Genomic DNA, 57,671 nt, shown 5'->3' on the forward strand with positions numbered 1-57,671 from the left:
CAGGATACCCGTACGGTGGTAACCTGTATCTATTTTAAGCCAGATACGAACTGGTTGCTCCAGGCCCTTGGCCAGCGCTTCTACGGTTTCAAGGTTTACGGCAACCAGATGCAGATTTACCTTACCTGCCAGCAGGTTTATACCTTCCATCTCCAGAATGTTTGCCGGAAAAGCTACCAATATGTCGTTCCAGCCATGGCGGGCAAAATACCAGGCCATACGGATAGAAGAAACGGTAATAGAATCGATGTTAAATTCACGGAACCACTCTCCTACCTGTGCCGACTGGTGCGTTTTAAAGTGCGGACGCAGGCGTACGCCGCTGTTTCTGGCTTTCTCTACCATCCGCTGAATGTTGTTAAAGGCTTTCTTCTTATCCAGTAATAGCGTAGGAGTGGTTATGTTCATCGTTACTAAGGTAATTTATTGCAGGATGCTGTGAAGGTACTAATCTTTCGCCAAAAAAGCTGCGTGTAAGTATGGCTCTTGTTTTGATACTGCGTTTAAACATTTCGTCTTACCTTTGCCCGAACACCGATTAGGCTATGAGCTATTTATACCTTAAAGCGCTGCACATTATTTTTGTGGTAACCTGGTTTGCCGGGCTGTTTTATATCGTGCGGCTTTTTATATACTACACAGAGGCTTCTGAAAAACCGGAACCGGAACGCAGCATACTTCAGCAGCAGTTCTCTATTATGCAGAAGCGGCTGTGGTATGGCATTACCTGGCCATCTGCTGTACTTACACTTATCTTCGGCACCAGTATTGTCATAACACTTCGCCTGTACGATCCTTTCCCGGGCTGGCTGATCTGGAAAATAGCTTTTGTGCTTGGCCTGTATGTGTACCACTTTCTTTGCCATAGCATCTTTAAACAACAGCAACAGGGTATCCTTAAGTATACTTCTACCCAACTCCGCGTCTGGAACGAATTAGCCACCCTTTTCCTGATCAGTGTTGTGTTTTTAGTGGTGTTGAAAAGTGCTTTAAGTATGGTTTGGGGAATTATAGGACTTATACTTTTCTCTGTTATCCTGATGCTGGCGATACGGGTTTATAAAAAGGTTAGGGAGAGGTAAAGAGGTAGAAAGTTTGGGAGTTAGAGAGGTGGAAGCTGCTATTCTATCGAGCTGCTGTTCTTCCTTAGTCTTAATTGCTTATCGTTTCATTTTTGGCTTTAGTTTGCTCACGGCCGCATGGCCTCGTCCTCGGGCATCGCGCTGCTTTCGCTTCCTTTGCTCCTGCGTCGCAATGCCTCACTTCGTTCGTCACCGGAACCTCTCGAGGCGCTCTTTCTCGAGGGCCCCTTCCCCCACCCAAGGACTGAGATCGACACTTCTTAGCTGGCGGCTTCTACAAAAGAAACAAAATATAAATTCCCCTCGAAGGGGCTGGGGGTGAGTTGCATGGCAGCTGCCGCTTAACCTCCCTTCCACCAACATCCTTGACAGGATGACAAAAAGAGAGGAGTGGAGTGGATTGACTTTTATACTTTTTCTATAAAACGACGGCTTCTGCCAGGTGCACCAAACGACGGTCCACTGTTGGGGGTAGGGGCCCTCGATAAAGAGCGTTCAGCGAGTTTGGAGCGTCCCCGAATCAAGTTCGGGATGTGCCACTTGACTTTTTTGCCTACTTATTGTGTCAAGTAGGATATCCCGAACTTGATTCGGGGACAAAAATTAGGGCCCAGCCGGCGAGGCGAAAAGCCGGCTAACAGCATTAAAGCTTCATGGTGCATGAAAAGAACAAAACTGTTCTCTCAAAAATGTTCGAGAAAACAGTTTCATTTAGACTAACAGCTTTCCCCCTCTCCTGTCTTCTTCCGTCATAATTTCTTATCTTTGTACAAAGCATTAACTTATGAACAATACAGCACTAAAGGCAAACGAGAGAGAATTAATAAAGCTGATACGCTTTTTTAGTAAGCGTGCCAACTTATTAATGGAAACGGGAGAACTTAGCCAGGAACACGAGCAGCTGACAAGCGCATGCCAGAATCTGGAAGCACAACTGTATAAACACGCAGAAAACCGTGCTGCCATACTTGACAAGCGTGAACGCCTGGAGAAGGTAATCGAAGATAATGCCTTTTGCCCCAAGTGCCAGAAAGCGGATATGCTGAAGAAAAACGGCGTAGCCAACAACGACTACGGCTGGAAATGCAACACTTACCGCTGCCGCCGCTGCAATACCACCTTTACCTGGAACAAACCCAATAACCCATGGCACATGGCCGAGTTTCTGGAGATGTATATTCAGGAGTTGGAGCAAAGCCTGCACACACAGCCAAACGAGGAACTAAGACAGCACACCGAAGCAGCCATTCCACAACTACAGGATAGCCTTTATAAGCTGCGCCCCGTGCTGCAGACCTCTGACGAGGAAGTAGAGGCACTGGCAACAAAAGAAAAGGAAATGGACCGCATGATCCACCAGTTTAAGAACTACCTGATGATCGAAAAGATAAAGCTGGACACTTACGAGGAACCGGAGGAGTAGTTTTTAGTTGATGGTTATTGGTTATTGGAGTTAGTTGCTAGAGATTTGTGAGTGTAGAGACGCAATACTTTGCGTCTTTCTTGCCAGCCTGTACCTGCCTAGACAAATAAGTATTCCCTCTTCTAATAACCAATAACCAGCAACCAACAACTAAATTCCCTGTACAAACCAATACCAGAAAGCCAGTGTGATAAACGATATCGGTATGCCAAAACCTATCATCATGTTGGCTAGCTTAGGTTTTAAGCCATACGTTGCCGCAACTATACAGGCCGTTATCATTGGTGCCATCGCTGCCTCAACTATCGTGATCTGTATCATTTCTCCCCGCAAGCCAAGAACACCTACATACAACGTATAGATCAGTAAGGGAGCAAGTATAAGCTGATAAGTCAGGCCTAATGCCAGAAACCGCCAGTGTTTGCTGCGGCGCTCTATGCGCAATTGCAACCCAACAGAAATTAGTGCCAGTGGAGTAACTGTACTTCCCAATCGCTGAAACACCTCCTTTACATCATCGGAAAAGTGGAGATTAAAAAGGTTTAAAAGTATAGCCAGCACAAACGTGAAGAAAGGCGGAAACGTGAGAATCTTTTTGGTGATGGCCTTAGCATCTGCTTTGCCCCTGGAGAATGCGGCAGCCACTGCAATACCTACCGTAGAAAGTATAAAAAAGGAACCCGGCTGATCGATAAGTATAGCCGTTTTAAGTCCCTCCTGCCCGTAAAGCGCCTCTATTACCGGGAAACCGATGAACGAAGTATTACCCAAGCCGGCAGTAAGTATAAGGCAACCTGTGAGTTTACGCGACCAGCCAAAGGCTTTACCCAAACTCCAGAAAAACAAAGCAGACCCTGCAAAGCATATCCAGGCCACCCCAACCGGTAGTAGCACCGTTCTGTCCAGCGTAATTTCAGGTATAAAATATAAAGCCAGCGCTGGCAACGAAATATAGATGATAAACTGGTTGAGCACCAGCGGGGTGTTCGTTGGGAAATTACGAATCCGCTGCAGCAGCACACCAAGTATAAGACATCCGAATAGAAGTATAAAACTGCTCATCGTAAACAGGCCGACAGCCGGCAACCCAAAGTATAAGCTGCAAAGGTAGATTTAATTGCTGATTGTTGGCTATGTACGAATGAAGATGAAAAAAGACACTACCTTACTTAACATATTATTTCAACTACAGAAGCCCTATTTATTTCCATCAAGTATTATGGGCTGCTGTAGTTGAGATGATGTCAATTTACTGTATCACGATGCGGCGCACCACACGGGTATTATCCGTAACTATACTTAAAAAGTATACGCCAGCCGCCAGGCCTTTTATATCGAGTTGCAGTTTGTTGGCTGCTCCCGCTTTTATAGGCTTGGTAACATCCAGCACGTTTGCCGATTGCGCGTTGGTAAGTATAAATTGCATCTCTCTGCTCTTTACATCACTTATATTAATATTCAGCGCTTTTGATGCAGGCACCGGGTATACTTCTACGGCTTTATCCAGTGCCTCTCGCTCTGCTGACGTTACTGCTCCGGTATAGGTTAACTTGTAAATGGCATGGGCGGCATCATCCGAAATAAACAGGCTGCCCTGTGCATCTATGGCAATATCAACGGGGCGGCTGTAAGCTTCTGTAGAGTCTGAGTTAAGGAAACCTCCAACAAGGTCTATCTGGTTGCCGGGCAGCCCATTCTGCCAGGGGAAGTATACTATCTTATAGCCGGTGGCTTTAGAGCGGTTCCAGGAGCCATGCAATGCAACCAGTGCACCATTGCGGTACGCCTGTGGCATTTGTGTGTTTTGGGTAAAGAGCAAACCTAGTGGCGCAGAGTGCGCGTTTATGCCTTTGCTGATGCGGTCCATGCCGTTGCAGTCTACAGTATTGTTGGGATTAAGCTGCACATCATTGATAAAGCCCATGTTGTTCATGCCCTGACGTTGGTCAGGGTTACAGAATGGCCAGCCATAGTTACCGCCATCGCGCACCAGCGTTATCCCTTCCGGTGGATTATTATCAACATAGCTCTGTATTACTTTACCGTAATTGCCGGTACCGTCATTAAATGGGTAGGCAATATTGTCGCGCTGGTTCAGGGTTACCCACAGGTTGTTTGTACCCGGCACAAAAGCCAGGCCTTCTGCGTTGCGGATCCCCTCTGCAAACAGGCGGCCACCTGTACCGTCGGCATTATACTGGTAAATGGCGCCGCGTTTCGGGTTGCTCTGTGTATCTTCTATGCAGGCGTTGCATGTAGAAGCAATGGATACATAAAGCTTGTTATTACCATCGAGGGCAATGTTTTTGAGCACATGGCCATACTTGCCTTGTAACTCAGATAAACTTTCGTCGGGCAGATTGGCTACAATAACCTGCTTATTCTGGCCCCGCTTGTCGCCGTTTGTGTAAGTGTAACGGATTATCTGGTTCTTCTCAGCAATATACACATACTGCGTAGTTCCTATTTTATGGAACACAATGTCGTGAGGGCGCTGCAAACCATCAGCAAAATCAAATTCTTCCAGGCCTCCACCTTGTAACTGCCTTATCCCTTTAATTTTACCATCCCAGGGCATCGATACAAACAAATCGCCATTGGGGGCTACAGCCATAAAGCGTACGCCACTTACCCTGGCAAACACCTCCAGTTTAAAATCCGGTGGTATAGTTGCAAAGCGATCCACGGCAAAAACGCCGGAACGCATAGTCTGTGGCACATCGATTTTAACAGTAACAGAAGCAGCCTGAGGTGTATTTTGGGCTTGTGCTGCAAGTGGCAAAGCAAGTACCAGGGCAGCAAATAAGTTGAGTAGATATTTTAAGGGCATAGTATAAGCGTTGTATCCAGACTTCCTTGTATCCAGACTTCCTTTTATCTGATTTTGGGTGGAAAGGTTGCAGCTGGAAAGTATAATTTAGTAAGTAATTTGCCGTGTATAAGTTGACTGGTGATAAGGTATCCAACTGACCCTCTCCCGAAACAAGTCCGGGATCTTTGACTTGTCTAAGGCACAGAGTACTGCTGTTAGTCCTGAAATGTAAGCTCTTTAGCTTTTGCTTAACCTACCTCCTGCCAAGATCTTTCCAAAATGACAAAAGGGAATGACTTTAACTATTGTGATGGCAGATGAAAGAGTAAATATGAATTCCCCACTTAGGGTTAGTGGGAACGAGAGTGTGAAACTAGTGAGCGTAGCTCTAAGGAGTTTTAGGGGTAGCCGGACCAGGCAACGCAAAAGAAAAAAGCGGTTATACTTCAAGAAGTATAAACGCTTTAAACAATCAGAAATCGATAATTAAATTGCCTTCGCCTTTTCTTTCAGCCAAGCCAGTTCTTCTGCTGTTAAGTGCGGGCCTAGCTTTTCCACTACCTTTTGGTGATATTCATTCAGCCATTTTACCTGGTGTGCCTCCAGCAATTCCTTTTTAACTGGCGTAGTATCGATCAGGGCAAGCGTGAGGTGCTCAAAAGTATAAAACTCGGCAAAATCGTTTGTTTCATCCTTCACCGTCAGCACCAGGTTTTCGATACGGATGCCGTGCTTGCCTTCACGGTAAATACCAGGCTCCACAGACGAAATCATGCCTAACTCAAGCGGCACATCGGTAGGCGTTGGGTTAAGTACATGCGGCCCTTCATGCACGTTGAGGAAGAAGCCTACACCGTGGCCGGTGCCGTGGCCGTAGTTGCGGGCATAGTCCCACAACGGCTTGCGGGTGATGGCATCTATCTGGTAGCCTTTAGTGCCTTTTGGGTAACGTGCCGTAGAGCCGTCTATCATGCCTTTCAGCACCAGTGTATAATCTACACTTTCCTCTTCTGTCAGGTTGCCTAAGGATACCACCCGTGTGATATCGGTAGTACCGGAAGTATACTGTCCACCAGAGTCTACCAGGAAAAGGCCATCCGGCTGCAGCTCTGCATCACTTTCTTCGGTTACTCTGTAGTGCGGTAGTGCGCCGTGTGCTTTATAACCCGATATTGTATCAAAGCTTTCACCTACAAATCCTTCTTGCTCAGCTCTAAACTCACGTACTTTATCTACTACTGTCAACTCCGTAATTCTGGTCTTTCCGATATTCTCTTCCAGCCATTTAAAGAAACGTGTTAAGGCTACACCGTCTTTCACCATAGTCTGGCGCGTGAACTCTGCTTCTGCATCGTTTTTCTGGGCCTTAAAATAAGTGGTAGGGTTGATATCCTGTACCACACGCATCGACTTTAGCAGAAGCTTGTACAAGGCATAGCAGTTGCGGCGTGGATCAATAAAAATACTGGCACTGCCAGGTAAACTTATGATGGCTTTCTCGATCAGGTCGTATGGTTCCAACTCTACTCCGGCTTTATGTAGCCGCTGCTGGTCTTCTTCTGAAAGTTTGGCCGCATCCATAAACAGCATAGCTTTATCCTGGCTGATTAGCGCGAAGCTAAGCACCACCGGATTGCACTTTACATCTGAGCCACGCATGTTAAACAACCAGGCCAGATCATCCAAAGAAGATATCAGGTGGTAATCGGCTCTATACTTTTTAAGGGCAGTGCGCAGCCTTTGCAGTTTGCTCTCCATCGACTCTCCTGTTACCTCCTCGCCTAACAGGAATGCAGGCGATGCAGGTAGCGAAGGCCGATCATGCCAGATCGGGTCAAGGTAATCTCGGTCGCTATTAATTTTAAGGCCAAGCGGTACAAGTTCAGCCTCCAGTAGCTGTGCCAGGCTAACTGAGATCAATTTTGCGTCATAGGCTACAGTTGCGCCTTCAGGCAAAAGCTCTGCCAGCCAGCCAATATATTCCGGTGCATTCTGCACCCTTAATTTTGCCAGCTCAAAGCCTGTACCTTCTAACTGCTCGTTTGCCTGTACAAAATAGCGTGCATCCGTCCAGAGATGGGCTGCATCTTCTGTAATAACTAACGTGCCTGCCGAGCCTGTAAAGCCTGAAGCAAAGGCAATACACTTATACCTGTCTGGAACATACTCACTTATGTGCGGATCTGCCGATGGAATGATGTAGGCACTTATGCCCTCGCCTTTCATCTGGCTTCGGATGGCTGCTAGTTTCTCTTGGTAGGTCATGTATAAATCAGTTTTCGGTTTGAAGCAAATTAAGGAAAGATGGGGAGAAATGCCGAAGAACTTTATTTTTCGCTTATCTAACCCAATTGCTTAAGGCAAATATTAGAATAAGCTATATAATCCGGGTAATATATAATTATTAATTTTCAACAAATTAAGTACATAACACGCTTTTAACTTCAAAAAATTAACCAAATTTGCGCTTTCATTTATCCTGCTAACCAGTGTTAAATAAGTTTTTAGCTTCAGGCTCCCGCAATTTAAAAATCAAGATTTTAGCTAGCCTTGGCTTAACGCTTGTACTTGCCCTACCTATACAGCTTTTCTCACTAGAGTTAAATAAAGACCTGCATGAGACGCAGGACCTTGTTTCTCATACACACGAAGTGATGCTCAAGCTTGAGGACATAAATACCGGGCTTACTGTCCTGGAAAGCAACACCAGGGGTTACGTTATTAGCAGAAACACCTCCTTCCTTGCCAACCACAGTGAATTAAAGATTAGTATACTTGCAAAACTAGCCACTATTCAGCAGCTCACATCCGACAACCCTTCTCAGCAGCAAAAGATAGATCAGATAAGGCCGTACATTAATGCCAAGGTAAAGTTCACCGACTCTACCATAAAGCACGATGAGCAAACAGGAATTGCCATGATCAGCTCAGGGTATGGGAAACAGTTAATGGACACCATCCGTGAACAGCTAAAAGGCATAGAGCAAACTGAGATAGATTTGCTGCAACAGAGGATGGAGGAAAGCGAGGAACTCTCCGATTATGTAAACATCATCAATATCATAACCACACTCCTCATTGTGCTGGTTATACTTGCTGCGGTGGTGTTTATTTTTATTGATATTAATAAGCGTGAAATTTTAGAGTCTGAGTTACGTGAAAATGAATCCAGGTTAAAGCAGTTTTTCGAAGCACTGCCAATCGGAATTACTGTTAGAGATGCCGCCGGAGACCTCTTTTTCACTAACAAGCAGGGAAGAGATACACTGCATAAAATTTTCCAGGATGGCCCTACTCATAACTTGCAACAACTGGTTAAAGACCATAGAGTAATCAAAGCAGGTACAGACGAACTTTATCCGCTGGAAGAAATGCCTGTAATGAAAGCCCTTACAGGCAGTAGTTCTATGGTGGATAACATTGAGATCCGAAACCATGATAATAGTATACTTCTGTCCGAAATGGCAAGCCCTGTATACAATAGTCAGCAGGAAATTGTGTATGCTATAGCAGCTTTTGATGATATAACGAACCGCAAAAAAGAGGAGTTTGAGTTAAAGCAGGCAAAAAAGGCAGCAGAAGAGTCTTCGTTGGCAAAAGAACGCTTCCTGGCAAATATGAGCCATGAGATTCGTACCCCGATGAACGCCATACTTGGCTTTACAAACCTGTTGCACCGCTCTCCCCTGGATGCAGAGCAACAGCAGTTCGTTGAAGCCATTCGATCATCAGGTGAAAATCTGCTCACCATAATCAACGACATACTGGACGTATCAAAAATACAGGCTGGCATGATGCAGCTGGAAGAGATACCTTTCGGCTTAAAACCGCTTTTCGAGTCGCTGCAGGTTTTGCTACAGAACAGCGCCCACGACAAGAGCCTGAAGCTAACTATAAATTGCCAGGAGCAAGTGCCGTGGTTACTCATCGGAGACCCCGTAAGGCTTACTCAGATCATGTATAATCTGATACAGAATGCCATTAAATTTACCTCGAAAGGAGGAGTTTCTGTGGATGCGCGTGTTAAAGAGCAGGATCTGGGCCAGAGTTGGATAGAAATTACCGTTTCGGATACCGGCATTGGTATTTCGCAGGATAAGCTCGACAGTATTTTTGAGCGCTTTAGCCAGGCCACAACAACTACTACCCGTGAGTTTGGCGGTACCGGTCTGGGCTTAACAATTGTAAAAAGCCTGATAGAGCTACAAGGCGGTAAAATAAGTATAGACTCTGTTTTGGGCAAGGGTTCTATCTTTACGGTTTTGCTTCCTTATAAAAATGCCTCAGAAAACGACCTTATACTTTACAGCGAACAATCTCATTTAGAGGCAGGTACAGTTCAGCTTAAACTTCATGTGTTAGTAGCTGAAGATAACCTCCTGAACCAAAAGCTTGCCTATAGAGTTTTGAGCGATATGGGCTTCACTGTTGAGATAGCCTCGAATGGCAGCGAAGCAGTAGAATTACTTAAATCCGGCAAGCACTTCGATGTTATTCTGATGGATATACAGATGCCTGTCATGGATGGCTACGAGGCGACCAGCATTATAAGAGAGCAGCTTACTATTGATATTCCGATTATGGCCATGACAGCACATGCTATGAGTGGTGAAAAGGAGAAGTGCATAGCGTTTGGCATGAATGATTATTTATCTAAACCATTCAAGGCCAACGAGCTGCAAAGCAAGATATACATGCTGCTTGGGGCCGATGCCGCATCTTCAGAAACAGAATTCTCTCCGGTTGTGCCGGCACCTACAATTTATGATCTTTCTTATCTCATAAACATGTCGGGCGGCAATACAGATTTTGTAAAAGAAATGGTGAACTTGTTTCTAACACATACACCTATAGAGCTAGACAAGCTGAAACAAGCAGTAGAAGGTGAACAGCTGGCACAAGTGGTTGAAACCGCGCATAAGTTAAAGTCTTCTGTAGCTATGATGGGAATAAAAAGTATGGCTGAAGGGCTGTCACAGCTTGAAAAACGCGCTAAAATTTCCAGTGGTCTGAATACTTTAAAGCCACTCTACGAAGAGGTTGCCCGAATAGGTGAGACAGCCATAGATGAACTAGTTACCTGGTCTAAAGCAGAAATAGAAGCATAATTGTAATTTCGCTGGTAAAGCCTTAAAGTATAGCAGCTTAATAGCCTTGCCTTATTATTAGACAATTTGCTTGTTAATTTTTAAATAAAGATTCTACACATTATGATCCTGATAGTTGAGGACGATGAAATGATATTGAGAGCGCTGGAATTCAGGTTAAAGAAGGACGGCTACGAAGTAACAGCGGCAAGAAATGGCAAAGAGGCAATCGAAAACTTGAAAACTTCTTCCTTTAAACTTGTAATCACAGATCTGATGCTGCCATTTATAATGGGCATGGAGCTTCTCTCATACATCAAAACCAACCACCCTAATGTACCGGTTATAGTACTGTCTGGTGCCGATGAGGAAACAACTGTGATCGATGCCTTTAAATTAGGAGCCGACGATTTTATAGCCAAACCTTTTAGTCCTGGAGAGCTGTCGCTGCGGGTAAAAAGGCTTTTAGTACGTCAGCCTTACGCTGGATGAGTCTGTTACAAAAAGTAAAACTGTTTGCTGTTATTTCATTTGTAATAGTGGCAGGCACAGTTAGTGCTCAATCAACTGTAAACGCAGATTCGCTGCTGCAACAGGCACAACAGGCAGCACAGCAGGGCAACTATAACACTAGCCGCAAACTAGCCAGAAAGGTACTGGTTGTAGCTCCTGCATATACTGATGCGGCCATACTTATAGGCAATACCTACACCTGGGAGCAGAAGTATGACTCTGCCAGCGCCGTACTAAAACCGCTCTTGGCCACTGCCCCATCACATGCCGAAGTATACCTGGCTCTTGCCCAGTTGGGTCTCCGATCCAAAGAACATCCTGAAGTTATACTTTCTTATGTAGACAAAGGATTAGCTATCGCTCCGCAATCGCAGGAGCTTTTGGAATATAAGATCGGTGCATTAATTGAACTAAAAAAGTATAAAGAAGCCGACCAACTGCTGGAGTCGCTGACTGAAAAAGGTATTACGTATAAAAATATTAAAGCGCAGTTGCACAACCTGGCAAGTATAAACAGTATTCGTACAGAGTATCAGTATGCCACATTTAACACAAATATACCAGACTGGCACCTGGCTTCTTTGGAGTATACCCGCCTGATCAAGCCCGGAAGTATAAGCGGCAGAGTTAACTATGCCAACCGCTTTGAGCAGCAGGCACTGCAGGGCGAGTTGGATTTCTGGCCAAGGCTAAATGACAAAACTTATCTCTATCTGAATGCCGGCTTTTCTGCCAGCAAGCTTTTCCCGGATTACCGTGCCGGCCTGGAAGTGTACCGAAAGCTGCCACTTAACATGGAAGTATCTTTGGGAGCGCGTACATTAGTTTACTCCAACGAAACCATATGGCTTTATACAGGCCACATTGGCAAATACTGGGGCAAATACTGGGCAGGCATCAGGCCATTTATACAGCAGCAACATAGAAAAGTACAGGCGACAGGTATAATTCAGCTAAGAAGATACTTAATAGATGAAGACCAACACCTGACATTAACCTTAGCCAAAGGCAGCACTCCTGCCACACAGGTTGGTTTACAGGAAATTAACAGACTGGATGCCAGCAGAGTGGGCATAGAAAGCAGGTTCAGGCTCGGGAACAGTTGTTACTGGGGTGCTTTGTTACAGTACGAGCACGAAGAGCTAAGCAAAGAAAGCTCACGTAACCGCTACACTACCAGCTTTTCGCTGCAATACAGGTTTGAGTAATGGAGCAAACTTTACTAGACATACTTCCTGCCATAGATGATAAGCTTGTTCAGTTTAACCTTTACCTTACTGCCGGTTTCGTAGGGCTTACGCTTGGCCTTATTGCATTTATACTTTTAAGCAGGTTGCGCTACGGCTTTAGGTTTACCCGCCGCCGAAGAACAGAGGAGGATATACAAATCTTTCTTACTTCCTACATTTTTGAAGACCATACCGATGAGGACGCCCTGACAGCTTTTGCCAGCCATTATATTCAGAAAAGAGGGCACCGCCAAATCGTGCTAGAAAACATTGTATCGCTTCACAAAAACCTCATCGGTGAATCTGCCGATAAGCTCAGGCATCTGTATCAGCAGTTGGGCTTGCAGCAATATTGCAAGCAAAAACTATATTCCGGATATTGGCACGAAATAGCCAAGGGCATCAGCGAACTGGCTGACATGGGTATAAATAAGTATAGCGAACTGATCCGTACATTTATCAACCATCCTCATCCCACCCTTCGCTCTGAGGCACAAATCGCACTGCTAAAGCTTAAGTCTGATGCACCGTTTTCTTTTCTGGATGACCTGAAAGAGCCTCTCCTGGATTGGCAACAACTGCAGTTGGCACGAGCTGCTTATAAATCACATGTTCTAACAATCCCGAATTTTGAACGCTGGCTGGGTAGCAAAGAGGAAAGTATAGTTATTTTCTGCCTCCGGATGATCTCATTCTATGGGCAGCACAGCGCTTCTGATACAATACTTGGTTTGCTGCAGCATCCGTCTGCCAAAGTACGGGAGGAGGCCATTATTACGCTGCGTCAACTGGAGACCTGCGATGCTGTGCCGATGCTTACTAACATGTTCGCCAACGAAAGTACCGATATTCAATTAGAGATATTAAGAACACTCCCTGCCATTAGTGACAGGCAAAGTATACCATTTTTTGAGCAAATATTAGGCGTTGAGAACAGACGTCTGCAGTTGGCTGCTGCCAGAGCCTTGTGCCAAAGCGGCCAGGAAGGCAAAAGCAAAGTACTGGCGATAAAAAATAACCCGGAACACGCGTTGCAGCAACTGGCGGCGACTGCACTTAGCTACAAAGTATGATAACAGAGCTAATGAACCAGTACATCAGCTATACTGCTGTCTTTTTCAACCACCTGGTGCTTGTTTACGCATTGTGCATCAGTGCCAGTTATGTTGTGCTGGCTACAATGTCAGCAATTGCCATGAAGCAGTATAAAGAACGTAACAGCTTTGTAGATTACCGCACCATACTTGCTTCCCAGTTTTCGCCGTCTGTCTCGCTTATAGCCCCGGCTTACAACGAATCGATGACGATAGTTGACAATGTACGCTCACTACTGGCATTGCACTACAATAACTATGAGGTTATTATTGTAAACGACGGAAGCAAAGACAATACCCTGGCACTTCTGATCGAAGCCTACGAACTCGAGAAAATAGACCTGCTACCCGACAACCAGGTCAAAACCAAACCTATCCGGGGAATCTATAAAGCTAAAAATCCGGCGTACCATAAACTGGTGGTGGTAGATAAAGAAAACGGCGGCAAGGCCGATGCTTTGAATGTAGGTATCAATGTGTCATCAAATAAGCTGATTGCCTGCATAGATGTAGATTGTGTACTGGAATCGGACTCGCTGCTGAAGCTGGTAAAGCCGTTTATGGAAGAAAAAACGCCGGTTATTGCTACAGGAGGTGTCATTCGCATTGCCAATTCCTGCGTAGTGGAAGACGGCCGCCTGGTAAAAGTAGAGGTGCCTGATAAATTTATTCCGAGGGTACAGGTGCTGGAGTACTTCAGGGCTTTTTTGATGGGACGTATGGCATGGGCCCATGTAAATGGTTTGCTGCTTATATCGGGTGCATTTGGTATGTTTGATAAAGCCACTGTAATAAAGGCCGGCGGCTATAACCACAATACCGTTGGCGAAGACATGGAACTACTCGTGCGTATGCGCCGCATGCTCTACGAAGAAAAGAAACCATGCAAAGTAGCCTTTATCCCAGATCCGCTATGCTGGACGGAGGCACCCCAAACCTGGGATATACTAAAAAAACAACGCAACCGCTGGACCCGTGGCACTGCCGAAACGCTGCTGCTGCACCGCAAGATGATCCTAAACAAACGCTACGGCATACTTGGTCTGGTTAGTTTACCAATGTGGGTGCTGTTTGAGTGGCTGGCTCCGCTGATAGAGTTCCTTGGCCTGTTGTTCTTTATTATACTTGCCATACTTGGTTACGCTAATTGGTTGTACTTTTTCTCTTTTCTGGGGCTGGTATACTCGTTTGCTATTATGGTATCGGTGTTTGCTATCTTATTTGAAGAGCGGTCTTACCAGCAGTATAAACGGCCAGGTCACATGCTTAAACTGGTACTAACAGCCTTGCTTGAACCCTTTCTGTATCATCCGGTTACGGTTTGGGCAGCTGTGAAAGGCAATTACGACCTGATAACAGGCAAAAAAAGCTGGGGCGAAATGACACGCGCCGGTTTCGCACAAAAGAAGAGCTAAGGAACTGAAGAGCCTGGTAGAGCGAACTGTATTGGTGGCAGAGCATGCTACGCTGGAGGCAATGGACTTTAAGGCATAGCAAAGTTCGGCCAAACCCGGCGAAAAAGCCCTGCCAGCCGTCGGCACTATGACCCAGAACGAGATGGAAGCTTCCATGATCGCTAAATCAATGGCATACTACCAGAACAACATCAGCAAAGTAGCCCGCGCTAGGTCTAAGAAGAGCAGCATTATACCGTTGCCTTGATAAGTTTAACATCCCTTATGACCAGCGCAGTAAATTTATACTTTTCGCTGTGTTTGTGTGCACACTGCCGGGTGTGCAGGCCTGCCACCTGCTGAAGCAAAGCAAGTATTTGTTTCTGGGATGGAGCGTCTCATACTTTGCTCGATCTTTATCACCACTTAACTTTACAGGTCATTTTTTTAACCGCTTAACCTGATTAGGGTCGACATAGAGTATATAAAAGACAAAGGCTTCTCTATCTCTTTTACTACAGTCGGGCAAAAGGATCTGGAGGGTCTTGCTAATGTATATAACCGCATGATAAGCAAACTGCGGCACGAAAGAGTGGTGCAGGCTGAAAAGCATTTTTTACTTGAGAAACTGATTTAGGCCTGGATTAACAATGGTACGCGATATACTTGTGAACCACAGTTATGCTTTCTCCTGAACCAGTAATGACACAGGCCAAACGCAGTTTGTGATAAATACAGATTAAAGCTACTATATAAACTAAATATCAGCTTATTACAGACAAAAACCTAAACAGCAATAGTACAACTCCCCTATCCCCGACGTACTAGCTATCAGCTGTAGCTAGCTAAGGCCCATACTCCTGCCTTTTACTGTTTACCTTTTAAAACATTTGGTGAGTCTTTGAGTAGCATTAAACTTATTTAATTCCCTTAAACTAGTGTGTTAAGTATAACTTTTCCTGTTAACTACTAAATTATTTTAACGAATGTAACCTTTTGAAAACTTTTTTCGTAGCGCCGCTGGATTTCATAAGATTTATTTTGTAGCTTGTATCTATAGTTAAAAGGTTATCATTATGGAATACAATATTATAGTTGCCCCTGATTTAGAAATTTTAGCAACAGAAGTAGCAGGTTTTATACCTATGGGATGGAAATTAAAAGGTGGAATACTGGAACATGTAGAGGGTTTTGCACAGCAGCTTGTACGCCGCCCAGGTGCAATTGCCAAAACGCAGCGCGAACCGGTTGCAGCTAAAAGCAAAAGAACCAAATGGATTGAATAGTTATCCCTAAAGTAATATAAGCCAAAGAGAGGTATTTTAGTATAAAGTGTTGGGACTTATGCTAAAACACCTCTTTATTTTTATACTTTTCTAATATAAGCTATACTTCCCAGGCGCACAGCAGTCACCTTTCCTATCTCCCTCACACTCCTTGACGAACTCTAAAAACCGTCATGATAGCCTAAAAACAAAGGTTATATATTAATTTTACAGAATATCTTCTCATTTCAGCATCTTTTTAGGCCATCATAAGTATATATGGCTGAAATAATTTTATACACCTGAACAGTTTTCCTTATGATAAGGACTAAACCGTTTAGCTTGCCATTTACGGCTAATTAACACCCTTAACAGTTAAACATGAGAAAGATTCTTTGCTATCTCTTACTTATCTTCCTTGCTACGTCCTGCATTACGAAGAAAGAGTTGGTTTACATGCAAAACGAAAAGCTAAAGAAGAACACACCAACCAATTTTACCACTCCCTATAAAGAATACGAACTGCAGCCTAACGATGTACTTTCTATAAAAGTGCTTAGTGTGCAGCCAGAAACTTCAAATCTTTTCAACATAGTAGATCCGAGCAATGCTTTTGGTATAACAGGGCCAAGCAGCCTTTTTCTGAGTGGCTACTCCATTGATCAGCAAGGCAGGGTAACGCTGCCTATTATCGGGCAACTAAAGGTTTCCGGGTTAACTGTTGCTCAGGCACAGGAACAAATCCAGCGAAGCCTGGACAGGTACATAAACGACGCCACTGTCGTAACAAAACTTATTAGCTTTAAGATCAGCGTATTAGGTGATGTCCGCAACCCTGGATACTATTACGTGTATAATGAACAAGCAAGCCTTTTGGAAGCGCTTAGTATGGCTGGTGACCTAACCCAGGGCGCGAGCAGAGAGAACATAAAACTAATACGGCAGAAACCAGGTGGCACAGAGGTGGTTTTGCTCGACCTCAAAGACCCAAACCTCGTACAATCTCAGTACTACTACCTTAAGCCAAACGATGTGCTTTATGTTGAGCCGCGCAAAACGCAGATAAAGAGAGATAACCTGGTTATTGTAAGTACCGTACTCGGAGTGCTTTCTACGGCGGCTTTAATATTAAACTTTGTAAACATACAATGAGAAAAAAGAATAAAGAACATGAAATAGACCTGAGAAGCTGGTTATTCAAGTTCAGATCGAAATGGTATTTATTTGCTGCATTTACATTATTCTCGCTTGCATTAGCTTACGTGTATGTAAAAACCTCTGAGCGGATTTACGCTTTCCACGCTACTCTCCTGCTCGGCGATCAGCAAACGGGCTCTAAAAAAGCCCAGGAGCTTCTAGAACTGCTGCATGTACAGGACAAAGGTATCAAAGTAGAGGATGAGATTGGCTTGCTGAAATCCGCAGACATGGTGAAGGCAACCCTGCAGCGCCTGGATTTTTCTACTTCATACTACAAAGTGCCTGACCATTGGCTTAACAGCGGCTTCGACCTGATAAAGGAGGAGCAGTTTGAGACAACACCTTATACTGTTGAATTGGACACATCTGCCGCACAGTTGGTGGATGTGCCATTTGAGGTTAAGATATTGAACGATAACGAGTACGAGCTTACTGTTGAAGGCGAGCACATACCGCGCTATAACTTTAACCGACACGAAGTACTAGGGTATGTACCTTATATCAGCTTTACTAAAGTGCTTAAGTTTGGCGAGCCATACAGTGACGAGAACATAAACATCACACTAAAGCGTAACAAGTTAACAGCTGGTGAAATGCCAGCCAAGAAGTATTACTTTGTTCTTAACAGCCTTGAAAGCCAGGTAGGGCAGCGCCTTGCCACGCTCAACATAGACCCAATAGAAAGAGATTCGCGCGTTTTAGAGCTCAGCACAAAAGGCACCATACCTGAAAAAGAAATTCTGTTTCTGAACACGCTGATGGATGTGTATGTGGCCCGCGACCTGGAAGAAAAGAACACAAATGGTCGTAAAACGCTGGAGTTTATTGATAGCCAGATAGCAACGCTTACTGATTCATTAAAGCAAAGCAAGCAGGCCTTGTCGTCTTTCCGATCTGCCAACAAGATATCAAACATAGATGCACAGGCTAACAGCACGTACGAACGGTTATCGCAGTTAGAAATAGACAGGGCAAAACTAAACACAGACCGCCAGTACTATACTGCCATTCTGGAAGAGATTGAGGACAACCAAGGCTTTACAGAGGCTGTATCTCCGGCAGTGGCCGGAGTGCAGAACCCAATTCTGGCAAACCTGTTCCTTGAGTTATCGGAGCTTAATAAGCAGAAGGCCGGGTATAAAGCTAGTGCCACGCAAATAAACCCGATGCTGAAAGAGATAGACGGTAAAATTGCCAGTATCCGCAGCGCTATCGTGGCTAACCTTAAAAACCTTATCTCGTCGGCAGACATAGCCATAAGAGAAACCGACAAGCGAATTGCTACCCTGGAGAATACGTTGGCAAGACAGCCGGAGAATGAACGCCGCCTGGCCGACTTGAAAGGACAGGCAGACTTTATTGACAAGAAGTATGAGTTCCTGCAGGAAAAACGCGCTGAGGCAGCTATTTCTTTAGCCACCAACACAACCGACAAGAAGATTGTTGACCGCGCTTCGTTTTGGGGCAGAGGTCCGGTAAACGTAAAGCCGAACATGATTTTCCTGCTGGCCTTATTGCTCGGACTGGCTATACCTGCTGGTCTTATCGTGCTGATTGATAATGTTGACAACACGATACAGGGTAAGAACGACATCAGCGACATTACCAATATTCCGTTTTTAGGAGTTATTGCGCATGGCAGCAAGTCTGATAAACTGGCTGTTAAAAACAACCCAAAATCGGCTATTGCAGAGTCCTTCAGGTCTATTCGCATTAACCTGCAGTACCTAATGGCTGATACAGACTTTAAAGTAGTGGGCGTTACGTCTTCTATTTCCGGCGAGGGTAAAACATTCTGCTCTGTTAACCTGAGCAGTGAGTTTGCCGCCTCTGGTAAGCGCACCATACTTATAGAGTCTGACATGCGTAAGCCAACATTCAGTAAATACTTTAACGTTAGCGACGAAGTAGGCTTGTCAACATACCTGAACCAGGATATGTCCTCTGCAGAAGTCATCCAGAAGACCGACAACGAGAACCTGGACATTATACCTTGCGGCCCTATTCCAGACAACGCGCTTCACCTGTTGGAGATGCCTCGTATGCAGAAACTGGTTGAAGAACTCCGCGGCAAGTATGATTATGTGGTAATTGACACGCCGCCAATCGGTTATGTATCAGAGTACTTTATACTTATGAAACACATGGATACTAACATCTATGTTGTGAAACACAAGTATACCAACAAGGACCTGCTAAACCAGGTAAATGAACTCTATGCGGCCAAGAAGATCAAAAATATACACATTGTAATCAACGATCTGAACTTTGACAAGACCTATGAGTATGGCTATAAGCGTAAGGCGAGCTACTACTACGTCTGATCAAAGCTACCAGCAGAATTAACCCGGCAGTTGCTGCAAAAGTATGTACACTGCTACATGTAATACGACTAAATACGAATGAGTAATAATATAGCCTCTAAGGCTGTTAGCGGACTTAAGTGGGGATCGACGGCTACAGTTGCCAATGCAATTATGCAGATTGGTTATACTTCTGCCATGGCGCGCCTCTTAAGCCCGGAAGCATTCGGTCTGGTGGCAATAGCCAGCGTTATACTTCGGTTCGGAAGCTATTTTGCCAATATGGGCCTAACCAAAGCGCTGATACAAAAGGAGAACCTGGAGCCACAGCATATAAGGGCTGCCTTTACTGCTTCACTTGTACTTGGCTTGCTTTTCGCAGGGATAACCTGGCTCCTTGCCCCTTTTGCTGCAGCCTTCTTCAAGAATCCGGATGTAACCCCCATTGTACAGGTAATGGCTTTGTCTTTTATTATAAACGGCGCGGCAGTTACCTCTGTAAGTATGTTGGAGCGCGACATGCGCTTTAAAGCAATTAGTATACTGGAGGTAGTATCTTATGTGGTTGCCTATCTTGGTGCTGGCATTTTGCTTGCCTATCTCGGTTACGGTGTGTGGAGTTTGATTTATGCTACACTGCTGCAAGCGGCAATAATGGCTTTGGGTGCTTATGTTGTTGTACGGCACAATGTCATGCTCCAATTACGCCTGGCCCCTTACAAACCGCTGTTCAGTTATGGTAGCCGGATGTCGTTTATAAGTTTTCTGGAGTTCTTAAGCCAGGAGTTTGGCACCATACTGATAGGCCGTGTGCTGGGCTCTTATAAACTGGGACTTTACAACCGTGCGTATATGCTGATTAACTTACCAATGTACATGCTTACTCGCACGTTCACGAAAGTTATATTTCCAAGTTTCAGTAAAATACAGAACGACATTCAGAAACTGGGGAGTATCTACCTGTCAAGTATTACTTTGTTAGCTGCCATAGTTATTCCCTTGTGCCTTGGTATTGCAGTAGCAGCCCCGGAGATTGTAAGGATACTTCTGGGAGAGCAGTGGGGAGAATCGGTGCCGGTGCTACAGGTATTGTGCATGGCACTAGCGCTTAGCTTTATTACCATGTTTGCAGGTATTGTGTGCGACGCAAAGGCTATACTTAATGTTAAGATTGTTCTAAACGTAGTTTTTATCCTTGTAATAAGCGGCTTGTTCTTTCTCCTGCGTGAGTACGGCCTTGTAGGCTTTGCTTTAGCTGTACTTATTGGCGAAGTGGTGCGTATGGCCATGTACCAGCGTGTAATGCACAATGTGTTACAGCTCCCCTACCGGCAGCAATTATCCATTTATTTGCCAGGCGTGATTAACGGTGTGCTGGTGGCGCTTGGGATTTACCTGGTAAGCTCATTGCTGCGAAGCGCCGACGCTCCTGTAGTATTAACTTTTGCGGCCCAAATAATAACAGGGGCTGTGTTGCTGCTGCTACTCACATTACTCTTCCCACATAAGCTACTGCGCACCGAGCTGCAAATGTTGTTCAATAAAATGGGGTTTAACGGTGAAGGGACTAGTACATCAAGCCGTTTTATTTACAAATACATATTAAAGGAAGCGTAGCCTGGGGCTCTCGTTATCCGTTTATAATACAAAAGCATTTTGATATGATGACGATAGGAGTTTGCGGACCGATAGATTTAAAATTACTGGATTGGGAGCTGAAAGGCCAGGACTTTCCGGAAACTAACTCCTTTCCACTTTCAACTCATTTCGTTAATGCGCTGTTGCGCCGCGGTTTTAAGGTAGTAGCTTATACTAACTCTCCCTTTATAGAAGAGCCCATGGTATTAGAAGGCAAGCACCTTACTGTATGCATCGCACCACAGCGGCCACAACCCGGACGGCGTTTTTTTCAGTTCGAGGTAAAAGAACTGCAAAAGCAAATACAACAGCACCCCTGCGATTTTATCAGTGCCTTCTGGTCTTATGAGTATGGATGGGCTGCCCTCCGATCAGGAATTCCTACTGTAGTAAGCCTGCACGATGTGGCATTACAGATATTGCTGCAGCACAAGGATATTTTCCGGTTGGTTCGTTGGGCCATTAATTACATTGTGGTAAGCAAAGCGACTCATCTGATTGCCAACTCCAGTTATACGTATAACATGCTGGATAAAGGAACCCGGGAAAAAACGATCGTAATCAACAACTTTTATCCCGCCGAACTGGAAGAACAACTGGAAGTGCCAATTCAGAAGCAAGACTACCTGGTATCAGTTAGCATGGGGTTTTCTAACCGCAAAAACATTAGTACCGCTTTACAAGCCTTTGCCATTATCCGAAAACAATACCCGAAACTAGAGTATCACCTGTTAGGTGCAGGTATGGAGCCAGGAGGCCCTGCCCAGCAATATGCCCTGGAAAACGACCTTGCAGATGGGGTTAAGTTTATTGGCACGCAGCCTTATGATAAGGTTTTGCACGAGATAAGCCATGCAAGAATTCTCTTACACCCTGCCAGGGAAGAATCCTTTGGCATGGTGCTGCTGGAGGCAATGATTGCCCGTACACCTGTTATAGGCGGTAAGGAAAGCGGTTATGTACCCACCTTGCTGGATAATGGAAAAGCAGGTTTACTGTGTGATATTAATTCCCCGGAGGCAATCGCGGACAGTATAGATAAGTTAATGCAAAACAGGCAGCTGGCAAAAGACCTGGTGCAGAATGCTTATGAATTTGCGCGTAATAACTACTCTGAAGAAGTTATAATAGACCAGCACCTGAGGTATTACGCTAAAATACTTGGAAAGCGGCTTATACCTGCACAAGATATAGAGACCACCGAAACAAGCAATAACATAATGCGCGCTTAATATAAAAAGGGTATGAAGTTTAATTACACTTTCCTGTTTATTATACCACTTGCACTGGTCATGTTCATGGACCAGATGTTTTTGGAACTGGCTGCGCCTAATAACGAATACTCGCAGGCTATGCTGCTGAACATGTTTACAAAACTCATGTCTGGTGCTTCAATGCTGTACTGCATCCTGTTTTTTAAGCGTATGTCAACATACATGCGGCTGGCCTTTTTCCTGCTGCTGCTTTATATCGCTGCCCTTGTGTTTGAGTCCAAGTACGTGTATGGTTCCTTCATGGTGTATCCGCACGTTTTCTTTAAAGTACTCATCTTCACGTTCAGCTTCTTTGTATATACTTACTACAAGGCCAACTACCATCTTAAAACACAGCATGTAGTATGGTTTATACTTATTGGTTTCTGGGCGAATGTGCTGCTGATCAACCCGCATACGCTAAGTGTGTCTGCTTTTACCAATCACGAAAGGGGTGTTTACTCTAACTCTGTGTATATGCTGGTGGTGCCGTTTTTATACTTTCTGAGCAACTACTTTTATAAGAGTAAGTTCTCGAGCCTTTTCCTGGCATTCTTTGTGCTGTTTGCCATTTTCTTTTTCCAGCACCGTACCGTCTGGATCTCAACTGCATTTGTGCTGGCGGTTTACTATTTTTTCATACAGTTCAAAACAGATAAGCCCATCAATTTCCTATCCAAGCTGTTACCTGTTGGCACGCTGGTAGGTGTGTTGGGTATAGTTGCCAGCGGATTTATACTTTCCATACATCCCGAGATCATCGAAAAGGTACAGGAGAGTTTCTCCGATATCGAAAACTTTGACAGCCAGGGAACAGGAGGATGGCGTTACCAGCAGTGGCTGTCTTACCTGCCGTTTATACAGGAGAACTTTTTGCTGGGAATGCGTTTTGAGGGCTTTGAGCTTCCTATCCAATTTTACCGCGACGACCTGAATGCGCCGGTATTTGAGGACGGAAATGGCCATCACTTCCACAGTTTTTATGTTGAGGTCTTTTTTTATACTGGCTTGGTTGGCTTTATTCTATTCCTGCTTATCAGCGTCTACCCTATCGTGAAAGCTATACGCATGCGCGTGCTCACTATAAACCAGATCATGCTGGTGGCGTTTATCAGCAGCGGCTTCATATTTGGCATTTCATATGTGCTTCCGATCTTCTTTTATGGAGTTATCGGCTGGACCATTGCTGCCATAGAGGAAGAAAAAGTTACTTACCCGACATTTATACATGCATCGGGTATGCGTATGAAGTCTCTCCGCCTTAATCAGCAAAAAACATTGCAATCTGCTTAAATCTTACAAAACCACGATTCACAAATAGCAGTACTATCCTATATATAACCCTTATACCAGTATGAGTACTTCTACTCCAAACGAACCCTTGCACACTCCGGTGTTGCTTATCATATTTAACAGAGCCAATACCACACAACAGGTGTTTGACCGCATACGGCAAGTAAAACCCAAAAAACTTTACGTTGCCGCCGACGGCCCCCGTTCCCACGTGGCAACAGACGCCCAGCGCTGTGCCGAAACCCGACGCATTGTGGAACAGGTAGACTGGGACTGCGAGGTAAAAACGCTTTTCCAGGAGCAGAACCTGGGCTGTGGCGTTGCTCCCTCTACTTCTATTTCATGGTTGTTTGAGCACGAAGAAACAGGCATTATCCTGGAAGATGATTGCGTGCCTTCTCAAAGCTTTTTCTGGTTTTGCCAGGAGGTGCTCGAAAAGTATAAATACGATACCCGTGTGATGCATGTAAGCGGCAACAACTACCTGAATGGGTGGCGCCGCGATAACGACTACTCTTATTATTTTTCAGATAAAGTGAATGCCTGGGGCTGGGCTACCTGGCGCCGCGCCTGGCAGCTTTTTGACTTCCATATCCCCACTTACTCAGAACTAAAGCAGAAAGGCTACCTGAACGGCATTTTCCTGAACAAGCTGGAAGAAAAGTATAGACTTGGTCAGCTGGAGAAAACATATGCCAATATACAAAAAGGAGATGTTTGGGACTATCAATGGGAATTTACAGTGTATAGCAACTCAGGGCTCTGCATTATTCCTGAAGTAAACCTGGTACGTAATATCGGTTTTGGCGAGGATGCTACGCATACTTTTAACCTCCATGACAAAAACGCTTTTGTGCAGGAACAGGAAATAGCTTTCCCACTTCGTCACCCGCGCTTTGTTTTACGAGACATTGAGTCTGACAAAAGAAACTTTAATTACCTGATCAAGAACAAGGTAAGTGCTAAGCTAAAAGCTATTTTCAGCTTTAGCCTTTAAACACCACCCAAACATGAAATTACTTTTATCAGCATATGCATGTGAGCCCAACCGCGGCACAGAACTGGGCAATGGCTGGAACTGGGCTCTGAATACAGCGAAACTAGGCCACGAAGTATGGTGCCTCACCACAGTTGAGGGACGTGAAAATATCGAAAAAGAAGTTGACAGGCTGGCTCTGCCCAACCTGCATATCGTGTTTGTGGAGTTGCCAAAGCTTATAGATAAATTATTTGAGTATCACCTGGGCTTTTACCCGCACTATCTCTGCTGGCAACAGCAGGCTTACAGAAAAGCAAGAGAGCTCGATAAAGAAATCGATTTTGACCTGGTACACCACGTTACCATAGGTAGCCTGCAATTGGGTACTGCATTGTGGCGGCTTAACAAACCACTAATCTTTGGCCCTGCCGGTGGCGGACAGGAAGCACCCAGAGCCTTTAAAAAATATTTTTATGGCTGGTGGAAAACAGAAGTTGTCCGCTCCTGGATCAGTAAGCTCCTTTTGAAAGTTAACCCAGACGTGCGCAAAACCATGCGCCATGCATCGCTTGTACTAGCCACCAACGAAGATACTTACAATATGGCCCGCGCCAACGGAGCACTTAATCCGCAGATGTTTCTGGATACAAGTCTGCCGGAAAGCTTTTACCCCGAAGCATACCCTGAACGCAAACCATCAGATGTGATGAAGATATTGTGGGTAGGACGCTTGTTTGCCCGTAAAGGATTGCCGCTTGTGCTGGAGTCGCTAGGCAAGGTAGATCCGGCTGTAAAGTATGAGTTAACTATTCTTGGAGATGGCCAGATGCGCGATATGGTGCCACAGTGGATAAAAGAGCATAACCTAGAAGGCAAAGTAAACTGGAAAGGCCAGGTGCCCTGGGACGAGGTGAAACGCGCCTACACCGAAAGTGACCTGTTCATGTTCTGCAGCCTCCGTGATTCTTCTGCGGCCCAGTTCCTGGAATCGATGGCTTACGGCCTGCCCATACTTACCCTTGACCTGCATGGCGGAAAAAATCTGGTTCCTGATAACGCTGGTATCAAAATTTCCGTAACTACACCCGAGAAAACAGTTCAGCAGTTGGCCAATGCTGTGGAGCAGCTATACCATGATCCTAAGCTAAGATCACAGATGGGAAAAAATGGGTACGAATTCTCTAAATCCCAGACATGGCCTGTAAAAACCAAACATATTAATGAGTTCTACGGCAAGTATACTTTAGCTGATACTAAAGAGCTGCCAGTTATACATTAGCCCTTACACCTATGATTTATATAGTTATACCTGTATTTAACAGAAAGCATTTTACCAAAGAGTGTCTCTTATCATTACGCAAGCAAACCAACACCTCCTTTAAAGTTATAGTAGTAGATGACGGTTCTACTGACGGAACTGCCGATATGCTGGCAGAAGAGTTTCCGGAAGTGGAAGTACTTTTCGGGGATGGCGGATTATTCTGGACGGCCAGTGTGAACATGGGTATCAAGCATGCCCTGCAACTCGGTGCAGAATATGTTATGACGCTCAATAATGACCTGGAGGCGGCACCTGACTTTATCGAGATGACTTACAAGTGGATGGCCGAGAAACCTAATGCCATACTTGGAGCACTGGAGATGGACGCTGCCACGCGTGAGCCTGCCTTTGGAGGCGAGGTAATAGACTTTAAGCTGAACAAAGTACGTTACCTGTTGCAGGAACTGCCAAAAGAAAAACAGGTAGGCATCCATAAAGTATCACAGCTACCAGGCCGCGGCCTGCTCATACCCAGAGCAGTATTTGAGAAAATAGGTTTGCTGGACCAGGACAACTTCCCGCACTATGTAGCAGACTATGATTACACCCATACAGCCTTACGCAATGGCTTTGAACTGTACTGCAACTACGACGCAAAACTTTATACCTACCCCGAAGAAAGCGGCGAACGCAAGAACAGGCAGTCTAAATCAATCAAAAACTTTTACAACCACCTGTTCGATATAAAAGGAGGCGGTAACCTGCGTGACTTCACACGTTTTACCTTAAAGAATTGCCCTAGCCCTTACATACCATATTACCTTGCCAACGGGTATGCAAGGCGCATATTCGGTTACATTTTAAAATGACCTATACTTTATCAGATAATAGCTCCCATTTATACTTTTTAGCGCCCGGCAGCCAGAAAAGCACCGGGCGTGCACTTTCTGCTTTCATACTTTTACTGTTATTTGTGTTGGCCGGCTTAACTTTGATCAAAGCCATGCACATGTCGCCTCACGCTGCCGAGCAAGGCTATCAAGGGCCGTTAATTATAACCAAAGGCGGCACTTATTCCGGCAACTGGGAATCCAAGGACTCTGATGTGCCTGCCATCGACATCAGAACAAAAGAACCCGTCATTATAGAGTATTCCAACATCCGTGGCGCAGGGCATCTTATTCGCTCAATTGGATACTCTGCCAATATTACTGTCCGTCATAGTTCCGGCTACGGCATTACCCCCACACCATACTCAAACTATGAGAAGCCACGCCGATTTTTAAATGTTGATGTGTTTAAGAACATAGTTGTAGAGAACTGCTACATGGAAAACACGGCTGGCATTTACCTGGCACAACGATATGTAGGAGACGGCACACCTCAGAATACAATCAGGATACGCTACAACAGGGCCAGAAACATTGATGGCCGTATTTATAACGGGTTAGCAAAAGTACAGTTTGTGCAGTTTAACTACCGCGGTGAGGCTCCCCACATCGAGATAGCCTGGAACGAGGTGATTAATGAACCGAACAACTCTGCTGTGGAGGATAACATTAACATTTACAACTCACGCGGCACAGTGGCATCCCCTATCCGTATTCATAACAACTATATACAAGGTGCTTTCCCTTTTCCAGCAAACGCTGAGAAGTATACAGGGGGTGGAATTATTACTGACTCCCCGGAAACAGACTCTACCATGGCTACAGCCTACCTTAAAGTATACGATAACCAATTGGTGGGCTTGGGTAACTATTGCCTCGGCATTGCTGGTGGTAATAACATAGAGATGTACCGGAACAGAGCCATTGTAGCTGCCAGATTCGAAGATAATACCCTCTACAGTTGCTGGACCGGCGGCATCTGGGCTAAAGATTATTACAAGCTGAACTCTACCTTTAAAAACAAGATGCACCATAATACACTGGGTATTGTGGGCCAAACCGGAACCTGGCGTAACGAAATAATGGACAGCACTTTTGTAGCCGCCGAGACATTTGACAATACGATACTTCCTGAAGAGATTACCCCTACCCTGGAAAAGCAAGAGTATGAATTGTGGTTAAACAAACTGGCACACAATAACATACGACTTGGACCACAACCCTCCAAAGCCACTGCCAATAAAGTTATAGATTACAAATAAGTGATCTCTGCAAATATAATTGCACAGCATTTCCTTTAACTTCTTTATGTATTTGTATATTACTATATATATAACTCATTATTTATTTAAATTATAGCATGTATTTATTGATCATTTCCATGTTATAACTCAAACTTTTAACTAAATAAAAGTGCTAGTTAACCCAGCAAAATCACAACTTAAATCATATAACTTTATTTATAACAAAAACCTTTTTAACAAATACCCGTTGCGCTTAAATTCGCTTTATTACATAATTTAAGAGGTTTTTCACCTATCCATTAATATCACTTTATTTACCTCTTATAATTTTTTAAAGATTTTACGAAAAAAAGTTAGCTATTGTAAACTTTTCCATCTTATATTTGCAACAACTTATATGTGAATCATTTAGCCACACAACTAAAAAGAAAGCAATTGTAGAAAGGACTTTAGAAATGTTCCGGGAATACGCCAACAGAACCAGGACCTCTTCCTAAAGCCAGATTATTAGTAAAATTAAAATTTCAACTTTTAGCCAAAGAAGATGAATTCACTAACCTCTTATGCACATAAGAGAGCTAGCCAGGCGTTTTTTGCCTTCATGCTCACCTTAGTAATTTGTGTAGTATTTCCCATCACCAAATCATTCGCGCAAACATACAGCGCACCGATTATCATCACCAAGGGCGGTACCTACACCGGCAACTGGGAATCAAGAGATTCTGAGGTTGCAGCCGTAGAGATTCGTACCACCGAACCAGTAATTATCGAGAACTCCAACATCCGCGGTGCCGGCTACCTGATCAAAAGCTGGGGCTATGCCGCAAACCTTACCGTGCGCCACACCAAGGGCTACGGTATACAGCAGACACCTTACGTTAACTACAAGAAGCCGCGCCGATTCGTAACGGTTAACAACTTTAAGCATGTAGTAATTGAGAACTGCTACATGGAAAGCACAGCCGGTATCTACGTAGGCACGCGCTATGAAGGCAACGGTACTACCAGCAATACTGTAAAAATTCGTTACAACATTGCTAAAAATATTGACGGACGCGTATACGGAGGTGCCAGAGAGCATTCTCAGTTCGTACAATTTAACTTTAAAGGTGCCATCACAGGCGCTGAGATTGGCTGGAACCAGGTGATCAATGAGGCTGGTAACTCTTTAGTAGAGGATAATATCAACATCCACAACACCCGTGGTACTTCAAGCTCTCCGATCAAGATCCACAATAACTACATTTACGGTGCTTACCCTGCTCCGCATACAGGTACTACTTATTCAGGTGGCGGTATCATCACTGACGGCGACGGCGACATAAACACGTGCCCGGCTTACATTGAGGCACACGATAACCAGGTAGTAAATCTGGGCAACTACTCGATGGGCATTGCCGGCGGTAACAACATCCGTTACCACCACAACCGCGCTGTGAGTTCTGCCAAGTTCAAGGACGGCACTAAATTCGGCATGTACTCCGGCGGACTTTGGAGCAAGGACTACTACAGACAGAACACCACGTTTGCAAACTCAATCGACAACAATGTGGTAGGGATCACGGCATGGGGTGGATACCCAAGCGACCGTAACGACATTACTGTGAAAGAAAATGCTTCATTTACAAACAACACCCATATTGCGGGCGGAGCCATTACGCAGGCTATGGAAGCCGAGGAATTTTCCCGCTGGACACAAAAGCTGCAGCAGAACGGCATCGTATTGGGACCAAACGGTACTTCAGGCACAGTTACTACTAATCAGGCTCCTAACGTGGCTATCGCTTCGCCAACTGCAGGTGCAAGCTTCACAGCAGGAAATACAATTACCCTTTCTGCTAATGCAAGCGATGCAGACGGTTCTGTAACTAGAGTAGAATACTTCGCAGGTGCTACCAAAATTGGCGAAGCTGCAAACGCTCCTTATACTTTTAACTGGACCAGCGCAGCTGCCGGATCTTACAGCCTTACTGCAAAAGCAACCGACGACAAGGGTGCTACCAAAGTATCTAATGCCGTTTCCATTACAGTAGCAACAAGCAACACGGCAACTACTGCACCTACTACTACCATAACCGGAGGAACAGGCAAGATCACCCGTGAATTCTGGTCAGGCGTTTACGGCACATCGGTGAGCGTGATCCCGGTAGGCACCAAGCCGACTTCTGTGACTGAGCTGACGTCTTTCGAGGCGCCGACGGGCCAGGGCAACAACTACGGCCAGCGCGTGAGAGGCTACGTGACGGCGCCGGTTTCGGGCCAGTACACCTTCTGGATCGCTGCCGACGACATGGCCGAGCTTTTCCTGAGCACCTCTGAGGACCCTGCCAGAAAAGTGAAGATCGCATCATCAAGCAGCTGGACCGGCTCCCGCGAGTGGACCAGGCACGCCAGCCAGCAGTCGGTGAAGATCACCCTGGAGGCGGGCAAGCGTTACTACATCGAGGCGCTGATGCTGCAGGGCGGCGGCGGGGACAACCTGGCCGTGGGCTGGCAGCTGCCGAACGGCGCGCTGGAGAGACCGATTGCAAGCAACAGACTTTCGCAGCTGGGGAGCACGGCTACAACTACAACACCAGAGCCTGCACCGACTCCAACACCAACTATAACTGAGCCGGCTCCGACTCCAACTACTACGGTTGGAACCGGTAAAATCACAAGAGATTTCTGGTCAGGCGTTTACGGCACATCGGTGAGCGTGATCCCGGTAGGCACCAAGCCGACTTCTGTGACTGAGCTGACGTCTTTCGAGGCGCCGACGGGCCAGGGCAACAACTACGGCCAGCGCGTGCGTGGTTACGTGACGGCGCCGGTTTCGGGCCAGTACACCTTCTGGATCGCTGCCGACGACATGGCCGAGCTTTTCCTGAGCACCTCTGAGGACCCTGCCAGAAAAGTGAAGATCGCATCATCAAGCAGCTGGACCGGCTCCCGCGAGTGGACCAGGCACGCCAGCCAGCAGTCGGTGAAGATCACCCTGGAGGCGGGCAAGCGTTACTACATCGAGGCGCTGATGCTGCAGGGCGGCGGCGGGGACAACCTGGCCGTGGGCTGGCAGCTGCCGAACGGCGCGCTGGAGAGACCGATTGCAAGCAACAGACTTTCGCAGCTGGGGAGCACGGCTACAACTACAACACCAGAGCCTGCACCGACTCCAACACCAACTATAACTGAGCCGGCTCCGACTCCAACTACTACGGTTGGAACCGGTAAAATCACAAGAGATTTCTGGGCAGGCGTGCATGGTACATCTGTAAGCGTGATTCCAACAAGTACACAACCTACGTCTACTTCTGAACTATCTTCTTTTGAGGCGCCTGCAGGCCAGGGCAACAACTACGGCCAGCGCGTGCGTGGTTACGTGACGGCGCCGGTTTCGGGCCAGTACACCTTCTGGATCGCTGCCGACGACATGGCCGAGCTTTTCCTGAGCACCTCTGAGGACCCTGCCAGAAAAGTGAAGATCGCATCATCAAGCAGCTGGACCGGCTCCCGCGAGTGGACCAGGCACGCCAGCCAGCAGTCGGTGAAGATCACCCTGGAGGCGGGCAAGCGTTACTACATCGAGGCGCTGATGCTGCAGGGCGGCGGCGGGGACAACCTGGCCGTGGGCTGGCAGCTGCCGAACGGCGCGCTGGAGAGACCGATTGCCGGCAACAGATTGTCACCAATCTCGATACAGGCAATGAGTTCTTCTGCCTTAGTTGGCACTGACACAGAGCTACAGTTTGAAGGTGCAACAGCTTACCCTAACCCGTTCAGAGATGTAGTTACATTGGATCTGGGCTCTACAGAAATTACGCTACAGGAAGTTGTGATCCTGAATCAGGCTGGTAAAGTTGTATACACTGAGAACAACCTGAAGCAGGACAACGCTAAACTAGTGATAGACCTAAGCAACACCAAACTTAAAGCGGGCTTATACTTCCTGAAGTATACGGATACTACAGGAAAGAGCAATACCCTTAAGTTGATCAAAGAATAAACAGGAGTCATCCTAAATTATTACTGGAGCGCCTGCAGCAAATGCTGCAGGCGCTCTTTTTTTATGTGGTTAGTTCTCAACAGCCTATATGCACATCCATTACAATCCAGCAAGTGCTTTCTAAGTATAGATATAGTCAAACATTATCACGGAATATAAGTATAAGCTTATATATCACCCTAAAACCCGAACACATGATTAATACTTCAGAGCTAAACATGCAACAGGTATGGAGCGAAACAGATATGTTTACTCCTTTTAGATACCAACAGTTCTATAAGCATTTTACAAAAGATACCAAGTCTGTTCTTGATTGTGGCTGTAATACAGGCAGAGGGGGCAAAATCCTGAAAGACCTAAATCCTGATTTAAAAATTTACGGCATCGAACTATTAGAAGAGCGTCTGAAGCAGATTCCGGATGGAATATATGAAGCATTGTTTTTTGGCTCTGCTGCAGAAATTCCTTTAGAAGATAATAGCCTTGATGCAATTGTAGCCGGGGAAGTTGTAGAGCATATACCGGAAGATGAGCTCCATCAGGTTTTAAAGGAGTTTAACAGAGTACTCAAAAAAGGGGGGATAGCTTTGCTTACAACTCCTAATCCTCATTCTGTTATGATCAAGCTTGGTCGGACCGGTGTACTTCAAGACCCTTCGCACGTGAATATAATGACACCGCCAAGTCTTCGTGAAAAACTTGAGAGGAATTCATTTAAAGTAGCTTCTATTTTCGGAAGTGGCAAAGCATCCAAGTATGTTGGCGAGAATTTTCCATACTTTGATGTTTATGGCAGCTATATGGTTAAAGGAATAAAAAATTAGTGTACAACATAAACCACTGCGTACTCTTATAGATTTCTTCTACATAAACTTGTCATTCACAGATTAAAAGGCCCGTATAATAACGAGCCTTTTTTTGTGCGAAGCCAACTTTGCCAGATTTATACTTGCTACCTGGTAGCATACGAGCACGAGGTGGCGTTTTGTCTGTAGTTAGTCCCGTAGATATCCACTTTTTAGCTTATCTAAAGTTATAAGCACATAAAGTTAAAGGGATCCTAAATTTAGTGTACCATATCTCCTACTGGCCACGCCAGAACTATCGGTTATTTTAGATTGTGTTAACGTAAAGCTTTTTGTAGTATTTTATAATACTACTTCTAAATACTAGCTTAAAACGCATATAACTTTATTAAGAAGGGTAACTATTTAAAATATTTTACGTGGGCAAAAAACCTGTATAACATTTAAAAAAAGAGCTTATAAAATGTTTCAAGAGTATAAATATATTTATCTTGTATAATTTTTTTTAGAAAATTAACAAAAATGTTAGCAATTGTAAGATTTACCCCCTTATATTTGCAACAACTTATATGTGAATCATTTAGTCAAAAAGCCAAAAGGAAAACTATTACAAAAACGGTTTTAACAACGACCCGGGGATGCGCCAACAGAACCAGGACCTCTTCTTAAAGCCACATTATTAGTAAAATTAAAATTTCAACTTTTAGCCAAAGAAGATGAATTCACTAACCTCTTATTCTCATAAGAGAGCTAGCCAGGTATTTTTTGCCTTCATGCTCACCTTAGTATCATTTATACTATTCCCAATATCAAAATCATTCGCACAGTCTTATAGCGCTCCGATTATCATCACCAAGGGCGGTACCTATACCGGCAATTGGGAGTCAAGAGACTCTGAAGTTCCTGCAGTAGAGATACGTACCACAGAGCCTGTAGTAATTGAGAATTCAAACATACGCGGAGCCGGCTATCTGATCAAAAGCTGGGGCTATGCTGTAAATCTTACCGTGCGCCATACCAAGGGCTATGGCATTCAGCAGACACCATACGTTAATTACAAGAAGCCGCGCCGCTTCGTAACGGTTAACAACTTTACCAACCTGGTTGTAGAAAACTGCTACATGGAAAGCACTGCCGGTATTTACACAGGTACCCGCTACGAAGGAAACGGGTCTCCTTCTAACACGATCAAGGTTCGTTACAACATCGTAAAAAACATTGACGGCCGTGTGTACGGTGGTGCCAAAGAGCACTCCCAGTTCATGCAGTTTAACTTTAAGAACGCAATTGCCCACGCTGAAGTAGCCTGGAATCAGGTAATCAACGAGGCCGGTAACTCCTTAGTAGAAGACAACATCAATATCTACAATACAAAAGGCACGCCTTCTTCACCGATCAAAATCCACAACAACTATATCCAGGGAGCTTACCCTGCTCCGCATACAGGTACAAGTTTTTCTGGTGGCGGTATCATCACCGACGGTGACGGCGACATCAGCACCTGCCCTGCCTACGTTGAAGCACACGATAACCAACTGGTGAACCTGGGCAACTACTCGATGGGCATTGCCGGCGGTAACAACATCCGTTACCACCACAACCGTGCTGTAAGCTCTGCCAAGTTTAAGGACGGCACTAAGTTTGGCATGTATTCTGGTGGACTTTGGAGCAAGGACTATTACAAGAAGAACACCACCTTCGCCAACTCTATCGACAACAACGTAGTAGGTATCACGGCATGGGGCGGATACCCAAGCGACCGTAACGATATCACAGTGCAGGAGCATGCCTCTTTCACAAACAATACACATATCCCGGGCGGAGCCATTACACAGGCTATGGAAGCTGAGGAATTTATCCGCTGGACACTGAAGCTGCAGCAGAACGGCATCGTACTTGGACCAAACGGCTCATCGTCTGCTGCCCCAGCACCAAACCAGGCGCCTATCGTGGCTCTTACTTCTCCTACATCCGGTGCATCATTCGCCTCAGGCAATCCGATCACGCTATCTGCCAACGCTACCGATGTAGATGGAAAAGTAACGAAGGTAGAATATTTCTCAGGGTCTATTAAGTTAGGCGAAGCTGTAACAGCGCCTTATGCTTTTAACTGGGCTAATGCTACGGCTGGTACTTATAATCTTACGGCAAAGGCAACCGATGATAAAAATGCTACCAAAGTATCTGCTGCTGTTTCTGTTACAGTAACTGCCAGTATTGCACAGACTCCTACTCAAAATCAGGTTCCGAGCATTACGATCACATCTCCTAAAGCCAGCGCCACCTTTACGGCAGGTAACGCGATAACTATTACTGCAGATGCAAGTGATACTGATGGAAAGATAAGTAAAGTTGAATTCTTCTCCGGAACAACAAAATTAGGAGAGACCACAACTGCTCCTTATACTTACAGCTGGACCAACGCTACGGCAGGTTCTTACAGCCTCACAGCTAAAGCTACCGACGATAAGGGTGCAACCAAAGCCTCGGCTGCAGTAGCAATTACAGTTGCAGCAGGCCCAACTGCCGGAACCACCCCACCAACTACAGGCACCACTCCGCCAACAAGCGGAACTAATCCACCAACAACCGGGACTACTCCTCCGACTACGGGCACTACTCCCCCGGCAACCGGAACTACTCCTCCATCAGGTGGGTCAACGACAGCTGATCTGGACTATCAGAGTAGAACAGCCTACCCAAATCCTTTCAATGATATTATTGTACTGGATTTAACTGCAAAGAAAGTAGACCTGCAGCGTGTTGTGCTAAAGAACCAGACAGGTAAAATTGTGTACGAAGAGAAAGGCAGCCTTGCACTTGTTAACGACAAACTGGAAATTAACCTTTCAGACACGAAACTTAAGAGCGGTTTATACTACGTTATGTTTACCGACACTACAGGAACTACCGAATCGATTAAGGTTATTAAAGAGTAACCCACAATACATATACAAAAGAGAAAGGCGTCTAAAGTTTAGGCGCCTTTCTCTTTTGTAAGTTTATAAAAGCATCATCTCATTTACTTAACGATTACAACTTTACGGCTTATACTACGGTCAGGTGAAGTAAGTACCAGATTATACAAGCCTGAGCCCAGGTTGACATCAGAAGTAAGTTTGAGTTGAACTACACCTTTAGAGGTAGCCACTACTTCTTTTACCAACACCTTTTTGCCGGTTACATCTGTCAGTGTTAGTCTTGTGGCTTCGCCAGGCAACAGGTCGGTTACGTAAATCCCCATATCACCTCTGTTCGGGTTAGGGAAAACTTCGAAAGTACCGGCGAAATTCTCATTATCTACTATGCCTAATGCATTGCTGCCGCAGTAGCTGCCGTTTCCGCTGTTATAGGTAGCCACAACTTCTTCCGGAAGTATAGCTCTGTTGTATACTTTCAGTTCGTCCAGGTCGCCGGAATAGTGGTAGCCATTGTCCAGTTGCATGTAGCCAACTGTTACAGGCACCTGCCCTTCAAAGCCTTTGGTGTAGAAATAAGTTACTTCCTCCAGCAATACTCCATCTACATAAAGCCTGCTTTTCTGGTTGCTGCCATCTCTTACGGCTGTTATCTGGTGCCATTGGCCATCTGTTAGGCTAGGGCCTTTATCACCCAGGTAAATACCGATATGGTCTACATCCTTTAGCATAAAGATTGCCTGCCCCGTTGTATTCAGACCTACCCACCAATGCATTCTGCTGTTTACAGCATTTCTGCCTATAATCACTGAGTTGGTACCGTTGTTTGTGCTGCTCTTCATCCAGAAACTGATCGTGAAGTTCACGTCTTTGTTCCAGTTAAAGTTAGTCACATTAGCAATATTAAGTCCTGTAGCTGTGCCATTGAACCGCTGTGCCTCGTTAAACTTACCTGGTACTGTTTGCGGACAGGTTTCGCAGTTGGCCGTAGCTGACGATGCAAAATCGCGGTGCTGTTTAGTAGTTTCTGTGTCCAGGCCAAAGTAGTGTACCAGGCCAGGCAGGCAGTTCGACAGGTCAATCTGGCTGGAAGTTCCGACAGTAATCGTGATCGGATCGGAGGTTACTTCGTGCCCTTCGTTGTCATAAGCTTTAGCAGTTATGCTATAGCTACCTGCCGGGGCGCCTGTCCATTCATAGTCAAAAGGAGAAGTATAAGCTGTTCCTATAATACTGCTGCCTTGGTAATATTCTACCCTGTTCCATACCCTACTGGCATCCATAAAACTAACTTTCAATGGGATATGGGTTCCAACTGCAAAGTTGCTGTTGTTCTCGGGAGAGATAACCCTGACTGATTTTACAACACTACCGCCACACTCAGGATATAAATCCACATAATCTGTAGCGGAAAGCCCTCCGGCATCAGTCACTTTAAGGTTGATACGATAAAAGTATATTTCACTGTCGCATCCAATTGGTGTGATGGTGGTGGTGGTTTCGGGGTTATTGTCGATCGGTTCAGGGTGTACGTGTGTATTATGGTGCAGCACCGTTTGCCACTCGTAGGTTAACTGACTGGCATTATGCTCGTTGTCTGTTACAGTGGCCCGCAGGTCGTATACTGTTTTATCAGTTAACGGATACTTGGTGCCTTCTGCCGGGCTGGTTATGTTTACTACAGGGGGAGTATTGTTAACAGAAACCACCAACGTAGCAGTTGAGCTTAGCCCTTCTGCGTCTGTAACTTTTAACTTAACAGTAAACTGCTTTCCTACCTCTAAAGAAGTAAACGTATGGCTAGGGTTGGCTGTGGTTACTTTGGCTGAGCCATCTCCGAAATCCCATTCGTATGTTAGTGCCTGCCCTTCCGCATCTGTAGATTTAGCGCTGCTAAACTGTACTGTAAGCGGACTGGTGCCATACAGTTTATCGGCCTCTGCCACAGCTTTTGGAGGTGTGTTGCCGGCATAGTAAGATACTTTTTTGATTTGCGTGGCGTAGTTGATATAGTATAAACCTCCGGTTACCGGGTTTGTTGCCAGCGCCACAACGTTGGCATCGGAACTGATAAAGTTTTTCACAGTAGTCGGGTTCTCTGCGCCATCAAAAGAAGCATTGCGTATCCAGCCTGCACCATAATCGCCAAAAAAGTATGTGTTCTGATACTCTGCAGGAAAATCGGTACCGGTATACCATATACCTCCGGTTGAGGAGCTTCCGTAAAACTGTGGTCCGGAAACAGGAGAGCCTGCCGCTCCTATTTTAGCAACTGTAGGATTTTCTCCGTCAAATGTACCAACCCGTGCATTAGCAGCCGGTTCTACTCCGTTTCTAACAATATCATTTACCCAATCAATAGCAGGGCGGGCATGCACAAATGTGGGAATATTATCAGGAATTACTTCGTCGTATTTGCAAGGGTTGCCAAAGTATGGCGGTTCTGTTTTTTTAGGAGGTACAATCAGAAACTGGAAATTGATATACTGTTGCGTACAGTTGCCTTGTCCATTTAATGGGTTCGGAGCAAAGGGATTCGGAACTCCTGTGTTTGAATAATATTGCTGTGCCTCAAATCCCTCGTAGATCGGCCATCCAAAATTCATTCCTTTTGCATCCACTACGTTAACTTCTTCCCAACTTTGCCAGCCGGAATCGCCAACATACAGTGTGCCCGGGTGGTTGGCATTACCTGTTCCGGGACGAAGTGTAAACCTAAAAGGATTACGTAAACCTAATGCCCATACTTTAGAGGCGTGCGCATTTGGGGTAGCAGCGTTGTAGAATGGGTTTGAGGGCAAGCCGGCACCTGTTTCCGGATTGATACGCAGCACTTTACCATTAAGCGATTCTACCTGCTGCGATTTAAAGGCTCCAACATCTTCTTTTGCTGTAATTATGCCATCCTGCAAGGCCTGTGGCACATAGGTATCGTTGGGTTGCGTAGGGTCATATCCTTTATCAAGCCAACCTGCAGTGGCACCATCGCCGGTAGAAATAAGAAGAGAACCGTCTTCTCCAAAGATTATTGAGCCCACACCATGCGATTCGTATAAGATCGGAATGCCTGTGGCAGGAGTTTCGCCTAAAAGAACTTTGCGGCTGCTCATGTCGGCAGTTTTGCGGTTACTGGATGTATAACGGGTTACGCGGCCAATTGTGGCATCAAAGTATGCGTTTGCAGAAGCACTGTAGCTGCCTTTGCCAAAGTGCATCAGGTGGTGGCGGTCTACTACATACAGTAGGTAAAAGTAGCCATTGGTCTCAAAATTCGGATCCAGGGTAAAGCCCAGCAAACCATGGTCACCCCAGTCGCCTACTTCTTCGCTTATGTCAATCAATGGTGTAGGTAGCCGCTGTCCGTTTTCTACAATCCATACTTTACCGCCTTTCTCCCAGACAAACATACTGTTACCATCATTCGAAAAGGTAAGCCCTACTGCTGCATTCCACTGGCCTCCTATTTCTTCTTCCACAAAGCCAGTGGGCTGTGCATAGGTTATCTGGCCAGACCATATTATAAAAATCAGGGCTATACAGCTCTTTAATGCAAAAAAGGTATAGCTATGCAAATATCTTGAAAGGGAATTATTTGAATGAAAGCACGATTCTTTGCTTGACCACACTTTGTAAAATTGCGTCATAATTTACTCGATAAAAATAAAATTAGAGGCAAACAGATATTGCCAAATTACACTTGCAGGTTATAATGATTTTCCAGAAGCGAAACCTGTAATGATCATAGGTGTATACAGATTTTGTTATATTGTAATACGCTTGCGCCAAGGCTTAGTTATATAAACATAAAACCATTAAGTTTAACTATACTAACACCAAAACCCTTGTAGAAGTTATTATCTTAAAATTACCAGCTTACGGCTAAGTGTCTTTTTAGCGGTTATAACAGACACATTATAAACACCTGACCTAAAGTTATCGGAAACCGGCACCATGAATTGTAAGCTACCATTAGGACTGACTGTAAGTGACTCATGTGCCAGGGTCCTTCCTTTGAGATCAGAAACATACACCTGCACCTGTTCTTCTTTTGGAAGGTTGGAGATTTCTACAGATACTTCGTCGCCTGGTTTTGCAGGGTTTGGATAAAGTATAAAAGTAGATGCAATGGGTCCGCCGTGTTCAATGATTACAATATTAGAATAAGTAAAAGCACCGTTTACCTTATTGATCTTAAGGCGATAGTAGGATCTATCCTGAAGTGGGTCTGCATCGATATGCTTATAATCTACACGCACATTGCTATTTCCTGTGGCTGCAACTTCTCCGATCTTTTCAAAAAATTCTCCGTTTTCGGAACGCTCTACTTCGAAGCTCTTCATATCGGCTTCTGCAGCAGTTGCCCAGTCAAGGTATACACTTCCGTTACGGTACTCACCTGTAAAACTGATAAGCTCTGTAATGGCATCGTATACTTCCTGGTAGCGTCTTTTAATTTCTTCCGGCGAAAGTACGCGGCCAAAAAGCTTTACCTCATCCAGGTCACCCTCGTAGTGGTACCCTTGGCCTGATTGAAGATAGCCCATCGTTACTGGCGCTACACTTTCAAAACCATACCGGTGGTTAAAAGAACCTGATGCGCGCTGCTCACCGTCTACATACAGTAAGGTAGTGCCAGTACCACCGTTGCGCACCGCCACAATCTGGTGCCATTTGCCATCATTCAGTATTGGACCGCTGTTACCTACATAAACCCCTTCATACATAAAATCCAGCAAGTTGAAGCCAGCTTGCCCGTTACCATCCACGCCTACCCACCAATGCACACTAGACTCAGGAGCGTTTCTGCCAAGTAGTACCCTGTTGCCGGCAGTACTTCCGGTAGTACGCATCCATAACTCTATACTAAAACTAGCTTTTGATGCCCAGTCGAAGTTACGGCCCTGGTCTACTATCAGTTTGTCGTCTTTTCCATCAAAATGCTGTGCACCTGATACGGCACCATTCACTGGTTTTGGTTTAAAATCACCGTCGGTGGTGGCATCGAATGGCGTATAAAAATCTTTGTACCTGGTTCCGCCGGTTTCGTTCAGCATCCAGTGGTGCACCAGGCCGGCAGCCTCTCCAATATCTTTTTTAACTTCTATCTTAAAGCTTTGCGTAGCCTTGCCATTACTGTTTGTAGCTTCTACAGTTACATCAAAATTACCAGCGGAGGCAGGTGTCCAGGTTATTTCTCCTGTTGCGGAGTTAATAGTTAATCCAGCCGGGCCTGTTACCAGACTAAAAGTTGGCGCCGGCTTACCTGTTGCATTTACATCGTAGATATAGTTTTGTCCAACCACACCAAAAGTAAGCGGATCTGAAACAATGGCAGGCTTTACTAGTTCAGGACCACAATAGTTGCCCATTCCCTTATTGTAGCGTTCCCGCATTTCAGGCTCTTCCAGGGCGCGGTTGTACACCATTATTTCATCCAGTTTGCCGTTATAGCGGTATTTATTGTCCAGGTTAAGGTATCCGATGTTTACAGGCGATATACTTTCGAAATTACCTGGGTAATCAAACTCGAAATTGCCCACGGCAAAGCCATCTACATACAGTTTATTTCGTCTTACACGTCCGTCTCTTACAATAGCTACATGGTGCCATTTGCCATCGTTTACCTTTACGCCGTCGTGCCCCATTACAAAGCCATTTCGCAGCCTGTCACGCAGCTCAAAAAGCACATATCCATTTGGGTCCACCCCAATCCACCAGATCATTTGGGAATCAGTGGCGTTGCGGCCTATCATGATGCGGTTTGTGGAAGAGTTTCCCGATACCTGCATCCATAGCTCTATGGTAAAATCGCTGTTAGGTCCCCATTCAAAATTAGATATGGAAGTAATGTCAAGACCGTCATTGGAACCATCAAACTGATGTGCGCCTGCAAATAAGCCGTCTGTTGGTGTGGGGCAGTCTGAGCAATCCGCGGTAGTGGCAGATACATAATCTTTATAGGCGGTGGTACTGGTTTTTTCGTCCATCCCAAAATAGTGCACTAAGCCGGTGGGGCACTGCCCATTGGTCTGCGCAAAGACAGTACTGCTGCCTGAAAGAAGTATAGAAAATATAGATACCTTTAACAGGGCGGCTAAAAGAAATGATTTCATAAGGGTATAAGAGCTACTTGGCCTTGCTTCGCTACGCTTATTGCCCCGTCTGAAAGCTCTGTAGTTATATATCATGGGTAAGTAAAGTCTAGTTGAAATCCGATGCCAGCCAGCGTTAAAATATTAAATGCACTGTGGCAGGTGCATTCGGGAAATTATTGGCTGCAAACGCTTGTAAAACTACAGGGCAAGCCTGCCCTGAAACCTGAATTAGATTATTAGAATTTAGTTATATTACGTCAATTAATACGCTAGGTTCCGTACCGGTTGCCAAAGCTTTCTCACTGCATAAAACCCTGCTAAATATTTACGCATCAGCAACTTCTGTGCACTTGTTTTCAATTGTATCGGTGCGTTGTATCCTCTAAGGTTATACTTTGCTTATACTTACCAAAGCAAAAACTGCTTTCCTGTATCTTCGCCTTTCAGTTTCCTAAGGCTGTAAACCAATGCGACCTCGTTGGTGGCTTTGCTGATGTAGCGGGCATCCTGTACCGGGGTCTCATAAGCATAGTGTAAGCTAAGCTGGTTTAATCGTATGCCGGCTGTGAGGTTATAGGCTACGTCGTTTCTGTAACCTGCCCCTATCCAAAGCAAGTTTTGGTAAACCGCTTTAACCTGCCCTTCAATAGTGGCTGCCTGGTCGCTGTCATACTGGTAAATTCCGTTTACTGTCATGCCAAGCTGGTTGGTAATGTGGGTGCGATAGCCTGCCTGTACAATGTGCTTGCGGGTGTAAAAGCCTTTCAGGTAACCGTCGCCGGTAGTTAGTAGTTTGCCTTTGGTTATATCCTGCATGGCATAACCCACATAAAATTTTTCGGCAGACAAGGCCATTCCTAAGTTGATATCCGCTTTGCCGATGCGGTTGCTGTGCCCGAGCAAGTTGGTATACTTCGGGTCGTTTTCCTGGTCCACGGTCAGGCGGTTCCCATCGAGGAATTGGCTGCTGTAGGTTAGCGCTGTACCCCATCGCATACTCAACGACTCCGATAGCCGCACTGCTGAGCCATAGCTAAGGAAAAGCTGTGTTTCTTTGGATGGACCAAACTGATCGTGCAAGACAGAAAGCCCTATCGCATGTTTTGCACTTATACTTTTAAGGTAATCGCCGTCGCCCTGACTATCAAACTTGTAACCTTTTGTATCTCCTATACTTTTAAGATCGAGTTCGGCGGTTGCAAGTATGGTTTTGGGCGCATCTTCAAAGCCTGTCCACTGGTTGCGGTACAGGGTTTGAACTACCGAGCCCTCAAAACCTGTAAAAGCCGGGTTAAAGTATTGCTGATACTGGGAAAAGCTGGCCATCTGCTTTCTGTTTTGCGCCATGGCATTGAAAGCTAATATCATTAAGCAGCAGGATACAAGTATAAATCTTTGCATAAAACTCTATTTAAGTACTGTCACTACCCCTTTTTGTACATGCCCTAAATCCTTTACCTGGATGATATAGAAGTAGGAGCCCTGCACGATTTTCCCGTCTTTACCTTTGCCATCCCATCCTTCTTCGGGGTTAACAGTATGGAACAGGCGTGTACCGGCGCGGTCAAATATCTCTATCTCTATGTTATTGTAGTACCTTAGCTCAGGCACTGTCCAGGTATCGTTTATCCCGTCACCGTCTGGCGAGAAGGCATTTACCAGTTTAATGTCAGGTTTGTTGAACGGAGTTTTAGTAAGTATAAACTCCCTGGCAATCACATTCTGGTAAGGGTCCATACTTTGCACGCGTATACTAAACCTGGTTTGTCCGGATAAGCCCTTGTTTGACTTGAGATGCAGTTTGTTACCGCCCAATACTTCGAACAGGTTGTTATCTCCATCTCCCTGCCCAGCCGCCAAAGTATAGGTAAACTCTGTGTCGTCGGGGTCTGTGGTAGCGAAAGAGCCTACTACTTCGGTTGGCAGAATATCAGGTTTAAAGGTATCAGAACTTAATGTAAGCGCAGTTGGTGCTTTGTTTGGCTCTACCTCTATGGTTATACTTGCCCTTCTGTTTTCTGTATTATAGGTTTTAGGAGCCTGCTGCAGTATACCTTCCAGCACATAAATACCAGGTGCAATGCCGTTGTAATTACCTTTTTGCCATATTACGTTAATACTTTCCTGCGCTTGCGTGGCATAGGTTACCTTTACTTTTTCTGGTAACCGCAACTGGTCAAAACCTGTCCGGAATGGCACTTTTATACTTGAAGGCTGCTCTACGGCAATTATGTTTTTCGTGATCTTCTCTACCTGTGCTGTTACAGCCTCGCCTTTGTTGCCAGCCTCATCCACCAGGTAAAGCGATACGGTTAGCGTACCATCCTGCAAACCAGATACATCAATATTTAAGATGTTGAACTCTGTTGCGGTTACAGTAGCATTTCCAGTTACTGTATCGCTTCCGTTTTGGCTGCTGATGGTGTAAAAATAAGTGGCATCGGTTTCAGCACCAGTTACCGCTAGGGCTATACTTTCCTGGTTTGTAACATTTACCAGATCAACTGCAAACTGTATGGTATACTTGTCGGGTGCGGTGGCATCGTAAAGTATATCCAGCACATTGGAGGCAGTGTTGCCGTTTGTAGCGGCATCGTGTACCCTGTTCTCCGGTAGCTGTACTTTTATACTTCCATCGTTGCCAGGCGTGATCAGGGCTTTGTACTCTGTATCGTTTACCTGCTCCAGGTTACCGCCAGTAGCGTTTGTAACAGCAACTGCAGCCAGGCTAAAGTCTGTTACCGGCTCGCTTAGCTTGATAACTAAAGTAAAAGGCTTGTTAGTAGGCGATGCTGCGTTTGTACTAAGTATGATATCGGGACGTGAATCATCATACCTTAGCCTGATCTCATTAGAGGCTGTATTACCGTTTTGAGCTATGTCTGTTACGTTATCTGCGGCTACTAAAATACGTACCTCGCCGCTTGAAGCTGGTGTGATAAGCAAAGTATAAGTAAGATCATTTACTTTACTAAGCTGCGATGCAGCACCATTCTCAACGGTTACATCGTTCAGTTCGAAACCGGTAACGGGCTCGCTAAACTCAACTTTTAGGGTAAACGGCTTATTTATCGGGTCTGTGGCTTCGGTGCTTAAGGTAACTACAGGAGGCAGGCCATCAAACGTGCGCTTGTAAACAGAAGAGGCTACATTGCCGTTGCCGGCGGCATCAAACGCCTTACCGGCTTGCACGCTTATACTTAACTCTCCGTCTGCTACAGGCGAAACCAGTAAAGTATAAACCTTCGCATTTTGTGCTGTAAAGTTGGATAATGCTGCATTTACAGCCGTTACATCTCCTACCTCAAAGCCGGTTACATTTTCTGAGAAAGTAAAAGTTACTGTAAACGCCTCTTTGGTGATAGCAGGTGCATCTGAGTTTATACTTAGCTGTGGCCTTGTGCCGTCGTAGGTTACCTCCAGTGGTTCAGAGGCTTTATTTGCATTACCGGCCAGGTCGGTTGCTTTATTGGCAGCCAGGCTCAGCCGCACCAGGCCGTCGGCTGTTGGTGTAACCGTAGCTTTATAGGTGGTGCTGTTTATACTTGCCAGGTTGCTAAGCGTAGCGTTGGTTACAGTAAAATCTGTTGGTGCCAAACCGTACACTTGCTCCGTAAACTTTATCTCCACCTCAAAGGCATCTTTCACAGGCGATGTTTGTGCCGAGGCAACTGTGACTGCCGGTGCTGTTAAATCAATGGTTACGGTAAAATCTGCGCTGAGCTGGCTGGTGTTGCCGGCGGCATCGGAGGCAGTGGCTGTAAATATATAGTTACCCTCAGCCAGTTTGGTTGCAGTATAATCAAATTCCCAGTTACCGGAAGCTGTTGCCATGGTTTGACCTATTGCGTTTCCATCTCTGTAAAGCGCCACCGTAGCGCCCGCTTCTGCCGTACCTTTTAGCAACAATTCGCTGTCAGAAGTAATCTGGTCATTATTTACCGGGCCTCTATCTTCGGTTATACTTGCCAGCAGAGGTGCTGCAGGTGCCTGTGTGTCTACTGTCCAAGTGTACGTGGCAGGTGTATTGTCTTTGTTACCGGCGGCATCTACTGCCCTCACTGCCAACGTGTGGGCTCCGTCCTCTAAGTTGCTTAACGTATAAGGGTTTGTTACTTCTGCATAAGCCCCTCCGTTTATACTTGCTTCATACTTCACATCGGCCTCGTTGCTGGTAAAAGTAAACCGGGCGGTTGTCTGGTTGGTAAGCACATCCGGTTTGGTGGCAATAGTTGTTTCCGGGGCTTTGGTATCGATAGTGAATGTGCGAACAGCGCTGGCATTGCCTGTGTTGCCGGCGGCATCGGTTGCTCTGGCTGTTATTTGCAGAGTGCCGTCGGCTAGTGCTGTGGCCGGGGTAAAGCTCCAGTTGCCATCTGCTCCTGCTGTGGTGGTGCCAAACTGGGTAGATTCATTGTATACCGTTACAGTTGCGTTTGCCTCTGTCGTGCCTGTTATAGTTGGTTTACCTGTGTTTAAAAGTGCGTCTTCTGCAGGAGTTAACACAAGAGGGGCTGCTGGCGCTTTGGTATCAATGGTCCAGGTATAAGTGGCTGGAGTTTCGTCTATATTACCGGCTGCATCTTTGGCTTTTACGGCAATGGTATGCTCTCCATCGGCTAAGCTGTTGATCGTATAAGGGTTGGATACCTGCACAAAAGCGGCTCCGTTTATACTTGCCAGGTAAACAACACCCGTCTCGTTGCTCGAAAAGCTGAACGTTGCTGAGTTGCTATTGGTAAGTGCATCTGGCTTAGATACGATGGTTGTTTCAGGGGCCTGAGTATCTGGTGGACTAACAACCTGAACGTTCAGCAGCTTGTTTAGCTCTGTGTACCAAACCGGTGCCATTTTATCGTAGCCTGCCTGCGTAGGGTGTAGCGGGTCTGCCATATCTCCTCCGTCCGTAGACCACTTGTAAATGATGCCTGCCCCATCCTGCATATCTACAAGTATAAGGTTATCGCCATTGGCCTGGCGCCGCTGCACCATAGGCTCCATTTTTCTGTTGTAGGTGATCGTGGCTTCAGCCTCTGCAGGGGTATAGCAGTTTGTACTGTAAACAAATACATCATTATAGCATACACGCTTGATGATCTTGGCCAGAATAACAGTCACATCTTTACCGGATGTGTTTTCATACTTTTCGATCTCATTCAGTACCCCTTCCAGCCTGGCAATGGCGGCATCAGACCCATCTGCATTATTGGTGCCGATGTGAAGCAGTATAATATCCGGCTGGTACTCCTGTAGGTAAGTAAGACCCTGGCTGTTAGTGGTTCCTCCGTAGCTTCTATCCCTAAGCAGGTCTGAAATATTCTGGATGGTGGCGCCGCCAAAGCCGGCATGATCTATATCAGTGGCAAAATTACTGCCTGAGCGCTGGCTGCCCACAAAGTCATACTTTCCGTTAGAGGCCGATGCATTCAGCAGTTGTGCCAGTTTAGCCCTGTAAGAGATTTTAATGTTTGCGCTCTGAGAGCCGCTTCCTCCTTCGGTATTAGAATCGCCGAGGGGCATAATGTTAAATACTTTGTTTTGCGCATGTGTGGTGGCATTTACTACAGCGCTATAACCCGACTCATCGCTGTTATTTATGGTTTTGATCCGGTAGTATACTTTCTGGTTATAGTATAAACCGGTGTGCCTGAAACTTCGCTCTGCGACACTAAAAGTCTTTAATGGCACAAAAGTTTCTGCAATTCCAGTGTTAGACATTTCCAGCACATAGCCGGTAGCGTTGGAAACAGGAGTCCAGGTAAGACGGATTGCCCCCACCAAAGATGGTTTAGCCTGAAGCTGAGGCGCATCCAACCTGTAGGCAGAAGTATAACTTTTTACCGAAGAAGCCCGGAAGGCTTCGGCATCAAAAGAGGACAGGGATACTAATAATAACAGAAGAAAAGGGTGTATTAACTTCTGTAGGTAGATGTTTTGCATACTTACAGTTTGTTCGGAGTTAATTCGCAAGCCCACTCCTTAACGGTTTTTAAAGTATAAGGTTATAGAGATATTCGTACATTAAGCCTGCTTTTTTTCTCCGGCAACTTATCTGCCACAGGGCTATATTCATCGCATAATCCTTCTATAACTGTGTTTCTATATTCTTTTGAAAAAATATTTGTGAAAACATCAAACCTTTTCACCCAATTTCTATATAACTGAATAAAGCAGCGGCTATGCCATTGCTTTACTACTGATGACCGAACTATACTACTGGCGCAGGTAACTGGCACCAGGGTATGCAGCACCTTGTTTTATACAAGCACCCTTAATTGAGTTTATATGTTATTTAACTCTACTGAATTTTTCATATTCTTTCCGGTAGTAGTTACGCTCTACTTTCTTACCTCACCCAACAGAAGGTGGCTTATACTTTTATTGGCTAGTTATTACTTCTACGCCTCCTGGAAACCTGCCTACACCATCATTTTAATGGTTTCTACCCTGATAGATTATTTCTGCAGCAGAGCCATGGGCAGGTATGAAGATGAGCAGAAACAGAAGCGCAAGCCATTCTTATTTATCAGTTTGCTCTCTAACCTGGGCATTCTGCTATTGTTTAAGTACTATAATTTTTTTAACGACAGTGCGGCAGACATAGCCAATGCCTTAGACATGACCTATGCCATGCCAGCCTTTGAACTGCTGCTGCCTATGGGTATCTCGTTCTATACTTTCCAGACCATGAGTTACAGTATAGATGTGTACCATGGCCGCATTAAGCCAGAAAGGCACCTGGGCGTGTTTGCACTGTTTGTTACCTTTTTCCCGCAGCTGGTGGCAGGGCCTATCGAGCGCGCCGGCAACTTGCTGGGCCAACTGCACCAAAGCCACGATTTTAACTATTACCGTGTAGTGGCCGGCCTGAGACGCATGGCCTGGGGCTTTTTTAAGAAAATTGTGATCGCTGATAACCTGGCCCTGATGGTAAACCAGGTATACAATAACCCGACAGATTTCGACGGCATATCTTTTGCCATTGCCACTGTTTTCTTTGCTTTCCAGATCTATTGCGATTTCTCTGGCTACTCCGATATAGCGATAGGCGCTGCCCAGGTAATGGGTTTCAGGCTGATGGAAAACTTCAGGAGCCCATACTTTGCCAAGTCCATTTCTGAATTCTGGGGCCGCTGGCACATTTCACTGTCAACGTGGTTCCGGGATTACCTATACATACCGCTGGGAGGTAACCGTGTTGTAAAATGGCGCTGGTATTATAACTTATTCATCACTTTTCTGATCAGTGGCTTGTGGCACGGGGCTAACTGGACCTTCGTGATCTGGGGTGGCCTGCACGGTTTTTACCTGGTATTTGCCATACTTACGGCCAGGCAACGCGAGGCATTAGCGCAAACAACCGGCCTTGCCAACCATCCACAGCTGATGAAGTGGGCACAAGTGCTGAGCGTATTTGCACTGGTATGCTTTTCCTGGATATTCTTTCGTGCCAATTCTCTGGCAGATGCCCTTTATATTATCGGACACATGTTTAGTGGTTTAGGTAACATAAGCGAAGCACTAGCCAATGTGCCCCATACTGTGTTCATGGACCAGGGGCTGAAGGTATTTGCTGTGTCAGTTCTGGCTATTATACTGATGGAGATCGTACACCTGATACAGCGCAATGGCAGTGTGTCGCAGCTTATTATGCAGCGGCCTGCATGGGTTCGATGGAGCGTATATTATATAGCCATTATTGCGATGCTGCTGTTCGGACAGTTTGGTAACCAAGAGTTTATTTATTTCCAGTTTTAGCGCATGAAGAGTATGAAGGATAAAGGAGTAAAAAGGCTTTTAGGAAAATTAACCCTGCTGATGCTGCCTTTTCTTATCTGGCCTTTAATAGAAGTATTATTTCTACCGATGAACTTCTTCACGTTCCGGATCTGGGAGACTATATCCGTAAACAAGATGCTGGTGATGTCGGGACCATTTTACCCGAACATGCACCTGAAGATGGAGGAAGAAGGCGAACTTGCGCCGCACACGCCATACGCTGAAAAAAGAGTGGTAGAGTGGTACACTGATGCCTATGGTTATCGCAACCGAGATCTTAAATGCGATGTACTACTTATCGGAGATTCAAACATTACAGGTGCCAAGTTATCGCAGGACGAAACGTTGGCCGAAGTACTGGAACGCCAGTTAGGCAAAGATGTGTATTCCTTCGCACCGGCCACTGTAAACCGTTTTCTGGCTACAGACCGCTTCATTGAAACACCTCCGGAACTGGTTATTGTATCCAGTATTGAGCGTAGAATTCCGGAGTTGCCACCTGTTGGCGCAAACGGTTTAAACTCAAAGCTGCGCAATGCCTCTGGCAATCTCATTAGCTCTTCTCAAGCACTTACCTGGATGGCCGTAACAGCAGACCGCATTTCAAAGCTGGGGCTTTACCATAAAACACTGGCAAATCTCGAAAGGTCTTTCGGAAAGAAAGAGTATATTAGCTATAACAACGAGTTCTTTATTGAAGGTGACACCGCTAACCGAACCTTTAGCGAAGAAGAGATACAGTACATTGCTGATGTGCTGGAAGGCTATAAAAAGGCACTGGAAGAGCGCGGTATAAAGTTTATATTTATGCCCATCCCTAATAAGGAAAACATATATTATGAGTTGCTGCCCTCTAAAAAGAAACCTGACTTTTTGCCCAGGCTAATGGCTGAGCTGCAAAAACGAAAAATAGACGCCGTAGACCTTCAAACTAACTTTGAAGACCTCTACCAGCGCAAACATGTTTCGCTATACCCTGCCGACGACGCACACTGGAACGATGTGGCTGTGAAAGTAGCCGCAGGGTTGGTAACAGCGCGTTTGCAAGGCGATGTACCCGACAAGAATAAAGATTCGAATTTTTTTGTAAAGTATTCTGATTAAAAACGTATGCAACTAATAGTTTATACTATTAAGCATTGCCTATATAAATTATAAACAATCCAGACCCGTTCTCATGACTATAAAAACCTTTTACCGAAAAGGAGTAAAACGCGCTAAAAAGATACTAGGCCGTATTGTTCCTTACAACTCGCAGTATAAACCCGGCGGTGTATGTAACATTAATATTGAACAGCCAAACCGCAACAACCCGCGTGAGATAACAGTGCACCATGTGTACCCCAAATACGAGACTAAACTCAAGATCTCAGAGGATTTGTATCATGCCTGCTCTGAATACTGGAAGCCAAAACGCCAGGTAAGCACCAATTATATGGTGGTAGAAGTACCAAACGGGAGAGTGTATACTGATAATGAAAGTAGTGTAGCTATAATTTCACGCTATAACAGGGTAATTGAGAACGTATCCCTGAGTCTGGTAAGTGGAAAAGTAACAGAGCCTAACCTAAACAACATTTTTGAACAGCGTTACTTTACCGTACCCGAAAAGTATAACGGCACTGTTTTTTCGCTGTTAACAGGCGGGGCTGGCATAAACAATATAGGGCATTGGTTTATAGATGTGCTGCCACGCCTGCACTTGCTCCGCAAAAGCGGCCTCTATAACAAAGTTGACTGGTTTCTGATGCCAAGTCTGCGTTACGATTACCAGGTTGAAACACTGGAATTGCTTGGTATACCACTGTCTAAAGTAATAGAAGGAGACAAACACCCGCACATTTCTGCTGATTGCATTATAGCATCTACTGCACCGAGAGGCAACCATACATTAATACCGGACTGGATGTGCACTTATTTACAGGAGTCGTTTATGCCTTATGCAGAAGAAGAAAGCGACCTGATTACCCCGGAAACGCCTTACCTCTACGTTAGCCGCAGTGACTCAGACATTCGTAATGTTTTAAACGAAAAGGAACTGCTCGAATCGCTGGAGCCTTATGGGTTCAGAACAGTTGTATCCAGCAAATTAAGTATCCGCGAAAAGATCAAGCTCTTCTCCAGGGCAAAAGTAGTTATGGGTGCCACCGGGGCTGGCCTGATTAGCATGTTCTTTTGCAAACCAGGCACTAAAATGATTGAGATATTTAACGAGGGGTTTGTAATAGAGCCTTTCTACGACATTGCAACCAAACTTAACCTTGATTACGAATACATGATCTGCAGGAACAGGCGTAAAGTAAAAAACGCCACCCAAGGGCAGCGTGAGCATTTATTTGTGGAAACTGATAAGGTGCTTGCTATACTTGAGAGAATGGAACAAGAAAACCGGAAATCTACCAAACAGGCTGAAGTAGCTTAAAAAGTACCCTAATCATATTTAAAGGCTTGCTTCTGTTGCTAAGGCACCTGAGGCAAGCCTTTCTTTTTGCCCCATAGCAGACTGGTAGATTTGAATGATTAAGTTATAGTTAGCCTCCGGTGTGAAGTGCTGTTCATAAGTTGCGCGCGCGTTTTTTCCTAACTCGTCTGCCAACACAGGGTTCTGCTCCAGCGCCTCTACCTGTTCAGCGAGTTCCTCTGCCTGCTGCGGTGTATAGTGCAGGCCGTTATATTTATGCTGCACAAGGTGTGCCGCGCCTCCTATTTTAGACGCAATAACAGGGGTTCCGGTAGCAAAGGCCTCTATAATGGTCATGCCAAAGGTCTCCATCCATTCCGACGGAAAAATTAAAGCCTTTGCTTTTTTTAGCAGCTGCATGGCTTCTTCGCGCTTCCGGAATCCGAGGTATTCTACACCCGGTTGTTTTATTGCCTGCTGTTCTACTATACTTCTGAGCGGGCCATCGCCTACAATTTTGAGGTTAAACGGGTGCAACTGCTGGGCTTTTAACAGGGTCTCAATGCCTTTTTCGGGAGTTAGCCTGCCAATATACAGGTAATAATCTTCCCGGTTCTCGGTTCCTATGCCCATTTCTTCGCTAAAATTAGGCTTAACAACTACCTGCTCCGGCTTCAGATTCAGCGATGAGTTCAGGAAAAGGTCGGCAGCACCCGGGGTGAGCACAATAAATTTAGCTACTTTTTTACGCCAGGTACCTAACATTTTATGTAGCCCGGTAGCCAAAACTATGGAGGCCGTCTGGAAAGCTGAATTGCGGTATACTTTTTTACGAATGGCCTCTAAAGGAAAAATCTTATGAACGTTTCCCAACTGTACTTTGCCGTCGTAATGCAGCAGCGCACTCGGGCAGATCAGGCGGTAATTATGCAGCGTCATCACCACTGGTACTTTATACTTGTGGCAAATGTAAAATACCGCAGGCGATACCAATGGGAAGAAATTGTGGACATGCACCACATCCGGCCTAAAAGCATTTAACTCATTTTCGATTATCTCAGCGCTTTTGCGGTTATATATTACACCAAAGGCAGCTTCGATTTTTTGCTTTATACTTTTTACCTCGCTGTTGGAAAACGTCAGCCTCCTGACCTCATGCCCATGTTCCTCCAACAGGTTTGCCTCCGCAAAAAAAACGGTGTCTTCGCCGCCTGCTTCTTTATAATGGTTATGGATGATAAGGATGCGCATGTAAATGTGTTAGGTGTGTTTTAAAATTGCTTTTCTGAGGTCTTCAGGTGTGCCAACGTCCAGGCAAGTGCCTTTCTCAAATTCTACGCTGTGTACATTTAAACCGTTTATAATGGCTGCCTGCAATACCTGCCCCATACTTAGCTCCTGGCCACTTTTAATTATACTTTCCTGCATTTGCTGCAGGTAGTTGTGCATAAAAGCTGTAAAGGCCGGCGACCAGCAGGCAAAGGCCCAGGCATGAGTTAAGTTTGATTTGTGGGGTTTAGGATGAATACTTTTGATACTTCCATCAGGCATCACTTCCACCACATCCCATTTATCTGGATGATTTGCTTCAAAAACACCCAACACTACATCAGCTCCTGTCTCATTTTGCCTGGCTATCAGCCTCGCAAAAGCATCTGGTTTTGAGATAAGTATATCCGGGAAGCCAAACAGCACCAGTTTATCCTTGACAAACGTATAAGCCTGGTCTGAGGAGTATGGGGCTCCATAGGGCAAGCCCATCAGCAGGTATGCTACAGATAAGTTATACTTGCTGCCATCTCCAAAGTATGACGGTATATCCCATTTGCCGCTGCGAAGTATAAAGTATAAAGCCTCTGCACCACCAGCTGCCATTTGCTCTACTAAATAAGCAGAAACTACTTTAGGTTGTTTTATACTTTCACCCTCACGTTCAAAGCCAACCGGATACAATTCCTTGCTGAAAGGTAAAGGCTGCAGTCTGGTGGCAAGCCCGGCAGCAGGTATTATACCAACGATTGGCAGCGGTGTATCCATCTTAAACTAAGCGCGCACCGCAACCCTCAAAGCTACGATGCGCGACTTTTATACTTTAGGTTTATACTTTAAACAGACGGAGCTGCCTCAACTCGTGACTGATTTGACTTTTCTGTAGCATTCATGCCGAAATACTCAGCCTGTTCCTGGCGTAGTTTGTCTACCAGTCTACCTTCCGGCAAAATCACATCGTCATACGTAATTACCTGGTCTTTCGGTATATCACGCTTTAGCACACAGCCTTCGGCTACGCCAATTGGCAACAAGTTCTCAGCAGCTGTAGTGTCTGCGTTTTCGCACAGGCCGTAGGTCATATAATGGCCTATTCCATCGATTACCTGACCTGCTTTCAGGTCAGTTTTAGCAGTGGCTACTACCTCTACGTAAGGCTTCCCGATTGGCGTTAAGGCTGCATCGTTAAACAACACGGCTCTGGCTACTGTGCTTGGCACCTCAAAGTGGCATAGGTGGTATGGCGTGTAGAACAAGTATAACGGACCTTCGCCTAATTTATACAGGTTTAGGTAGTGCTGCTGCGTTGGATGGTCGTGCGTACCCAGCACAAACACACCTGGTCCTGGCTCTGCTCCTACTACGTAATCCACTATACCCGGTCCTTCCAGCACATCCTCCAGCGGATACAGGTCATTTACGCAATCTTTCAGCGAAGTGCCGCCTAATACAGTTGGCCCGTGCATGCCGCGTTTGGCAACGCGCATTCCGGTTCCGTTGGCAACAATGGCCTGCTCAAACGAGATCTTGCTGCCGTCGGCAAACGATGTTACCATAGCTGGATTCTGGCCCCACTTCTTAGCAAATCCTTCCTGCGTAGTCGGGTTACGGTACGGGTCGTGCAAGCCTTTAATGTTGCCGCATACTACCGGTTTCACGCCCAGGCCCTTTACAAAACGAACCAGGTTCATAATCACACCAGGCTGGTCGCCGTCGGCGTTCGTGAAAATTACACCGGCTTTGTCAGCGTATACTTTAAGTATCGGGCCTACTGTCCCGTCTACCTCAGCATTCATCATAATGATGTGCTTACGGTTTTCGATGGCACGCATGGCAACGTTTGTACCGAACTCAACAGCACCTGTTACCTCTATAATGGCGTCAATGCCTTCGGCTTCGCAAAGCAGCATGGCATCGTCTGTGATGCTATACTTGCCCTGGCGGATGTTTTCCTCCAGTTGGGCTACAGAGTTTACCTCCTGTATATCGGTTATGTCGGCCTCGGAGTAAGCTTGATTAGCTTTTTCGATTTTGCGGTTAGATATGGCCACCAGCTCCATGCCCTGCACATATTTACAAATCTGGAGTGCAATGCCGCGACCCATAAAACCAGCACCAACCATGGCTACTCTTACCGGGTTACCTTCAGCATGGCGTTTTGCAAGGGCGTTATCAACTAATATCATTTTATACTTTGTGTTTAAAGGGTTAAGGAAAGAAAGCTGCCGGCGCGTTGCCGGCAGCTTTCTTTTATACTTTATTGTGCTTCTGTCAGCGCTTTCTCAAAATCAGGGTGCGCCTGGTCTTTTACTGAGATAACAACCGGTTCAATTGGCCACTCAATATTAAAAGCAGGGTCGTTCCAGCGGATGCCGCGCTCTGAGCCCGGTGTATAGAACTGTGTTACCTGGTAGGTAACGTCAGTGTTATCCTCCAAGGTGATAAAGCCGTGTGCAAACCCTTCCGGTACAAACAGCATACGGTAGTTGTCGGCTGTAAGCTCTACTCCTATCCATTGCTTATACGTTTCAGAGTCTTCGCGCATGTCGATGATCACGTCGTAAATGGCACCGCGTGTGCAGCGAACCAGCTTTGTTTCTTCGTAAGGTGAGTTTTGCATGTGCATGCCACGCAAGGTGCCTTTCTTTTTATTATAGGATACGTTGGTTTGCTTAATGCCCGTGGTCATACCCAGTTCAGCAAATTCATTTTCGCAGTAAGAACGTCCGAAAAAGCCACGCTCATCCTCCAAACGCTTTACATCAATAATGTAAGCACCTTTTAGTTTTGTCTCTGTAAATATCATGCTACAGTTTATGCTGTTTGTAATTCAGATTCTTTGTTTAATGTTTTTGCTGTCTGATGTGCCCACTGCAACTGCCCATTAATTCTTTCAGACTCTTGCAGGCTTGTCAGCACTTTCAGGCGCATCAGCAACGAATTACGGAAATCACCATCCTTAAATTCCATTTCCACCAGCCCATCGCGTAGTTCCTGAATAGCTTCTTTTAAAGTATAAGTTGGCAGGTGATTTGGTGCCAGTTGCTTGTACAGGTCGAAGTTTACGCGGTAAGAGCGTTTGTCTGGCGCGGCGTCTCTATTTATATTTACCTCTGTTCCCGGAATCACATCAGCAACGGCTTCTGCCAGTTCGTGTACCTGGTAGTTCCAGTCGTTAGAACCTGTGTTTACAGCTAAAAACTCACCGCCATTGCTTACTTCTCTTGTTACAGCCCACTCAATGGCACGTGCCATGTCTCTTACGTGGATCAAAGGTCTCCAAGGCGTGCCATCGCTCAGAATGTTAATTTTGCCTGTTGCCACAGCACCTGCCACGAAGTCGTTTAGTACCAAATCAAGGCGCAATCTGTCGCTCATGCCGCAGGCTGTTGCAAAGCGCAGGCAGGTAACAGTAAAGCCATCGCCTGCAAGCGGCTCAAGTTCTTTCTCAGTTGCCACTTTAGAGCGGGCATAGGCTGTAAGCGGGTTCAGTTCAGAGTCTTCTGTTTTTGCTTGTTCAGAGGCAGCACCGTACATGCTGCAGCTCGATGCAAATACGAAGTTGCTTACCCCGGCTTCCTTGGCCAGTTTCGCAATTTTTATACTTGATTTATAGTTTACATCTAGTGTTATATCTTCGTAACGTGTACCCATCGGGTCGTTAGAGATGGCAGCCAGGTGCACCACGGCATCAATACCTTTCAGTGTTTCAGCAGTTATCTCTCTCACGTCACCAAACAGTTGCATATCCAGTTTGCTTTCCGGCAGTACAGCGGCATTAGTAAGGCAAGAGGCAAAGTAGGCCATGTCGTAGCCTATTAATGTTGCGTTAGGGTATGCCTTGCACAGTTGGTCTACCACACCTGGGCCAACATATCCCATATTTCCGGTTATCAGAATTCTCATGGTATAAAGTATAGGTTAAAGGGTTGGGTTTGTGTTCAGGGGTAATTAGTTGATGGCTTTGGACAGCATTTTGCACCATACGTTCCAAGGTGCTTCGTTCTTCTGCCATAACTCTTCCAGCACATGCTTGTCGCGCAGGGTATCCATTGGTTGCCAGAAACCAGTGTGGCGGAAAGCTGATAATTCTCCTTCTTCTGCCAGTCTTTCCATCGGTCCACGCTCCCAGATGGTGCTATCGCCTTCTATATAATCAAGCACTTGAGGTTCCAGCACAAAGAAACCACCGTTTATCCAGGGCATGTCGCCGCCGGTTGGCTTTTCTTTAAACTGGTTGATCTTCGTTACATCGGATGCAAGATTAAAGGCACCAAAACGGCCAGGCTGCTGCACTGCGGTTAAAGTGGCCAGGGTACCCTGCTGCTTATGAAATTTTACAAGCTCTGTGATATCCACGTCGCTAACGCCGTCACCATAGGTCAGGCAGAACGTATCGTTGCCGATGTAATCGCGCACACGCTTCAAACGGCCACCTGTCATGGTACCTTCTCCGGT

Annotated in this window: 37 protein-coding genes (2 of these 37 cut by a window edge); 23 read left to right on the top strand and 14 right to left on the bottom strand. The window is 45.5% G+C overall.

Going from position 1 to position 57,671, the window contains the following annotated elements; translation table 11 throughout:
• Positions 1–408, bottom strand: partial view of an alanine racemase gene (locus tag K0O23_RS06465; protein WP_219876587.1) — the 5' portion only. 702 nt of this gene lie to the left of the window's left edge; only the first 408 of its 1,110 coding nucleotides appear in the window; it begins with the start codon at positions 406–408; its stop codon lies beyond the left edge, outside the window.
• A 137-nt stretch (positions 409–545) separates the two neighbouring features.
• Between K0O23_RS06465 and K0O23_RS06470 the strand changes: the two genes are divergently transcribed.
• Both K0O23_RS06470 and K0O23_RS06475 read left to right on the top strand, forming a co-directional pair.
• A complete protein-coding gene (locus K0O23_RS06470) occupies positions 546–1,082 on the top strand; it encodes a CopD family protein (protein ID WP_219876588.1) in 537 nt (178 codons plus the stop codon).
• Between the two features lie 784 nt (positions 1,083–1,866).
• Positions 1,867–2,505, top strand: a complete 639-nt coding sequence (locus tag K0O23_RS06475) for a hypothetical protein (RefSeq protein ID WP_219876589.1) — start codon at positions 1,867–1,869, stop codon at positions 2,503–2,505.
• Between the two features lie 150 nt (positions 2,506–2,655).
• Here K0O23_RS06475 and K0O23_RS06480 read toward each other — a convergent pair whose 3' ends face one another.
• From K0O23_RS06480 to K0O23_RS06490, 3 genes are all read right to left on the bottom strand, one after another.
• On the bottom strand, positions 2,656–3,567 hold the full coding sequence (locus K0O23_RS06480; protein ID WP_219876590.1) for an AEC family transporter: 912 nt from the start codon (positions 3,565–3,567) through the stop codon (positions 2,656–2,658).
• Between the two features lie 187 nt (positions 3,568–3,754).
• Entirely contained in the window at positions 3,755–5,335 is a 1,581-nt protein-coding gene (locus K0O23_RS06485; RefSeq protein ID WP_219876591.1) for a T9SS type A sorting domain-containing protein, read from the bottom strand.
• Between the two features lie 468 nt (positions 5,336–5,803).
• Positions 5,804–7,582 carry an aminopeptidase P family protein gene (locus K0O23_RS06490; protein WP_219876592.1) on the bottom strand — a complete coding sequence of 593 codons (1,779 nt, stop codon included), beginning with the start codon at positions 7,580–7,582 and terminating at the stop codon, positions 5,804–5,806.
• A gap of 224 nt (positions 7,583–7,806) precedes the next feature.
• Between K0O23_RS06490 and K0O23_RS06495 the strand changes: the two genes are divergently transcribed.
• From K0O23_RS06495 to K0O23_RS06580, 18 genes are all read left to right on the top strand, one after another.
• Positions 7,807–10,425, top strand: a complete 2,619-nt coding sequence (locus K0O23_RS06495; RefSeq protein WP_219876593.1) for a CHASE3 domain-containing protein — start codon at positions 7,807–7,809, stop codon at positions 10,423–10,425.
• Positions 10,426–10,527: 102 nt separating this feature from the next.
• Complete coding sequence (locus K0O23_RS06500) at positions 10,528–10,896, top strand: response regulator transcription factor (RefSeq protein ID WP_219876594.1); 369 nt, start codon at positions 10,528–10,530, stop codon at positions 10,894–10,896.
• Positions 10,893–12,125 carry a YaiO family outer membrane beta-barrel protein gene (locus K0O23_RS06505; protein WP_219876595.1) on the top strand — a complete coding sequence of 411 codons (1,233 nt, stop codon included), beginning with the start codon at positions 10,893–10,895 and terminating at the stop codon, positions 12,123–12,125. Before K0O23_RS06500 ends, K0O23_RS06505 begins: the two co-directional genes overlap by 4 nt.
• On the top strand, positions 12,125–13,219 hold the full coding sequence (locus K0O23_RS06510) for a HEAT repeat domain-containing protein (RefSeq protein WP_219876596.1): 1,095 nt from the start codon (positions 12,125–12,127) through the stop codon (positions 13,217–13,219). The genes K0O23_RS06505 and K0O23_RS06510 overlap by 1 nt, the downstream gene beginning before the upstream one ends.
• Entirely contained in the window at positions 13,216–14,655 is a 1,440-nt protein-coding gene (locus K0O23_RS06515) for a glycosyltransferase family 2 protein (protein ID WP_246596966.1), read from the top strand. The genes K0O23_RS06510 and K0O23_RS06515 overlap by 4 nt, the downstream gene beginning before the upstream one ends.
• A gap of 1,055 nt (positions 14,656–15,710) precedes the next feature.
• Positions 15,711–15,920, top strand: coding sequence for a hypothetical protein (locus tag K0O23_RS06520; protein WP_219876597.1), 210 nt, complete (start codon positions 15,711–15,713; stop codon positions 15,918–15,920).
• A gap of 360 nt (positions 15,921–16,280) precedes the next feature.
• Positions 16,281–17,051 carry a polysaccharide biosynthesis/export family protein gene (locus K0O23_RS06525; RefSeq protein ID WP_219876598.1) on the top strand — a complete coding sequence of 257 codons (771 nt, stop codon included), beginning with the start codon at positions 16,281–16,283 and terminating at the stop codon, positions 17,049–17,051.
• Positions 17,048–19,423, top strand: a complete 2,376-nt coding sequence (locus K0O23_RS06530; protein WP_219876599.1) for an exopolysaccharide transport family protein — start codon at positions 17,048–17,050, stop codon at positions 19,421–19,423. The genes K0O23_RS06525 and K0O23_RS06530 overlap by 4 nt, the downstream gene beginning before the upstream one ends.
• Before the next feature lie 78 nt (positions 19,424–19,501).
• Complete coding sequence (locus K0O23_RS06535; protein WP_219876600.1) at positions 19,502–21,019, top strand: lipopolysaccharide biosynthesis protein; 1,518 nt, start codon at positions 19,502–19,504, stop codon at positions 21,017–21,019.
• A 44-nt stretch (positions 21,020–21,063) separates the two neighbouring features.
• Positions 21,064–22,272 (top strand): glycosyltransferase family 4 protein, encoded by a 1,209-nt coding sequence (locus tag K0O23_RS06540; RefSeq protein WP_219876601.1) that lies wholly within the window; start codon positions 21,064–21,066, stop codon positions 22,270–22,272.
• 12 nt (positions 22,273–22,284) lie between these two features.
• Positions 22,285–23,586: an O-antigen ligase family protein gene (locus K0O23_RS06545; RefSeq protein ID WP_219876602.1), complete on the top strand. Its 1,302-nt coding sequence runs from the start codon at positions 22,285–22,287 to the stop codon at positions 23,584–23,586.
• 61 nt (positions 23,587–23,647) lie between these two features.
• On the top strand, positions 23,648–24,583 hold the full coding sequence (locus K0O23_RS06550) for a nucleotide-diphospho-sugar transferase (protein ID WP_219876603.1): 936 nt from the start codon (positions 23,648–23,650) through the stop codon (positions 24,581–24,583).
• A gap of 13 nt (positions 24,584–24,596) precedes the next feature.
• On the top strand, positions 24,597–25,844 hold the full coding sequence (locus K0O23_RS06555) for a glycosyltransferase family 4 protein (RefSeq protein WP_219876604.1): 1,248 nt from the start codon (positions 24,597–24,599) through the stop codon (positions 25,842–25,844).
• Between the two features lie 11 nt (positions 25,845–25,855).
• Positions 25,856–26,695: a glycosyltransferase family 2 protein gene (locus tag K0O23_RS06560; protein WP_219876605.1), complete on the top strand. Its 840-nt coding sequence runs from the start codon at positions 25,856–25,858 to the stop codon at positions 26,693–26,695.
• Positions 26,692–27,978 (top strand): glycosyl hydrolase, encoded by a 1,287-nt coding sequence (locus K0O23_RS06565; protein ID WP_246596967.1) that lies wholly within the window; start codon positions 26,692–26,694, stop codon positions 27,976–27,978. Before K0O23_RS06560 ends, K0O23_RS06565 begins: the two co-directional genes overlap by 4 nt.
• A gap of 526 nt (positions 27,979–28,504) precedes the next feature.
• Positions 28,505–31,945, top strand: a complete 3,441-nt coding sequence (locus K0O23_RS06570) for a PA14 domain-containing protein (protein ID WP_219876606.1) — start codon at positions 28,505–28,507, stop codon at positions 31,943–31,945.
• Positions 31,946–32,139: 194 nt separating this feature from the next.
• Positions 32,140–32,769, top strand: a complete 630-nt coding sequence (locus tag K0O23_RS06575) for a class I SAM-dependent methyltransferase (RefSeq protein WP_219876607.1) — start codon at positions 32,140–32,142, stop codon at positions 32,767–32,769.
• Between the two features lie 698 nt (positions 32,770–33,467).
• Positions 33,468–35,690 (top strand): Ig-like domain-containing protein, encoded by a 2,223-nt coding sequence (locus tag K0O23_RS06580; RefSeq protein WP_219876608.1) that lies wholly within the window; start codon positions 33,468–33,470, stop codon positions 35,688–35,690.
• Positions 35,691–35,773: 83 nt separating this feature from the next.
• Here K0O23_RS06580 and K0O23_RS06585 read toward each other — a convergent pair whose 3' ends face one another.
• From K0O23_RS06585 to K0O23_RS06600, 4 genes are all read right to left on the bottom strand, one after another.
• A complete protein-coding gene (locus K0O23_RS06585; protein WP_219876609.1) occupies positions 35,774–39,145 on the bottom strand; it encodes a PQQ-dependent sugar dehydrogenase in 3,372 nt (1,123 codons plus the stop codon).
• A gap of 378 nt (positions 39,146–39,523) precedes the next feature.
• Positions 39,524–41,782: a LamG-like jellyroll fold domain-containing protein gene (locus tag K0O23_RS06590; RefSeq protein ID WP_219876610.1), complete on the bottom strand. Its 2,259-nt coding sequence runs from the start codon at positions 41,780–41,782 to the stop codon at positions 39,524–39,526.
• Between the two features lie 387 nt (positions 41,783–42,169).
• The gene (locus tag K0O23_RS06595) at positions 42,170–43,165 is read right to left on the bottom strand and encodes a PorP/SprF family type IX secretion system membrane protein (protein WP_219876611.1); all 996 of its coding nucleotides are present in this window, start codon (positions 43,163–43,165) and stop codon (positions 42,170–42,172) included.
• A 6-nt stretch (positions 43,166–43,171) separates the two neighbouring features.
• The gene (locus tag K0O23_RS06600) at positions 43,172–47,704 is read right to left on the bottom strand and encodes an Ig-like domain-containing protein (RefSeq protein WP_219876612.1); all 4,533 of its coding nucleotides are present in this window, start codon (positions 47,702–47,704) and stop codon (positions 43,172–43,174) included.
• Positions 47,705–48,049: 345 nt separating this feature from the next.
• On the opposite strand from K0O23_RS06600, the gene K0O23_RS06605 reads away from it, so the two are divergent.
• From K0O23_RS06605 to K0O23_RS06615, 3 genes are all read left to right on the top strand, one after another.
• The gene (locus K0O23_RS06605) at positions 48,050–49,522 is read left to right on the top strand and encodes an MBOAT family O-acyltransferase (RefSeq protein WP_219876613.1); all 1,473 of its coding nucleotides are present in this window, start codon (positions 48,050–48,052) and stop codon (positions 49,520–49,522) included.
• A gap of 12 nt (positions 49,523–49,534) precedes the next feature.
• Positions 49,535–50,647 (top strand): alginate O-acetyltransferase AlgX-related protein, encoded by a 1,113-nt coding sequence (locus K0O23_RS06610; RefSeq protein WP_219876614.1) that lies wholly within the window; start codon positions 49,535–49,537, stop codon positions 50,645–50,647.
• A gap of 73 nt (positions 50,648–50,720) precedes the next feature.
• Positions 50,721–51,965, top strand: a complete 1,245-nt coding sequence (locus tag K0O23_RS06615; RefSeq protein WP_219876615.1) for a glycosyltransferase family 61 protein — start codon at positions 50,721–50,723, stop codon at positions 51,963–51,965.
• Between the two features lie 18 nt (positions 51,966–51,983).
• Here the strand turns inward: K0O23_RS06615 and K0O23_RS06620 are convergent, their stop codons facing one another.
• The 6 genes from K0O23_RS06620 to rfbF form a co-directional block, all read right to left on the bottom strand.
• A complete protein-coding gene (locus tag K0O23_RS06620; protein ID WP_219876616.1) occupies positions 51,984–53,195 on the bottom strand; it encodes a glycosyltransferase family 4 protein in 1,212 nt (403 codons plus the stop codon).
• Between the two features lie 9 nt (positions 53,196–53,204).
• A complete protein-coding gene (locus K0O23_RS06625) occupies positions 53,205–53,981 on the bottom strand; it encodes a nucleotidyltransferase family protein (RefSeq protein WP_219876617.1) in 777 nt (258 codons plus the stop codon).
• A 68-nt stretch (positions 53,982–54,049) separates the two neighbouring features.
• Positions 54,050–55,399 (bottom strand): NAD(P)H-dependent oxidoreductase, encoded by a 1,350-nt coding sequence (locus tag K0O23_RS06630; RefSeq protein ID WP_219876618.1) that lies wholly within the window; start codon positions 55,397–55,399, stop codon positions 54,050–54,052.
• Positions 55,400–55,470: 71 nt separating this feature from the next.
• Positions 55,471–56,019, bottom strand: a complete 549-nt coding sequence (gene rfbC, locus K0O23_RS06635; protein ID WP_219876619.1) for a dTDP-4-dehydrorhamnose 3,5-epimerase — start codon at positions 56,017–56,019, stop codon at positions 55,471–55,473.
• A gap of 8 nt (positions 56,020–56,027) precedes the next feature.
• Positions 56,028–57,119 (bottom strand): NAD-dependent epimerase/dehydratase family protein, encoded by a 1,092-nt coding sequence (locus tag K0O23_RS06640; RefSeq protein ID WP_219876620.1) that lies wholly within the window; start codon positions 57,117–57,119, stop codon positions 56,028–56,030.
• A gap of 45 nt (positions 57,120–57,164) precedes the next feature.
• Positions 57,165–57,671, bottom strand: partial view of a glucose-1-phosphate cytidylyltransferase gene (gene rfbF / locus K0O23_RS06645; protein WP_219876621.1) — the 3' portion only. Its footprint extends 297 nt past the window's final position; the window shows 507 of its 804 coding nt (coding positions 298–804); its start codon lies off the right edge, out of view — the gene reads right to left on this strand; its stop codon occupies positions 57,165–57,167.

The sequence above is a fragment of the Pontibacter aydingkolensis genome (genome assembly GCF_019443125.1).
In the GTDB taxonomy this organism is placed as follows: Bacteria; Bacteroidota; Bacteroidia; order Cytophagales; family Hymenobacteraceae; genus Pontibacter; species Pontibacter aydingkolensis.

Bases quoted from the DNA above. Each gene is read 5' to 3' on its own strand.
- K0O23_RS06470 (WP_219876588.1), top strand. From the start codon at position 546: ATGAGCTATTTATACCTTAAAGCGCTGCACATTATTTTTGTGGTAACC.
- K0O23_RS06475 (WP_219876589.1), top strand. From the start codon at position 1,867: ATGAACAATACAGCACTAAAGGCAAACGAGAGAGAATTAATAAAGCTG.
- K0O23_RS06480 (WP_219876590.1), bottom strand. From the start codon at position 3,567: ATGAGCAGTTTTATACTTCTATTCGGATGTCTTATACTTGGTGTGCTG.
- K0O23_RS06485 (WP_219876591.1), bottom strand. From the start codon at position 5,335: ATGCCCTTAAAATATCTACTCAACTTATTTGCTGCCCTGGTACTTGCT.
- K0O23_RS06490 (WP_219876592.1), bottom strand. From the start codon at position 7,582: ATGACCTACCAAGAGAAACTAGCAGCCATCCGAAGCCAGATGAAAGGC.
- K0O23_RS06500 (WP_219876594.1), top strand. From the start codon at position 10,528: ATGATCCTGATAGTTGAGGACGATGAAATGATATTGAGAGCGCTGGAA.
- K0O23_RS06505 (WP_219876595.1), top strand. From the start codon at position 10,893: ATGAGTCTGTTACAAAAAGTAAAACTGTTTGCTGTTATTTCATTTGTA.
- K0O23_RS06510 (WP_219876596.1), top strand. From the start codon at position 12,125: ATGGAGCAAACTTTACTAGACATACTTCCTGCCATAGATGATAAGCTT.
- K0O23_RS06515 (WP_246596966.1), top strand. From the start codon at position 13,216: ATGATAACAGAGCTAATGAACCAGTACATCAGCTATACTGCTGTCTTT.
- K0O23_RS06520 (WP_219876597.1), top strand. From the start codon at position 15,711: ATGGAATACAATATTATAGTTGCCCCTGATTTAGAAATTTTAGCAACA.
- K0O23_RS06525 (WP_219876598.1), top strand. From the start codon at position 16,281: ATGAGAAAGATTCTTTGCTATCTCTTACTTATCTTCCTTGCTACGTCC.
- K0O23_RS06530 (WP_219876599.1), top strand. From the start codon at position 17,048: ATGAGAAAAAAGAATAAAGAACATGAAATAGACCTGAGAAGCTGGTTA.
- K0O23_RS06535 (WP_219876600.1), top strand. From the start codon at position 19,502: ATGAGTAATAATATAGCCTCTAAGGCTGTTAGCGGACTTAAGTGGGGA.
- K0O23_RS06540 (WP_219876601.1), top strand. From the start codon at position 21,064: ATGATGACGATAGGAGTTTGCGGACCGATAGATTTAAAATTACTGGAT.
- K0O23_RS06545 (WP_219876602.1), top strand. From the start codon at position 22,285: ATGAAGTTTAATTACACTTTCCTGTTTATTATACCACTTGCACTGGTC.
- K0O23_RS06550 (WP_219876603.1), top strand. From the start codon at position 23,648: ATGAGTACTTCTACTCCAAACGAACCCTTGCACACTCCGGTGTTGCTT.
- K0O23_RS06555 (WP_219876604.1), top strand. From the start codon at position 24,597: ATGAAATTACTTTTATCAGCATATGCATGTGAGCCCAACCGCGGCACA.
- K0O23_RS06560 (WP_219876605.1), top strand. From the start codon at position 25,856: ATGATTTATATAGTTATACCTGTATTTAACAGAAAGCATTTTACCAAA.
- K0O23_RS06565 (WP_246596967.1), top strand. From the start codon at position 26,692: ATGACCTATACTTTATCAGATAATAGCTCCCATTTATACTTTTTAGCG.
- K0O23_RS06570 (WP_219876606.1), top strand. From the start codon at position 28,505: ATGAATTCACTAACCTCTTATGCACATAAGAGAGCTAGCCAGGCGTTT.
- K0O23_RS06575 (WP_219876607.1), top strand. From the start codon at position 32,140: ATGATTAATACTTCAGAGCTAAACATGCAACAGGTATGGAGCGAAACA.
- K0O23_RS06580 (WP_219876608.1), top strand. From the start codon at position 33,468: ATGAATTCACTAACCTCTTATTCTCATAAGAGAGCTAGCCAGGTATTT.
- K0O23_RS06590 (WP_219876610.1), bottom strand. From the start codon at position 41,782: ATGAAATCATTTCTTTTAGCCGCCCTGTTAAAGGTATCTATATTTTCT.
- K0O23_RS06595 (WP_219876611.1), bottom strand. From the start codon at position 43,165: ATGCAAAGATTTATACTTGTATCCTGCTGCTTAATGATATTAGCTTTC.
- K0O23_RS06600 (WP_219876612.1), bottom strand. From the start codon at position 47,704: ATGCAAAACATCTACCTACAGAAGTTAATACACCCTTTTCTTCTGTTA.
- K0O23_RS06605 (WP_219876613.1), top strand. From the start codon at position 48,050: ATGTTATTTAACTCTACTGAATTTTTCATATTCTTTCCGGTAGTAGTT.
- K0O23_RS06610 (WP_219876614.1), top strand. From the start codon at position 49,535: ATGAAGGATAAAGGAGTAAAAAGGCTTTTAGGAAAATTAACCCTGCTG.
- K0O23_RS06615 (WP_219876615.1), top strand. From the start codon at position 50,721: ATGACTATAAAAACCTTTTACCGAAAAGGAGTAAAACGCGCTAAAAAG.
- K0O23_RS06620 (WP_219876616.1), bottom strand. From the start codon at position 53,195: ATGCGCATCCTTATCATCCATAACCATTATAAAGAAGCAGGCGGCGAA.
- K0O23_RS06625 (WP_219876617.1), bottom strand. From the start codon at position 53,981: ATGGATACACCGCTGCCAATCGTTGGTATAATACCTGCTGCCGGGCTT.
- K0O23_RS06630 (WP_219876618.1), bottom strand. From the start codon at position 55,399: ATGATATTAGTTGATAACGCCCTTGCAAAACGCCATGCTGAAGGTAAC.
- rfbC (WP_219876619.1), bottom strand. From the start codon at position 56,019: ATGATATTTACAGAGACAAAACTAAAAGGTGCTTACATTATTGATGTA.
- K0O23_RS06640 (WP_219876620.1), bottom strand. From the start codon at position 57,119: ATGAGAATTCTGATAACCGGAAATATGGGATATGTTGGCCCAGGTGTG.